At 48.9% G+C, this 57,671-nt stretch carries 51 protein-coding genes (1 of these 51 only partly in view); 12 read left to right on the top strand and 39 right to left on the bottom strand.

From position 1 onward, the window contains the following. Positions 1–59: 59 nt before the first annotated feature. A complete protein-coding gene (locus ABEQ74_RS28450; RefSeq protein WP_430125553.1) occupies positions 60–635 on the bottom strand; it encodes a hypothetical protein in 576 nt (191 codons plus the stop codon). A 135-nt stretch (positions 636–770) separates the two neighbouring features. On the opposite strand from ABEQ74_RS28450, the gene ABEQ74_RS28445 reads away from it, so the two are divergent. Beyond that, positions 771–1,460 (top strand): hypothetical protein, encoded by a 690-nt coding sequence (locus ABEQ74_RS28445; protein ID WP_430125552.1) that lies wholly within the window; start codon positions 771–773, stop codon positions 1,458–1,460. Between the two features lie 189 nt (positions 1,461–1,649). On the opposite strand, the gene guaA is transcribed toward ABEQ74_RS28445, so the two are convergent. The 8 genes from guaA to bcp all read right to left on the bottom strand — a co-directional run bounded on the left by guaA (position 1,650) and on the right by bcp (position 12,076). Continuing rightward, positions 1,650–3,188 (bottom strand): glutamine-hydrolyzing GMP synthase, encoded by a 1,539-nt coding sequence (gene guaA / locus ABEQ74_RS28440; RefSeq protein WP_430125551.1) that lies wholly within the window; start codon positions 3,186–3,188, stop codon positions 1,650–1,652. A 78-nt stretch (positions 3,189–3,266) separates the two neighbouring features. Then, the gene (locus ABEQ74_RS28435) at positions 3,267–5,591 is read right to left on the bottom strand and encodes a transglutaminase domain-containing protein (RefSeq protein ID WP_430125550.1); all 2,325 of its coding nucleotides are present in this window, start codon (positions 5,589–5,591) and stop codon (positions 3,267–3,269) included. After that, complete coding sequence (locus ABEQ74_RS28430; protein WP_430125549.1) at positions 5,563–6,858, bottom strand: DUF58 domain-containing protein; 1,296 nt, start codon at positions 6,856–6,858, stop codon at positions 5,563–5,565. Before ABEQ74_RS28430 ends, ABEQ74_RS28435 begins: the two co-directional genes overlap by 29 nt. Further along, positions 6,855–7,862, bottom strand: coding sequence for an AAA family ATPase (locus ABEQ74_RS28425; RefSeq protein WP_430125548.1), 1,008 nt, complete (start codon positions 7,860–7,862; stop codon positions 6,855–6,857). The genes ABEQ74_RS28430 and ABEQ74_RS28425 overlap by 4 nt, the downstream gene beginning before the upstream one ends. 190 nt (positions 7,863–8,052) lie before the next feature. After that, positions 8,053–9,228 carry an NAD(P)/FAD-dependent oxidoreductase gene (locus tag ABEQ74_RS28420; protein WP_430125547.1) on the bottom strand — a complete coding sequence of 392 codons (1,176 nt, stop codon included), beginning with the start codon at positions 9,226–9,228 and terminating at the stop codon, positions 8,053–8,055. A 33-nt stretch (positions 9,229–9,261) separates the two neighbouring features. Then, positions 9,262–9,732, bottom strand: coding sequence for a DUF1641 domain-containing protein (locus ABEQ74_RS28415; RefSeq protein WP_054404867.1), 471 nt, complete (start codon positions 9,730–9,732; stop codon positions 9,262–9,264). Positions 9,733–10,000: 268 nt separating this feature from the next. Then, a complete protein-coding gene (locus ABEQ74_RS28410; RefSeq protein WP_430125546.1) occupies positions 10,001–11,308 on the bottom strand; it encodes a polysaccharide deacetylase family protein in 1,308 nt (435 codons plus the stop codon). Between the two features lie 294 nt (positions 11,309–11,602). Continuing rightward, positions 11,603–12,076, bottom strand: a complete 474-nt coding sequence (gene bcp, locus ABEQ74_RS28405; protein ID WP_430125545.1) for a thioredoxin-dependent thiol peroxidase — start codon at positions 12,074–12,076, stop codon at positions 11,603–11,605. Positions 12,077–12,216: 140 nt separating this feature from the next. Between bcp and ABEQ74_RS28400 the strand changes: the two genes are divergently transcribed. The 3 genes from ABEQ74_RS28400 (at position 12,217) to ABEQ74_RS28390 (ending at position 15,720) form a co-directional block, all read left to right on the top strand. Further along, on the top strand, positions 12,217–13,278 hold the full coding sequence (locus tag ABEQ74_RS28400; protein WP_430125544.1) for an LCP family protein: 1,062 nt from the start codon (positions 12,217–12,219) through the stop codon (positions 13,276–13,278). Positions 13,279–13,357: 79 nt separating this feature from the next. Continuing rightward, positions 13,358–14,674 (top strand): glutamate-1-semialdehyde 2,1-aminomutase, encoded by a 1,317-nt coding sequence (locus ABEQ74_RS28395; RefSeq protein ID WP_430125543.1) that lies wholly within the window; start codon positions 13,358–13,360, stop codon positions 14,672–14,674. Between the two features lie 173 nt (positions 14,675–14,847). Further along, positions 14,848–15,720: an aminoglycoside 6-adenylyltransferase gene (locus tag ABEQ74_RS28390; RefSeq protein ID WP_430125542.1), complete on the top strand. Its 873-nt coding sequence runs from the start codon at positions 14,848–14,850 to the stop codon at positions 15,718–15,720. A 187-nt stretch (positions 15,721–15,907) separates the two neighbouring features. On the opposite strand, the gene ABEQ74_RS28385 is transcribed toward ABEQ74_RS28390, so the two are convergent. The 14 genes from ABEQ74_RS28385 to ABEQ74_RS28320 all read right to left on the bottom strand — a co-directional run bounded on the left by ABEQ74_RS28385 (position 15,908) and on the right by ABEQ74_RS28320 (position 31,708). Continuing rightward, a complete protein-coding gene (locus ABEQ74_RS28385) occupies positions 15,908–17,356 on the bottom strand; it encodes an ABC transporter substrate-binding protein (RefSeq protein ID WP_430125541.1) in 1,449 nt (482 codons plus the stop codon). A gap of 127 nt (positions 17,357–17,483) precedes the next feature. After that, entirely contained in the window at positions 17,484–18,350 is an 867-nt protein-coding gene (locus ABEQ74_RS28380) for a carbohydrate ABC transporter permease (RefSeq protein WP_430125540.1), read from the bottom strand. A 1-nt stretch (position 18,351) separates the two neighbouring features. Next, entirely contained in the window at positions 18,352–19,287 is a 936-nt protein-coding gene (locus ABEQ74_RS28375) for a carbohydrate ABC transporter permease (protein WP_430125539.1), read from the bottom strand. A 98-nt stretch (positions 19,288–19,385) separates the two neighbouring features. Further along, on the bottom strand, positions 19,386–20,705 hold the full coding sequence (locus ABEQ74_RS28370; protein WP_430125538.1) for a response regulator transcription factor: 1,320 nt from the start codon (positions 20,703–20,705) through the stop codon (positions 19,386–19,388). Then, the gene (locus ABEQ74_RS28365) at positions 20,705–22,537 is read right to left on the bottom strand and encodes a cache domain-containing sensor histidine kinase (protein WP_430125537.1); all 1,833 of its coding nucleotides are present in this window, start codon (positions 22,535–22,537) and stop codon (positions 20,705–20,707) included. Before ABEQ74_RS28365 ends, ABEQ74_RS28370 begins: the two co-directional genes overlap by 1 nt. A gap of 283 nt (positions 22,538–22,820) precedes the next feature. Beyond that, entirely contained in the window at positions 22,821–24,686 is a 1,866-nt protein-coding gene (locus ABEQ74_RS28360; protein WP_430125536.1) for an SLC13 family permease, read from the bottom strand. Positions 24,687–24,846: 160 nt separating this feature from the next. Continuing rightward, entirely contained in the window at positions 24,847–26,106 is a 1,260-nt protein-coding gene (locus tag ABEQ74_RS28355) for a stalk domain-containing protein (protein ID WP_430125535.1), read from the bottom strand. A 73-nt stretch (positions 26,107–26,179) separates the two neighbouring features. Continuing rightward, positions 26,180–26,515 (bottom strand): hypothetical protein, encoded by a 336-nt coding sequence (locus ABEQ74_RS28350; RefSeq protein ID WP_430125534.1) that lies wholly within the window; start codon positions 26,513–26,515, stop codon positions 26,180–26,182. A gap of 159 nt (positions 26,516–26,674) precedes the next feature. Then, complete coding sequence (locus ABEQ74_RS28345) at positions 26,675–26,941, bottom strand: hypothetical protein (RefSeq protein WP_430125533.1); 267 nt, start codon at positions 26,939–26,941, stop codon at positions 26,675–26,677. Between the two features lie 68 nt (positions 26,942–27,009). Continuing rightward, positions 27,010–27,873: an inositol monophosphatase family protein gene (locus tag ABEQ74_RS28340; protein WP_430125532.1), complete on the bottom strand. Its 864-nt coding sequence runs from the start codon at positions 27,871–27,873 to the stop codon at positions 27,010–27,012. A 260-nt stretch (positions 27,874–28,133) separates the two neighbouring features. Next, positions 28,134–29,135: a UV DNA damage repair endonuclease UvsE gene (uvsE, locus tag ABEQ74_RS28335; protein ID WP_430125531.1), complete on the bottom strand. Its 1,002-nt coding sequence runs from the start codon at positions 29,133–29,135 to the stop codon at positions 28,134–28,136. Next, positions 29,132–29,449, bottom strand: coding sequence for a hypothetical protein (locus tag ABEQ74_RS28330; protein ID WP_430125530.1), 318 nt, complete (start codon positions 29,447–29,449; stop codon positions 29,132–29,134). Before ABEQ74_RS28330 ends, uvsE begins: the two co-directional genes overlap by 4 nt. A 96-nt stretch (positions 29,450–29,545) precedes the next feature. Further along, entirely contained in the window at positions 29,546–30,640 is a 1,095-nt protein-coding gene (locus ABEQ74_RS28325) for a D-alanine--D-alanine ligase (protein WP_430125529.1), read from the bottom strand. 45 nt (positions 30,641–30,685) lie between these two features. Beyond that, complete coding sequence (locus tag ABEQ74_RS28320) at positions 30,686–31,708, bottom strand: amidase domain-containing protein (protein WP_430125528.1); 1,023 nt, start codon at positions 31,706–31,708, stop codon at positions 30,686–30,688. 316 nt (positions 31,709–32,024) lie between these two features. Here ABEQ74_RS28320 and acnA point away from each other — a divergent pair, with 316 nt between their 5' ends. Further along, on the top strand, positions 32,025–34,739 hold the full coding sequence (acnA, locus tag ABEQ74_RS28315; protein ID WP_430125527.1) for an aconitate hydratase AcnA: 2,715 nt from the start codon (positions 32,025–32,027) through the stop codon (positions 34,737–34,739). A gap of 185 nt (positions 34,740–34,924) precedes the next feature. Continuing rightward, on the top strand, positions 34,925–35,080 hold the full coding sequence (locus ABEQ74_RS28310) for a hypothetical protein (RefSeq protein ID WP_165593466.1): 156 nt from the start codon (positions 34,925–34,927) through the stop codon (positions 35,078–35,080). Positions 35,081–35,254: 174 nt separating this feature from the next. On the opposite strand, the gene ABEQ74_RS28305 is transcribed toward ABEQ74_RS28310, so the two are convergent. Next, on the bottom strand, positions 35,255–35,995 hold the full coding sequence (locus ABEQ74_RS28305; protein ID WP_430125526.1) for an IclR family transcriptional regulator: 741 nt from the start codon (positions 35,993–35,995) through the stop codon (positions 35,255–35,257). Between the two features lie 221 nt (positions 35,996–36,216). On the opposite strand from ABEQ74_RS28305, the gene ABEQ74_RS28300 reads away from it, so the two are divergent. The 5 genes from ABEQ74_RS28300 to ABEQ74_RS28280 all read left to right on the top strand — a co-directional run bounded on the left by ABEQ74_RS28300 (position 36,217) and on the right by ABEQ74_RS28280 (position 40,822). After that, entirely contained in the window at positions 36,217–37,203 is a 987-nt protein-coding gene (locus tag ABEQ74_RS28300; protein ID WP_430125525.1) for an alpha/beta hydrolase, read from the top strand. A 177-nt stretch (positions 37,204–37,380) separates the two neighbouring features. Further along, entirely contained in the window at positions 37,381–38,562 is a 1,182-nt protein-coding gene (locus tag ABEQ74_RS28295; protein WP_430125524.1) for a Fe-Mn family superoxide dismutase, read from the top strand. Between the two features lie 358 nt (positions 38,563–38,920). Beyond that, on the top strand, positions 38,921–39,229 hold the full coding sequence (locus ABEQ74_RS28290) for a hypothetical protein (RefSeq protein ID WP_430125523.1): 309 nt from the start codon (positions 38,921–38,923) through the stop codon (positions 39,227–39,229). A gap of 27 nt (positions 39,230–39,256) precedes the next feature. After that, positions 39,257–40,516 carry a lipase family protein gene (locus ABEQ74_RS28285; RefSeq protein WP_430125522.1) on the top strand — a complete coding sequence of 420 codons (1,260 nt, stop codon included), beginning with the start codon at positions 39,257–39,259 and terminating at the stop codon, positions 40,514–40,516. 60 nt (positions 40,517–40,576) lie between these two features. Next, positions 40,577–40,822 carry a hypothetical protein gene (locus tag ABEQ74_RS28280; RefSeq protein ID WP_430125521.1) on the top strand — a complete coding sequence of 82 codons (246 nt, stop codon included), beginning with the start codon at positions 40,577–40,579 and terminating at the stop codon, positions 40,820–40,822. Between the two features lie 102 nt (positions 40,823–40,924). On the opposite strand, the gene folE is transcribed toward ABEQ74_RS28280, so the two are convergent. The 9 genes from folE to ABEQ74_RS28235 form a co-directional block, all read right to left on the bottom strand. Then, complete coding sequence (folE, locus tag ABEQ74_RS28275; RefSeq protein ID WP_430125520.1) at positions 40,925–41,518, bottom strand: GTP cyclohydrolase I FolE; 594 nt, start codon at positions 41,516–41,518, stop codon at positions 40,925–40,927. Between the two features lie 113 nt (positions 41,519–41,631). Further along, positions 41,632–41,868: a YneF family protein gene (locus tag ABEQ74_RS28270; protein ID WP_009594912.1), complete on the bottom strand. Its 237-nt coding sequence runs from the start codon at positions 41,866–41,868 to the stop codon at positions 41,632–41,634. A gap of 139 nt (positions 41,869–42,007) precedes the next feature. Next, complete coding sequence (gene queG / locus ABEQ74_RS28265; protein ID WP_430125519.1) at positions 42,008–43,855, bottom strand: tRNA epoxyqueuosine(34) reductase QueG; 1,848 nt, start codon at positions 43,853–43,855, stop codon at positions 42,008–42,010. A gap of 42 nt (positions 43,856–43,897) precedes the next feature. Continuing rightward, a complete protein-coding gene (lepB, locus tag ABEQ74_RS28260; RefSeq protein WP_430125518.1) occupies positions 43,898–44,500 on the bottom strand; it encodes a signal peptidase I in 603 nt (200 codons plus the stop codon). 204 nt (positions 44,501–44,704) lie between these two features. Then, entirely contained in the window at positions 44,705–45,127 is a 423-nt protein-coding gene (locus ABEQ74_RS28255; protein WP_054404814.1) for a GNAT family N-acetyltransferase, read from the bottom strand. A 355-nt stretch (positions 45,128–45,482) separates the two neighbouring features. Further along, positions 45,483–46,571: an efflux RND transporter periplasmic adaptor subunit gene (locus ABEQ74_RS28250; RefSeq protein ID WP_430125517.1), complete on the bottom strand. Its 1,089-nt coding sequence runs from the start codon at positions 46,569–46,571 to the stop codon at positions 45,483–45,485. Positions 46,572–46,604: 33 nt separating this feature from the next. Next, positions 46,605–47,942, bottom strand: a complete 1,338-nt coding sequence (locus ABEQ74_RS28245) for an ABC transporter permease (protein ID WP_430125516.1) — start codon at positions 47,940–47,942, stop codon at positions 46,605–46,607. 5 nt (positions 47,943–47,947) lie between these two features. Beyond that, the gene (locus ABEQ74_RS28240; RefSeq protein ID WP_430125515.1) at positions 47,948–48,721 is read right to left on the bottom strand and encodes an ABC transporter ATP-binding protein; all 774 of its coding nucleotides are present in this window, start codon (positions 48,719–48,721) and stop codon (positions 47,948–47,950) included. Between the two features lie 26 nt (positions 48,722–48,747). Continuing rightward, positions 48,748–51,312 (bottom strand): hypothetical protein, encoded by a 2,565-nt coding sequence (locus ABEQ74_RS28235; RefSeq protein ID WP_430125514.1) that lies wholly within the window; start codon positions 51,310–51,312, stop codon positions 48,748–48,750. Positions 51,313–51,635: 323 nt separating this feature from the next. Between ABEQ74_RS28235 and ABEQ74_RS28230 the strand changes: the two genes are divergently transcribed. Continuing rightward, positions 51,636–52,244, top strand: a complete 609-nt coding sequence (locus tag ABEQ74_RS28230; protein ID WP_054404805.1) for a superoxide dismutase — start codon at positions 51,636–51,638, stop codon at positions 52,242–52,244. A gap of 100 nt (positions 52,245–52,344) precedes the next feature. Here ABEQ74_RS28230 and ABEQ74_RS28225 read toward each other — a convergent pair whose 3' ends face one another. The 6 genes from ABEQ74_RS28225 to ABEQ74_RS28200 all read right to left on the bottom strand — a co-directional run. Continuing rightward, positions 52,345–53,580, bottom strand: coding sequence for an MFS transporter (locus ABEQ74_RS28225; protein WP_430125513.1), 1,236 nt, complete (start codon positions 53,578–53,580; stop codon positions 52,345–52,347). Positions 53,581–53,641: 61 nt separating this feature from the next. Then, entirely contained in the window at positions 53,642–54,787 is a 1,146-nt protein-coding gene (gene mutY, locus ABEQ74_RS28220; protein WP_430125512.1) for an A/G-specific adenine glycosylase, read from the bottom strand. 15 nt (positions 54,788–54,802) lie between these two features. Beyond that, entirely contained in the window at positions 54,803–55,198 is a 396-nt protein-coding gene (acpS, locus tag ABEQ74_RS28215; RefSeq protein ID WP_430125511.1) for a holo-ACP synthase, read from the bottom strand. A gap of 241 nt (positions 55,199–55,439) precedes the next feature. Then, the gene (nadE, locus tag ABEQ74_RS28210; RefSeq protein ID WP_430125510.1) at positions 55,440–56,249 is read right to left on the bottom strand and encodes an ammonia-dependent NAD(+) synthetase; all 810 of its coding nucleotides are present in this window, start codon (positions 56,247–56,249) and stop codon (positions 55,440–55,442) included. A 114-nt stretch (positions 56,250–56,363) separates the two neighbouring features. Further along, the gene (locus ABEQ74_RS28205; protein WP_430125509.1) at positions 56,364–56,798 is read right to left on the bottom strand and encodes a BrxA/BrxB family bacilliredoxin; all 435 of its coding nucleotides are present in this window, start codon (positions 56,796–56,798) and stop codon (positions 56,364–56,366) included. A 350-nt stretch (positions 56,799–57,148) separates the two neighbouring features. After that, positions 57,149–57,671, bottom strand: the end of a protein-coding gene (locus ABEQ74_RS28200; RefSeq protein ID WP_430125508.1) for a two-component system sensor histidine kinase NtrB. It continues 1,202 nt past the right edge of the window; only the last 523 of its 1,725 coding nucleotides appear in the window; its start codon lies beyond the right edge, outside the window; it ends in the stop codon at positions 57,149–57,151.

Raw genomic sequence — 57,671 nt, 5'->3', positions numbered from 1 at the left:
GTAATCACTTCTGTAGTTAGGAAAATAGATTCTGAAATGAAGTTCAAGTTATTTGAGCATTATTGCAAGTACTCTGATGATTTTAGTTCAGCAAAAATCCGTTGCTTGATGTGGCTGTCTTCAGCCATATCCTCATGATCCGTCCCATCCAGATTGAATTTGCCAGACTGCATATTAATAACACTGTATTGACCATACAATTTTGACAGAAATATTAAATATTTACTTCCCTTTTTCATTGCTGTGTAACCCTCAAACGAAATTCTTTCTTTACCTTTAAATGTTTGATATACGCCAATAGGCTCGTAAACTTTAAGATTTATGGCATCCTCTTCTGGTCCCTTAATGACATGCTCTACATCAATTTCTGTGAACGTGGCAATATCCTCTAAAGCACCATTTGGAAACCTTGACAAATGCAGCTCTCGATCCTCAATGTCTTTAAGCGGACTTCCAACGACAACTAACTCGGCATTTGAGAATAACGCTTTACCTGTGGGATATCCAATATAATCCGAAGATACATATAAATCACGAACAGAATTATAAATGGCAAAATAATAGTAGCAGGTTGCTGCAAAAACAACAGCCAAAATAAGAGAAATGATTGTACTTCTCTTTTTTAACAACATCAACTTATGGATAACCTCCTAAATCCATCTTGGAGAACCATCTAAATGCTCAAAATCGTGAAACAAATACACAGTTGGGACCGTTTAAATCTACAAGGAACATTTTACCAAAATTTATCGAGGGAAGGATAAAATGATATGAGAGTTAATACATGGCTTCTGGTAGCAACAGCAGTGATTGTCCTAAGTGGAGCATTTTATATGAACTCTATTTCTGCAGATAATGCTACTCGACAACTCCAAGCTCAGCTTATTGAGGCAGGGCTAACCATTTCCGAAATTAGCATCCATGAGGAGACTTTAAAAATAGAAACAAAATCAACTTCTAACTCTTCAGAAGCTAATATAGAGGATATTAAAACGATTCGAAAAATACGGAATGAAGTTAGAAGTGGGGCTAATGGAGCAATAAAAAATGTTGATCTCAAAATCACAGGGGCTAATGCTCAAATTATCTACAACGGAGTTTCTAATGACATTACGCGGATACCCGATTTCTCAAATGAGATTGTAGGAAAGCTCGATTCTGAATTAGCGCAAGAGGCTATGTATAGTGAGCTGAAGACAAATGGTGTATCTGTGAATTCAGTGAATGTTACAAATAATGTACTGGGTGGGAAACTGGCTACTATTGTACTAACAGCGGAAATCCCAGAAGTGGACAGTCTCGTACCAAAAATGGAAGAATGGATCACATCGCTTAATGATTCCTATGACGTCGGAGTTTCCCAATATGAGCTGACTATTAATAATAAGGATGACGAAACGTTACTATATTTAACAGCGGACTTAGTATATCGTGATTTTTATTCGTGGCAGTCAACTTGAAATCAGCAATCGTTCCCTAACTATAGTCATAAAAAATACTCTCTTCTATTTGCTGAATAACGCAGATAAAAGAGAGTAATTTTTTGCACTCTATTGTTGCAGGTGTAGACTGATTATTAATGCTATTGACGCCCTAACCCCTTATATACCAAGGACTTATAGTTAATTAACAGCATCAATACTTCAATCCTACTCCCACTCGATTGTTGCTGGTGGTTTCGAAGTTACGTCGTACACGATGCGGTTGACGTTCTCGACTTCGTTCACAATACGAACGGAGATTTTCTCCAGCACATCCCAAGGAATGCGCGCCCAGTCCGCGGTCATGCCGTCGATGGAGGTTACGGCACGGATACCTACAGTGTAGGAATACGTACGTGCATCACCCATTACGCCAACACTCTTCATGTTTGGAAGGGCCGTGAAATACTGCCAGATCTCGCGATCGAGGCCAGCCTTCGCAATTTCTTCGCGCAGGATGTAGTCGGAATCACGAACGATTTGCAGCTTGTCCTCCGTAACTTCACCCAATACACGGATCGCAAGACCCGGGCCAGGGAAAGGTTGACGGTGTACAATCTCATCCGGCAAACCAAGCTCTTCACCAACTTTACGAACCTCATCCTTAAAGAGAGCTTTCAGTGGTTCGATCAATGTGAATTTCATGTCTTCAGGCAGCCCGCCGACATTGTGGTGGGATTTGATCGTGTGCGCCGTTTCCGTACCGCTTTCCACGATATCGGTATACAGCGTACCTTGAGCCAAGAATGCAAAGTCATCAAACTTGCTGGACTCTTCATCAAATACGTAGATGAACTCGTTACCGATGATTTTACGTTTTTTCTCTGGATCGTCTACGCCTTTCAGCTTGGACAAGAAACGTTCCTGAGCATCAATCTTTACAACCTTCATATCAAACTTGCCAACGAAGGTGTCCATTACGCTCTCAGCTTCACCTTTACGCAGCAGACCATGATCAATAAACATACATGTCAGCTGGTCGCCGATCGCTTCATGGATCAGCATGGCTACAACGGAGGAATCAACACCGCCGCTCAAAGCGCACAGCACTTTTTGGTCGCCAACGACTTCGCGAATTTCGCGAACCTGGTCCTCAATGAAGGTTTCCATGCTCCAGTTGCCCTCGCAACCGCACACTTCGTACAAGAAATTCTTGATCATTTCGTTGCCTTGAACAGAGTGACGAACTTCTGGATGGAACTGTACTGCGTACAGCTTCTTCTCCTCGTTGCTCATCGCAGCGATTGGGGCAGATTCCGTTCCAGCGTCCAGCTTAAAGCCGGAAGGCAGGGATACCACGTGATCGCCATGACTCATCCAAACCGTTTGTTTATGCTCAATCCCTTTTACGAGCATCGAGCTCGGAGCAAATTCCAGCTCCGCTTTACCGTACTCGCGCTTCGAAGCGCGTTCTACCTTACCGTCCAGCTGCTGAGCCATCAGCTGCATGCCGTAGCAAATACCGAAGATAGGCAGTCCCAGATCATAAATAGCAGGATCCACATGCGGTGCATTTTCAGAATACACGCTCGAAGGACCTCCTGAGAAAACAATGCCGCGCGGAGAAAGCTCTTTAATCTTCTCAACAGGCGTATTGTATGGCAGAAGCTCACTATAAACGCCGAGATCGCGAATGCGTCGTGCTATAAGTTGGTTATACTGTCCACCGAAGTCCATTACAACGATGATTTCATTAGGCTTGTTCATTACCGGGCCTCCCTTGATTAATGAAATTAATTATACGCAACCCTAATTCATAACGTCAAGAAAGAGGGGCTCTTGTTTTCATGCCATTTTTTTGACAATTCGAATACATTGGCGTAAAAAGTGTACTTTTTCGGTTCGAGACCATGTTTGATCATCATAAGCCGCCCGCTCCCAGCGCTGTGCGAACTGCTCCACATCCGCCTTGAATTCAGCATCTTCAATGGACAAGGAACTGACGTATTGCCGCATGGTTTGCCCTTTTTCCAAAGCACCAAACTTTCGCTGCAGCTTGTCCCACACCCCTGCCGAGGCCAAGATTAGCCCTTCTCTTCTGCTCACCGCTATCGTTCTACTCATTCTTAGATAGATTATGCCTTCGAGCAGAACCGGTATTCGATAGATCACGACCACAATAACAGGGGGAACAAGCAGAATAAAGCTCCCTAACATGACAGGACCAATAGTGGATAGCAGGATCATCATTTTAACGACCGTATAGATTATGGAATCTCTTACGTTCTGCCAGTTAGTATGCCACCCAGAACCGGAACCTTCGGCAGCTGGCGGTGAAGACATAGCCCCAATGCCAAAACCTGGAGTAGGGTCAAACATCACCCAGCCCCTTCCTGGGAAAAACACTTCGACCCATGCATGCGCATTTTTTTCCGCTACTTCGTACTGATCAACCGTACCGGCCACCAGCTCACCTGGTGCAAATCCGGTCACATAGCGTGCTGGTATGCCTTCGGAACGAAGCAGCACAACCATCGCGGTGGCAAAATGAACACAGTACCCTTTTTTTGCATCAAACAAAAAGTGGTCCGTGAATTCTCTGCGCTTCGGTGGAACGGCTGTATGCAGTGAATAGGCATAGTTCTGCTCCAGATAGGATTCGATCGCTTTCGCCATTTCATACCTGTCCGTGGTTCCTGATGTAATCTCACGCGCTAAATTACGCACTCGATCAGGTAGTTGTTCAGGAAGCTGCAAGTACATCTCCTTGATATATTTCGGGTCCTGGCCCGTCATATTCCGTAGTGACTGTGGCTCTGGCAGATCATAAAGCGTCTCAATGGTATAACCGGATATGACTGCTTCGCCTTCCAAGGATACCGTTTCGGATAGCCGATCGACGGTTATCTGGGGAACGCCGCTATCTTTGGAGGATCGTATCTCCTTCACTCGGGTAATAACACCTCCTGACAGGAGCGAACGAACGGGAGTTGGCTGTTCAAAAATCAGCGACTGAACGAGCTTGTCACCAGCTGGGCGCTTCCAATAAGGCAGTATACCACTCAAGTCTTCCGATAGCCGGGCCGGCATGGAAGTGGTGAGTTCCCTGCCCCATTTCCGGCCATCATACCGTTCGTAGGTCTCTCCCCGCCAATATACAGGCTTAGGCGACTGGGCCGAAAAAAACAGGGCATCGCTAAGCTTTAGTGGAGCTCCCATATCCTCTCCCTGAGACATATATCCAACCGCTTTGGAGGCCGGCACCGATGGCTCGGCGTTTCTGTGGAACCGATCGCCCCATCCAGACAAACGTTCAGCCATTTCAGCAACCGTTAACCCCATCCCGGATGAAGGTTCGATGAAGTAGCCTCCCAACCGAATGATCCCTGCTACCATGAGGGATGCGAGCAGAACGACCAGACTCCAGCGAAGCAGAGGAAGTCCCGACAAGCGGCGAGCTTGCACAGTTTCCGGGTCATCCATTCCCTTACCGTTACTCTCGACGATTTCCTGCTTGAGTCTCAGGATCAGCATTATGCCTTGTGCCAGCAAAATATATAAAACGGTCCGCATCATATCCATATATATACTTTTCTCCATGACGGATTCGAGGACCGTCAAATAAACCAGCGTCGCACCGCCGAACAACCATACCGTTCGGCGATACAGAGCGAGCATGTGAATGGCCGATACCAAGATGCCCCAACCTGTGAGCAGGATCATCGTTCTCGTCTCCTGACTTAGCGCCATGAATTCCCAAACGTTACTAAGTTCAGAAGCATCTTCAGGGAGTATTTCGGTCACAAAATGAACAAACCAAGTATATGGATTGCTATACTCAACAAACATTTGCGAACACAGCCAGACAACAAGAATCGCATTGAGGGGAAGCCACACCCAGCCCCGTAGTGTAAACAATCCCTGCAAGAGCAGGAAAACAGCGAAGATGGACAAAGCTTGCAGCACATTCTGGCTGTTTGCCCCATCTGCCACGTGAAGCGGCAGGAGCCATTCGAATAGCAGCCCAGCCATCGGCAAGGTGATAAAGATGCGATGAAGAAGCGTACCGTAAGGCAAGGATGAGAAGAGCATAGAGGGTAGACTCCGAGCTGAGGATCCTACCGTGCTTCGATCCACTAGATTAACGGGCGAACCGCTGAACCCTGTCATGGCCAGCACCCCCGTTCCTCATTGGCTTCTTACCAGCCGGTCCTTCATACAGATATACCAGCTTACCGCCTTTACCGAAAAACTCCTGAGCCCAAACGGGCAGTGCCAGCTTCTCCGATGAACTGGTCGATAGCTGGTCCGAAGCTTTCGACCAGTTTAAATTCTCGGTACAGAAAATAGTGACTTTGCGGCTTCCTGCATTCAACAGTTGAATGCCCAGATTGGCCGCTCCCTGATGGAAACCGCCTGTGATGATCGCCCAATCCGTATTTTTACGCGATGTCCCGAGAGATTCCTTGAACCCTGGCTGGCTCCACAGCTTTGAATCATTTTCAGTGAGCTGAACGGAAGCAAGCGGTAGCCAAGTATCCTCCATCTCCTTCCAATTGCTTTTGGACTCGGCCTGTTCTTGCAAAGCTTCCCCATTCATCCACAGCTTGTGGGGGATATTCGAACGGATGAGCCGGGATACGAGGCCCGCGGCAGCCGATACCGTATCTTCAAATGCATTCTCAGGCGTTATTGCTTGAAAGCCCTCATATGCATCAAGTGAGGTGTCCAGTACAATCCCTTGCCTTGACCCGCAGCTCTCATGCGGCATAAAGGACTGCAAGCGGCCAACCTTTGCGGAATTTTTCCAATGAATCCGGTTCATCGGATCACCAGGAATATAGTCGCGTACCGTTGATCCTCTCATTTCATTCCATACGTTCCTGTCTGAACGTTCTGTCTCCATGTCCATCTCGCTTCCACAGACGGGCATCAAAGCCTCCGGCCACTCCAGCGGCCTTGGTAGCACGATCAGACCACCCTCAGCGCCTCGTAGACCCCTGCTCCTCCTGAACCATCCGAACAGATCGCCCCACTCCACCTTGCTGCAGACCGGAGACCATATCCCCCGGGGAACGTGGTACAATCTATAGGTATACTCAAGTCTTCGCCGTAAGCCGGGAAATAACAGTTTCCTGTACTCTCTGCCGCCAAACTGGTCAGTGATGACAAGCCACGGCAGTGGCAGTATGGAACGATAAGCTACCCGTACCGCCATTTCTACCGGATCTCCCTCCTGAATACAGGAAGGGCTGCCCGTGTGCGAGATCGTTATCTTCATAGGCCCGAACAAGCTTGTCAAAATCCCGCCAACCAATAGAATCGTTGATGCCCACCATACAAGCCGCAGTGATTCTCCGCCGAACCAGAGATACAAGCCAAGCGATGCCAACCAGATAACCACTCCTCTCGCCCATTCAAGCAGATGGCGGTTCATGACTTACTTCCCTTCCGGCTGCGCTGCCTCGGAAGCTCAAACCTTGTAATCATAGACTCTACCATTTCATATGGGGTCACACCTGCAGCACGTGCCTCATGACCGAGACGAATGCGGTGAGTTAACACAGGTACGGCAACGCGGAGACAATCATCAGGGATAACATACATTCGACCTGCCAAGAATGCGGCAGCCTGTGAGGCACGCAGCCAAGCCAATGTTCCTCTAGGGCTGATCCCAAGAGCAACGCCTTGTTGTCTGCGGGAAACATCAGCCACACTGACCATGTATCTTTTGATCGTGTCATCCACAAATACACGGGAAACCATCTGCTGCATCCTGCTCAGCTCGAACCCCATCATGAGCGGCTTCAGCTCTTCCAATCTGGAACTGCCCATCCCCCGCTCCAGCAGCTCCATCTCCCCTTCGATGTTGGGATATCCAAGTGATAGCCTCATCAAAAAGCGATCCAGCTGCGCTTCCGGCAAGCGGCTTGTTCCCTCGTATTCATAAGGGTTTTGCGTTGCCAGCAGAAAGAACGGGGCCGGCAGCGGATATGTACAGCCATCCACGGTTACGCGTCCCTCTTCCATAGCTTCCAGCAGAGCAGACTGTGCCCTGGGTGATGCCCGGTTAATCTCATCAGCCAAAACGATGTTAGACATCACGGGACCCGGCCTAAATACAAATTCACCTGTGTGCGGGTAATAGACTGATGCGCCTGTAATATCTCCTGGCATTAAATCGTAAGTAAATTGAATGCGGTTGAAATCACAGCCAATCAATGCGGCCACCGACTTCACCAGCATCGTCTTCCCAACCCCGGGGACATCTTCCAGCAGTACATGTCCTCCAGCCAGCAATGCAATCATCGTTAACGAGATTTGCTCCTCGTGTCCTACAATGACACTGCCGATCCGCTTGGTGACTCTTCCAAGAAGATCAGGAGCCCACTCCGGGTGAACCGGCTCTTCAGCATGAATCGATGAATGATACAAGAACATCAACCTCCAGCCTATATTCATAGATTATTAGATATGGGTAACATAGGAATCTTTCAATCTATGAATAGGTTTGCCAAGAAGGCCCGAGGATAGACGTCTGCTACTAGAAAATTAAGGGCTTTTAAAAAAAGAGATGGACCCAAACAAACGAGGGTCCATCTCTCATTATCTATATGATGCCGCCTTTGGCTTAGTAAGCCAGTGTGAACAAACCATTGATGTGGGACAGGTAACGCATGTTACTTGCCTCTTTCATCAAGGTTGCAGGCAGACCTTTCAATTGAGTCTTGTTAGCGCCAATGGTGCCGATGGCATCTTTACGTCCCAAACTGCCAAGCGTACCGGAGAATACCGGGTTGAAGGAAGCTGGTGCGCCGCCATTCAATTGAGCGAAGATATTGTAGCCGATCAGCTCGCCCATCTGCCATGCCAGCTGTGCTGTTGGAGGATATGGACGACCTTCAGGTCCCATAACCACAGCGCTGTCGCCAGCAACGTATACATCAGGGTGGGATGCGGATTGCAGGAATTCGTTAACCACTGCACGTCCACGATTTACTTCGATGCCGCAGTTAGCCACAACGGAGTTGCCCTGAACGCCGCCAGTCCATACCAAGGTGCTGGTTTCGATCGTGCTGCCGTCCTTCAGCTCAACGGTAGTACCGTCCATTTTGGTAATCGGCAGACCTGTCAGGAAGTTTACACCGCGTTTTTGCAGGCTTGTTGTCGCACGGTCAACCAGTTCAGCAGGGAAGCCCGGCAGAATGGAAGGAGCTGCTTCAACGCAATAGAGCGTGATTTCTTGTGGATCGATACCGTATTTGCGAGCAAGCTCGCTTCTCATATCGGCATATTCACCAACCAGCTCAACGCCTGTCAAGCCGCCGCCGCCAACCACGATAGTAGCGTCCGCTTTGTTCTTGGTTTTGCTGTATTCCGCAATACGGGATTCCACATGAGCATGCAGACGGTTAGCATCGTTCACGGACTTCAGAATGAAGCTGTTCTCCTGCAGCCCTGGGATGCCGAAGAATGCTGTTTCACTGCCCAGTGCGATAACCAAGGCATCATAAGTGAAGTTTCCGCCGTCGTCGAGGGAAACCGAACGCTCATCCGGCTTGATTTCCTTCACGTTTCCGATGCGCAGGTCCACGTTCGCGCCGCGAAGAAGCTTATCGAGTGGCAAAGCTACTGCTTTCTCTGCAATGTTGCCTGCTGCCAGACGGTGCAATTCCGTAATGATCTGATGGGTTGGGAAACGGTTGATCAGCGTGATTTTTGCAGCCGCACCAAAATGCTCGCGTGCAGAAAGAGCGCTCAATAAACCGCCATAGCCTCCGCCCAAAATTAAAATATGTTTAGACATGACCATCCTCCGTTCTTCGTATGATTTTATGGATTAACGCTTGTTTTGTTGGTCGCGTTCGTTAAGAACGTCCAAAAAAGCCTGAGCATAGCGAAGACCCTTTTGCACTTGAGGATCTTTCAGCATTTTCATCAGACCAAACACGCCAATCTGAGCTTGATCGCCTTGAGCGTGTACACGGTCTCCGGCTTCGATGGCTGCAGATGCAACGCTTTTTGCTGTTGTCGTGATCGGCTTCGCGAATCCGCTAAGGGAAGCCATGGTGTCTTCCGCAAGAACGGGGTCCGTAGCTACGGATTTACCGAAGTCATAAGCTTTTGTCATAACTGCCAGCATTTCCGTAAGTTTCGGAAGATTGTCCACGAGAGTTGTGAGTGATTCCTGAACCTCAGGCTTGAGCAGTTGTTCGAGCAGCACATCAGGACGGCTGGACGCCGCAGCTTCTTGGTTTCCTACAACGTTTTCCGAATTTTCGGACGGCTGTGGAGATGATGTTTCTGTCATAAAGTATTGCCTCCTTTTCTTTAAGTGAATTCCCAAGATGAACTTGGCGACGATCGAACCGGCTACCTTTAATTTGAAGATACCCGGTTTCTATTATGCATCACTTACAAAAGTCGAACTTATGGGTGACCCATTATCGCCAAAATAAAGCAGGGGGATGAAATCCCCCTCCTCTAATCTGAAACAATCGTTGGGATTGTGATAAATATCTCAAGTACTAGTCTATAACTTGTGCAGCATAATTACAAATAGAAATTGCAAATTCAGATTACAACGCAAGAACGCGATACTCGCTTTCTTTATATGTCACTTTTGTAACAGGTTTTCCGGAAAAGTCAAGCGCCTCCCTCAGCGGAATCCAAGCGGTTCCACCGATTAAGTGAATCTCCGAAGACACCGGTCTCTCCCCTGTTTGCAAGGGAAACAGCAAGCCCCCCACCGGGTCTGCTTCCCAGCGTTTCCCTGCCAGGGATACCTGCACGGTCTTGGTATGAGGCTTCCAGGACACGCTTCCGCCGAGCCGTTCTACCAAAGAGCGCAGCGGAACCATCAATCGGCCGTCAACCAATCTATATTCACCTGCCGCGAACGCCGTTTCCATGCCTCCGAACTCCACGGCAAGCATCCGTCCACTCTCAAATAATGCAGCATTGACTGCAACATGCTCGTTAATCCACTGTTTCGATGGCTGCGAAGCCTTTTGGGCAGACGACTTAGGACGAAATTGAACCGGTTGGGTTTCCGTAGTAAGAACCTCAAAGGCATAGCCTAGTTTTTTATAGTACGAGATGATACCAGGCAGAGCTTTTATGCTTTCGGCATGTCCTTTGCCATCATGAAGGAGCACAATTGCCTCATTACCATTCACTTTCGTGGTTGCCCCTTTCAAGATATCCTTGGCTGGAACGCCCCTGTACTTGGAATCGCCGCTGTCCACGTTCCAATCGAATACATGATATCCCCCCTGCTTCATGTATTGAAAATAGGCTTCATCAAAATGTCCGGCCGTTCCCCCGGGCGCCCGCACCAGCTGCGGCCGTTCGCCCGTGATCAAACGGATGATTTCCTCCGTCTTCTTTATCTGTCCCCAAAAATCCTGAAAACGTCCATAGAGCTCGTCATAACGATGATCATAGGAATGATTGCCAATCGCGTGCCCTTCCTCATAGATCCGGTTAATAATCTCGGGGCGAGTCTCCGCTTCTTTTCCCACTACAAAAAACGTGCCCTTAATGCCTTCCCGCTTTAAAATATCCAACACCTCAAGCGTTAAATCCGATGGCCCGTCATCAAATGTCAGATACACCGTCTTCTCCGTTTGTTTCTTATATGAAACAGGTGCGGCGTTCACAGCCGATGCGCCCTTGCTTGCAGGGATGATTTTCGGCTTGTTTGTTTCATACGCCTTCACTTGTATATTTTGCTGAGATACTGCCACGGGTGCCGAAGCCATAGAAGGTTGTTCTACATACATATCCACCGGTTGCTCGTTTGAAAGCCCCGTACCTATCATGATCAACACTGCCAAAATGCCGAATATTACCGCAATCGCTGTTACCCGCACCATACTTTTCATTATCAACTCTACCTCCATCGTTTCTATGAGTTCGGCTTCTTGATAGATTATATGGAGGGTCTTATAAAAAAAGACTAGATTTTGATAACTCGTTTCAAATAGCTGGAACCTCATTATTCTGCAATAAAAACACCGGGTGGTGCATACTATGGCGACAGATAACCGTTAACTAAAATGGTTCATGCGATATTATCCTAAGGACCTTGATTTCGAAGCGCCCTAGTTATGTTTTTATAAAAAAACGGTCCCTTATGATGCCTGTCCAGGCATGCATAGGGACCGTTCTTCATATAGCTATGACAGCACGGCTGCGAGCACAGCCTCAACATGGCCCTTCACTTTCACTTTCCGCCATTGTGCTGCCAGCTTTCCGTTCTCGTCAATCAAAAAGGTTGACCGAACAATGCCCATGTACTCACGGCCGAACATTTTCTTCATCTGCCACACACCAAACATATCGCTGACCTTATGCTCCTCATCAGACAAGAGCAAGTAGGGCAGACTATGTTTATCGATGAATCTGGTGTGGGATTTCGGCGGATCCGGACTAATGCCGATAACAACTGCACCAGCTTGCTCCAAAGCACTAAAATTATCCCTGAAGCTGCAAGCTTCTTCGGTACAGGTTGGAGTCATGTTCTTGGGGTAGAAAAAAAGCACAACCTTACGCCCGCGAAAATCACTTAATGCTATCTCTTCCCCATTCGAAGCCGGGAGTGAAAAATCTGGCACCTGGCTTCCGATGGTCCACTCTACTTTATCTACCATATTTTGTTCGCCTCCTGATGAATGGGACTTAAATCCGCAAAATTGATTGTCTTTTCTAAAAAAATTATAATAGAATGTATGTCGAATGTTCAAATGTTCTATCGAATGTATCATCAGCGTAATCCGAAAGGAAGAACTTAATGACCAAAAAAACAAAGAAAATGATTATATGGATTGTGAGTATCATACTGGCCGCCGTCATTGGCTACGGAATTTATTATGGAGTATCTTTCTACGATAGCTTGCAAGGTCTTCAGAAATCGGGAGAAGCCTCCCCTTTTAAGGAAATTGAAAAGGTGGATGCCAAAGTCCCTGCGCCACCGGAGTGGGAAGGAACCGAGATGGTTAACATTCTCATCATGGGCGTTGATGCACGCGGGTTCGAAGAAGGCGAGATTCCCCGCTCTGACAGCATGCTTGTAGCCTCCATTGATCCGGTAAAGAAAAAAATGTACTTATTCTCTATTTTGCGCGATACCTATGTGGAAATACCCGGACAAAAGAGCCGAAATCGAATCAATACAGCCATTACTCACGGTCCGAATACGGCCATGAAGGCGGTTGGAGATCTGCTCGGCATGCCGATTCAATACTATGTCTACACCGATTTCCAAGGCTTCATGAAGTTGGTCGATTCAGTCGGTGGGGTTGATTTCTATGTTGAGAAGGACATGAGCTATTCCAGTAAGGCAGACAAGAATGAATATGACATTGATCTGAAGCAGGGCATGCAGCATCTCGACGGTAATTCAGCGCTTCAGTACGTCCGGTTCCGCTATGATGCGATGGGCGATTTTACCCGCACAGAACGTCAACGCGAGCTGCTAAAAGCAGTAGCCAAGAAAATGCAAACCACCACTTCGATCATGAAACTGCCTGACATCCTGAAATCCGTCAGCCCGTATATTGATACCAATCTTGAGGTCGAAGATATGTGGAAGCTCGCCAATGTCGCATACAAGAGCAGCATGAGCGGCAGTGAGCAGGTGCCTCCTATGAAGCTGCTGAAAGAAGAACATATCGGCGGGGCTGCCGTCTTAACGGTTGGCAATTCAGATAGGCTGAAACAGTATATCCAAGATATCATAAACCCGCCAACACCAGATCCTGTGAATGAAGACAGCCAGGACGCAGAAGGTAATTCTGAGAGCAATCCTTCTGAAAGTTCAACAACTCCGTCATCAGTGACGGACCGCAACTAATACACTATTGGATCAGGACAGGGCGCTATGTCATTTTAGCTTCCTGTCCTGCTTCATGAAGAAAGGGAGTTTAATTAATATGTCAGCATCCAGAAACCGTTCAGAATCACTGTATCAAGAAGCGCTTCAGCATATCGTGGGAGGCGTAAATAGCCCTTCCCGTTCATTTAAAGCCGTCGGAGGCGGTGCTCCTGTGTTTATGAAACGTGCAAGCGGCGCCCACTTTTGGGACGAGGACGGCAACCGGTACATCGATTATTTAGCAGCCTATGGCCCGATCATAACCGGACATGCCCATCCGCATATTACGGAGGCGATCACGGCAGCAGCCCAAAACGGCACCCTGTACGGAACGCCGACGGAGCTTGAGATCACCCTGGCCAAAATGCTGAAGGAAGCTATTCCATCCATGGATAAGGTGCGTTTCGTCAATTCCGGCACCGAGGCTGTCATGACAACCATTCGGGTTGCCCGCGCGTACACCAAACGCAACAAAATTATTAAATTTGCCGGCTGTTACCATGGCCATTCCGATCTCGTCCTTGTGGCTGCAGGCTCTGGCCCTTCCACGCTTGGCATTCCGGATAGTGCAGGTATCCCTACAAGCATCGCAACGGAAGTTATTACCGTTCCCTTCAACGATTTGGAAGGCCTGCAAGCTGCCCTTGACAGATGGGGCGATGATGTCGCCGCCGTTATGGTGGAGCCGATCGTCGGCAACTTCGGGATGGTGATGCCGCAGCCTGGATTCCTGGAAGGCTTATGCAAGATGGCGCACGACAACGGCTCGCTTGTCATTTATGACGAAGTCATCAGTGCTTTCCGCTTCCATTACGGCTCAGCCCAATCTTATGCAGGCTTAGCCAATCATGAAGCGATTCAGCCGGATCTTACGGCTCTTGGCAAAATCATTGGCGGCGGACTCCCGATTGGCGCTTATGGCGGCCGCAAACACGTCATGGAACAAGTTGCACCGCTTGGCCCGGCTTATCAGGCTGGAACCATGGCCGGCAATCCTGCATCCATCGCGGCCGGAATCGCCTGCCTGGAGGTACTGCAGGGTGAAGGCGTATATGAAGAAATGGAGCGTTTAACGATCAAGCTGACAGAAGGCTTACAGGCATCCGCAGACCGCCACGGTGTCCCGCTTACGATTAATCGCATCCGCGGCTCCTTCTCCACTCACTTCTGCGATCATCCGGTAACGAACTATGATGAAGCACAGGATACCGACGGCGAAGCATTCGCGGCATTCTTCCGCCATATGCTGGATCGCGGTGTGAACCTCGCTCCTTCCAAATACGAGGCGTGGTTCATGACCACGGCTCACACGGATGTCGACATTGAAGCGACGCTAGAGGCAGCGGAGGAATCCTTCAAGGCTATGAAGAAATAACTTAACTAAATTCAATGGCGTAAAGGAGATTTCCTTATGAAAAAACGCTTGAACAAGTTATAACATGCTCGATATCCATACCATGCTTCTACGGTCCGGATTCGCGGACCTCCTGACCTGTCCGATTGATTCATCCGTAATCTAATCTAATTAGGAATAAGGAGGCTGGATACATGAGAAGCGAACAAGAAATGATAGATTTGGTATTGGGCTACGCAGTCCGCGACGAACGTGTTCGGGCCGTGACCCTGGAAGGCTCCAGAACGAATCCCAACGTGCCAAAGGATATTTTTCAAGATTACGATATCAGCTTTCATGTGACGGACATGGACAGCTTCATTCAGGATCCAAGCTGGATTGACGTTTTCGGAGAACGGTTGATTCTGCAGACGCCGGAAGATATGGCCTTGTTTCCCCCGGATCTCGGAGGCTGGTTCTCGTACCTGATGTTGTTTACCGACGGCAACCGAATCGACATGACCCTAATTCCTATCGAGGACAAGGAGAAATACTGTAAGGGGGACAAACTGATCCAGATTTTATTGGATAAAGATCAGTCCTTCCCTAAGGTTCCTGCTCCGTCAGATGAGGATTTCTGGGTACAGCGCCCGTCTGCGGCATTCTTCGCTGATTGCTGCAACGAGTTCTGGTGGGTATCTACGTATGTGGCCAAAGGCTTGTGGCGGAAAGAAATACTGTACGCCCAAGACCATCTTCACAACATCATACGGCCGATGCTGATGAAAATGCTGGAGTGGCAGGTTGGCACACAGACCGATTTCTCGCTCAGCGTGGGCAAGAACGGGAAGTACTTGAAAAACTACCTGTCTCCCGGCAGCTGGAATGAGCTGATGTCCACATACCCTCGCGGAACTTACGAAGAGGTGTGGGATGCGCTGTTTGCGATGGGCAGACTGTTCCGTGGAACTGCGCTAGATGTTGCTGACCAGCTTGGCTTTAAGTATGATAGCGAGCAGGACCAGCGCGTATCGGGCTTCCTGCAGCATGTCCGGCAGCTGCCAGTGGATGCCAAGGAAATCTATTGATTTTACGGAAACAGCGGCTCCCTTGATCCCATCGTCGAACCGGGAGCCGTGCCCGAAGAAGACTGATCATAGTTCCGATTCATATTCCCGATACCTACATGAATAAGCAAAAAGAGAGACGCCACTCCGGCGTCTCTCTTTTTTGTAATGCAATACTCGCTATAATCCGATTCAGGGTTGCCACCCCTTAGTTCTGTTCAATTTTATCAAAGAAGTTCTCCTGAACCAACTTGGCTGTATCGTCCAGCTGTTTCTTGGAATCCATGCCTTCCTTTGAGAACGATTCCTGCACGACGTTGGACATCTCGGCATAATAATCCTGCGTGCCAAATTGCGCTTCCGTTTTGCCTTCTAACAGGCTAAAGAGCTGCGGATCATATTTGTAGACATTGTCGTACTTATCGTAGATGGCTTTCACCTTCGCAGCATACTCGGAATCATCGCTAAAATACTCGAGTGGCGTTGGTACAAAGTATTTGCCTTCGGCTTTGCGGGCATTAATCGTATCCTCCACCGATTTCAGCGCATCGTCCGTAAAATAATCAAATGTAATGTAACGGAATGCCATTTCCTGCTCTTCCTTAGTGGCATTCGGGTTAATGACCAGATAATTGCCGCCCAATATGCCGTGGTGCGCTCCACCCTTCTCCATTGCAGGCATCGGATACGCAATCACATCCTCAGGCTTCATACCACCCTCATTTAGTGCTGGCTGAATCACGTCAAATGCGCCTGCAATGACCATGGCTGTGCGTCCTTGCTGGAACGAACTAATCGCATCGCCCCAACCGAGGGCCCAGTCCTGCGGAATGGCATTTGCTTCCCATCTTAGCTTCTTGTAGAAATCCAACGCCTTCACACCGGCTTCCGAGTTAAACACTGCTTTCACTTTGCCGTCTTCGTTCACTTCGATGTCCCCGCCAGCTTCAAACAAGAAATTGGTCCAGTTCCAACCAGCTTCATTGCCCTTACCCATCGGGGCGATTCCAGATATGCCGGCTTTCGGGTCCGCAGCGTCTTTCGCAGTGTTATACATATCGTCCCATGTCCAATCCAGCGGCGGAACGGGTACGCCCTTTGCATCCAGCAGCTTCTTATTCACGACCGTAGACGTAATATAACCATTCTGCGTTACGCCGTACACCTTGCCATCCACGATGAATTGATTCTGCAGCACGGGATTCATGTCGTCCTTGTACTCCCAATTGTTCCAAAACTCCGTGATGTCGGCCACCCAGCCCCGCTCCACGAGCAGCTGTGCCTCCGTAGCCCAGGTGTTATAGAAGGTCGGCGCTTCATTTGAAGCCATCTTCACTCCAATTTCGTTGACACTGTACTGCCAATCGTCCTTCACGATAGTCACGTTCGGATATTTCGCCTGGAAACGGGCGATTTTGTCATCCTCCTGCTGACGCAGCGTCGTGTCATCCGGCAGCGGATAATGAACCTTGATCGTGATCTTTTTGTCCGCGATGTCCTCCTTCGGTTCCTCCGTCTGCGTCGTGGTCGTTTCTCCCGAGTTGGTTGTCCCTCCCTCTTTATTCGTGACCTCCGGCGCCGCTTTGCCGCCGCCGCACGCGGCGAGCAAGGAGCTGAACAGCATAAGGCAGATCAGTAGTGCTGAGAACTTGCGCATGGATACTCCCCTTTTCCTTATTGAGTTGATAATGTTTCCTATTTCCATCATAAAATCGAAATCCCGAAAGGACGATGTGCATTCATATGACGATCATGTGCATGGCTACGATCGTGTATGTGGTCCCCTACCCTTTGACGGCTGAGAGACTGACGCTGCGCATAATAAATTTCTGGAATACCAGAAATACGAAGATCGGCGGCACCATTACCATGAACAGAATTGAGAATTTGATGCTGCTGTCCAAGCTCCTCGCATTGATAACATACTTGTAAATCGCCGTAGCCAGCGTGTATTTATCCTGTGTCTGCATAACGAGCGACGGCCAGAACCAGTCATTCCATGCCGTGGAGAAAGTAAAGATTGCGAGCGTTGCGAAGATCGGAACGGACAGCGGAATGGCGATCCGCAGGAAACTGCTTATCTCCGAAGCACCGTCGATGCGCGCTGCCTCGAATATCTCCGGATGAATGCCGTCAAAGAAGTTTTTGATGAGCAGGAAGAAGTACGCGTTCGCTCCAGCCGGCAGCCAGAAGGCCCAGTAGGTATTCAGCAAACCGAGCTCCTTCAAATTAACGAAATTCGGAATCATATAGCTCGACGCTGGAATGAATAAGGTCATCAGAATGAAGAAATAGATGGCCCGGTGATAGGGAACCCGAATGCGGGAAATGCTGAATGCTGCCATGCCTAACACCAGAATCGTGACCAGCAGATTGCCGCCGAAAATAAGCAGCGTATTCTTCAGGAACATTGGCAGATCGATGTATGCCCACCCCTTCGGAAAGTTATCCCAATGCCATTCTGATGGGAAAAAGCGCGGCGGAAACGTGTTGATTTCCTGATTGCTCTTCAATCCGTTGAACATCGTCATGCCGATCGGGTACAACATCGTGAAGGTCATCACGGCAATACACAGCACCATAAACCCGTAAACCGCTTTATTCCACGGTTTTCTCAAATCTGAAGCGGACAGTATGCCTCTCTCTTTCATCCTAGTACTCCTCCCTGTTCATCTTGAATTGCAGGACGCCCAGCAAGCTCAGCACAAGGAACATTAAGATGCCCATCGCGGTCCCCGCTCCGTAATCCAGCTGGTTAAACGCATACTTAACGGTAAGCAGCGCATAGGTGAGCGTGGCTTTGTTCGGTCCGCCGTCCAGCATGGCCAGCTGCGATTGATAGGCCTGCGAAGTACCGATCAGTTGCAGAATCAGCATGAGCATAATCAAATTGCGCATCGAGGGGAGCGTAATGTACTTGATCCGTGCCCATACGCCCGCGCCATCGATCTCAGCGGCCTCATACCAATCTTTCGGGATGCTAAGCACGCCAGCCAGATAGATTAACATCGCTGAGCCGAATTGCTGCCATGTCTCCATCACGACAAGCGACACCATGGAGAAGCGGCTATCCGATATGAATGACACCGGTTCTGCCCCGAAGAAGCCGAACAGGGCGTTGATCGGACCAACAGGATCATACATCCATCTCCACATGCCGTAGAGAACGACGCCGGGCACGACAAACGGAAGATACGCCGCAATCCGGGCGAAGCCCTGGAACAGCTTCAGCTCCGAGATGGCAATGGACGCGGCAATGGGCACCCAGAAGCCGATCACAAGCGTTAACAGCATGAAATACAAGGTATTTCTAACGGAATGTAGCAGGTCTGGGTTGCTCAGAACCTTGGCATAATTATCGAATCCTACAAAGGTGTTTCCTTTGACAAAATCGATATGAAAAAAGCTGTAAAAGATCCCTTTGAAAATCGGCACCCACAAAAAGACAACAAAGATCGCAATCGCCGGCACGAGGAACAAATACCCCCATAAATACTTTCTCCACAGCGGCTTTCGCTTGTGCTCCATTTGGGTGTGATAACCGGGCTCTATCCGAGCCTGGCCTTGTGGCATGGCCGTTTCTTCCATCTGACTCCCTCATTCCTTTTATTCAATGTCTAGCTTTTATTGTAAAAAAGCAGGGGAGTCTTCGAACATGTCTAAAACTATGTGAAGTATAACCGTTCTTACTTCTTTAGCTCGCTCGGGCTGACGCCGTAGTATTTTTTAAAGATTTTGCTAAAATGTTCGGGGGATTCATAGCCGACCCGTTCTGCAATCTCGTACCGGCGGAGATCCGTGCTCAGGATCAGAGACCTGCTCTCCTCCATCCGCAGCTTCACCACATATTCCCATAAACTACTGCCGGTATATTTTTTGAACAGATAACTCAAATAGTTAGGGCTCACGTGATTATTCTTGGCTACCTCGTGAATCGTCAATCCCTTCTGGCGGTAATGATCCTCAATATATTGCCTCGTATTCTCCACGATCCGGTTGCTTTGGCTCGAGAGCACCTCCTGCGATGTTTCCTGGGCATAGTTATGCCAATTGAAATCCCCATAATAAAACACATGGAAATCGTGCAGCTGCTCGCTCCACAACATCGCCTTGTCCGCCTGGCGGCTGAGCACACTCAAAAATTCCGGTCCCCTCAATATCTGGCTGATACCTACGGTACAGCTCTGTTTCAGATGCAGCTCCACATGATGGTGCAGGCTCCGGCCGATCATCTCCAAATGATGGATTTTCCCGCTTGCGTTCTCCTCCATTTCCTGCTCGCTCCATTGAAGGACGATGTTGACGTCCCGTTCCGGCGAATAGAATACCAAGGTCTGCGCCTCCTGCTCCAGAAGCTCCTTGGCGATATTCAGCGCTGCATATTGGATCAGGCTTATATCATGCCTAGTAAAAGGTGCGCTTCTCTCTCCCGTCAGGTCCAGCTTCATCTTAATGACCGCAAAATAGGGTCCAATCAAGCCTAACTCCGACTCGTCAGATTCAGCTTGATCGGACTGACTCGACTCCATCGAGAGCCGCTGATTCAGCTGCTCTACTCGTTCGGACGGAGGCTCCTCCATCCGAAAATGCTCGTTATCGGCCAAGAGAAACTGCTCAACCTGAGGCGCAGAGCGATCCATCTTGAGCAGCACGCTGCGGACCGAATCCAAAAACTGCTCGCTATCCAGCGGCTTGATCAAATAATCCTTGGCTCCGAGCTGAAGCGCCCGCTGCGCATATTGAAATGTTTCATGGGCTGAAATGATGATCGTCTGAACCCATGGCTTTATGATCTTCGCCTGCTGCATCAGCTCAATACCGTTCATCTCGCCCATCTGAATATCGGTGACCAGCAGATCGATATCTCCCATTCGTATGTAATCCAGCGCTTCTTGCCCACTGTATGCCGTTGCAATCCCTTCAATCGCAAGCCCCGAGGACGTTAACAGTCCGGCCAAGCCTTTACAAATTAAAGGTTCGTCATCTACCACTAAAATGTTATACATCAGGAAACCTCCTGTTCGATTGTGGTAATGGTTGTTGTTTCTGTTCGGGGAATCGTAATCGTCACACGTGTTCCCCCTTCTTCCCTTGGTTCATATTGCAGCCCATAGCGGCTGCCGAAGTGCAGCCGGATCCGCTCCTGAATATTGCGGATGCCATAGCCAAGCGAAGGGTCCGGCGCTTCATCATGGAGCAGTCTGCGGATAGATTCGTAATTCACGGGGCGGAAGCCGTTGTCTTCAATGACGATCCGACAGCAATCATGCTCCTGGTGGCCTGAAATCCGGATGATACCGTCCTCGCCCATATTTTTAATGCCATGAATAATCGCGTTCTCCAGGAGTGGCTGCAGCATAATCTTCGGCACCTGATTTACCAGCAATCCCTCCGGAACATCCCAGCTTACGGTAAACTGATAGTCATAACGGTTCAGTTGAAGGTTGACATAAGCTCCCGCATGCTCAAGCTCTTCGCCAAGCGTAATAAGGTCACGGCCCCGGCTGAGACTGATCTTCATCAATTTGGATAAATCCTTAATCATCTCTGCTGACTCGGTATTCCCTTCCATCGTGCTCTTCCAGTAAATGCTCTCCAAAGTGTTGTACAGCAAATGGGGATTGATCTGCTGATAGAGCAGCTGCAGCTGCGCTTCCTTCTGCTTCAAATCCATATCGTATTTGTAATGGATCAAATCATTCAAACGGCGGGCCATATCGTAGATCGTGGAGATGAGCACACTCACTTCATCTTTTCTGCGTCGATACGGGGTTTCCGGCACGACATTGCCCGGTTCGTACCTTCGTACGAAATGTGCCAGCTTCTGGAGCGGCGTCATCAGCGACTGCCAGAAGTAGAAGATGATAATGAGTCCAACAACAAAATAAGCGATGGAAATGACCTGAATAACACGCTTCATTTCGCTTTGCTGGGCAAGCAGCGTTTTGACAGGTACCTTGTAGACAAGCTTCTGCTGGAGCACATAGTTATAATCGATGACATAGATGAAATCCGACGTAATCACATCCATGACGCCAATCATCGAATGACCCATATCCGCTTCGGTTGGCAGCTCCAGCTTCCCCGCTATGCCTTTTACAGAGGAAGTCAGAATATTGTCGTTCCAGTCTGTAAAATAAAGCTCTCCATCCGGTATTGACACGGTCGATAATGACTCGCCAATGCGTGCATCCAAATTTGTGACCACCAGAACGCCAATGGTCCCTCCCTTATAAATGTTGTTCACGGCCCGCACATAGCTTAATGTCTCTTCATCCTGGCGCCCTTGCACCGGGGGTGACAAATTCGCCATGCGTTTAAGATACCCGTTCCCTTTCATTGCCACCGCTTCATCAAACCAGGCGGGCTTCTCCTTCTCGTCGGAGAAAAAATACACGCCCGCCTTTCTGCGGTCAGGGTAGTACGGAGCAAAAAAATAGTTGTTATCCGGGTCATACACATAGAGCGAGTAATAGACCGGTTCACGCTCATCGGTCTCCTGGGAGAAGGACAGCAGCATCTTTTCAAGCCGCTCATAATTTTTTACGCGCTCCAGTACGGTACTGTCGGCAAATATATCGAGCTGCTGGATTTGCGAGTTTTGGATGACGGTGGATGTCACCTTGTTAACGGTTTCTATATCCCGGTTAATCAGCTTGAAATTTTGCTTGTTCAGTTCGATATAGGCATTAGTCACATGACTCTTTAGGATTTGACCAGCCATGGAATTCCCGTAAGCGTTCAGCGCAAACAACGGGATGACCAGCACCAGGAATAGCAGGATCATCTGCTGTTTGATATTCATGCGGCGAAGCGGATTTTTGAAACGATTCCTCATCGGTCCTAGCACCTCCGGCTTTCTCAAGCATAGCAACAATCCAGCGGCACCAGCGTATGCATTTCTACGGAAATGATGCGCATATATACGATGGAGCAGGAAGTTACAAGTTGAGTTATTAGCCTTGGGACTGGTGATTTCCTGCTAAACTGGCAGGGCAGTGTGGAATTGTCTTAATTGGCGTTTTTGGGACGGCTAAGCATCCACCATATAAAAATCCCCATGCAGGTCCTGTTGGACACAGCATGGGGGTGCGGATATCTATGAATTCATATTTTCTCTTTTAAAACGGAAAAAACAGCGGCAGCGCAGCCATCATCACGAGTCCGATCACAATCTGGAGCGGCAGCCCGACTTTGACATAGTGACTGAATTTATACCGTCCTGCCGACATGACAAGTGCGTTCGGCGGTGTAGAGAACGGCGAAGCAAAACACATGCTTGCTCCGATAGAAACCGCGAACAGAAATGGATATGGACTGGCCCCCATCTGAATTGCAGCCGTTAAGGCAATCGGGGCAAACAATACGGCGCACGCTGTGTTGCTGATAAACATGGTCAATAGCGAAGTCGTAAAATATACGCCAGCCAGCAGTGCAAGCGGCCCGTAACTGCCCAGGGATTGAACCAGCATATCTGAAATCATCGTGGCTGCCCCTGTCTTCTCGATCGCAATAGACATCGGAATCATACCGCCAATCAGCACGATGCTTTCCCAGTTGACCGTCTTGTAAGCTTCCTCCATATTACGTACGCAACCAAACACAACCATTAATACTGCCGCAATCATAACGGAAGCTACGGCAGGAATCCATTCGGTCACGAGCAGAATCACCATCAGCAGCATAATCCCTGCTGCAATCGGCGCTTTATGATCCATCGTCACTTTGCGTGATTCCTCTGCTGGCTGTCCAACCACAACCACATCCGTTTGCTCGGCAGCCAGCAGTGCAATGTCCTTCCAGGTGCCCTGGACGAGGAGCGCATCGCCAAAGCGCATTTTCTCCTCCTTGAGATGGTTCAGCAAGTACTGTTCTTTTCGCTGAATGCCCAAAATATTAACCCGGTACTTCTCACGGAATCCCGAATGCTTAACAAGCCGACCAATCAGACGGGACGAGGGGGTCAGCATGACTTCGGCAATACCGACATCACTCGTGGCGTATTGTGATTCTTCTACATGCTTTCGATGCTCAGGCACACCCTGATCCAGCATAACAAGCCCATACGTCTCAGCAAACTCGGCCGCCTTCTCGAACGGACCGTTCACATAGAGAATATCGTCTTCTTCAATTACCGTCTCAGGACCCGCGATTTCCTGATTAATTGTTTTGAAGAATTGATTCTTGGCCGACATTTTGCGGCGGATCTCAATAACATTGATTTCGAATTTCGCTGGAATATCCAGCTCCCTCAGGGTCTTGGACCGTATGGAGGAGTCTGCCAGAACCTGTATCCGATACAGATTCTGGGTCAGCTGATACTGCTTGGCGAGTTCCCGAAGTGACCGCCCATGCTTGCTGGTGTTTCGCCCTTCTTCATTGCTGGGAAGAAAACGGCGCAGAAACAATATCGCTAAAATCCCCGTTACCAGACAGACCAGACCAATCGGCAAGAAGGAGAAGAATGATAATCTTTCATAGCCTCCGTTAATAAGCGCTTCCTGAATAACCAGGTTCGGCGGTGTTCCGATCAGCGTCAACATGCCGCCAAGACTGCTCGCGAAAGCCAGAGGCATCAGCAGCCGCCCCGGATTAATCTCGGCGCTGTATGCCAGACTGACAACGATGGGCAGCATCACGGCTACGGTTCCGGTATTGCTGACGAATCCGCCAATAAGCGACGTCACCAGCATGACCATAATCAACAGCTTTGTCTCGCTCCCACCGCCTAGTTTAAGCAGCTTGCCGCTTGCCATTTTCGCGAGCCCTGTCTGAAAGATCCCTCCGCCCACGACAAACAAGCCGATCATCATAATGACAACCGAATTGGAAAAGCCCGACAGTGCTTCCGCTGGGCTCAGGATATCCGTAAGCATAAGTACCATCAACACGCCAATTGCGACCAAATCCGACCGTACTTTTCCCGACATGAACAATACGGACGCCACGGCTAACACAGATAACGTCACGATCATCGGTGTATTCATTGCTTTGTTCCCCCTATAATGCCATATCTATGTTTCTCCAAGATTCGACATCCAGATAGCCTTCTCCTGCCCATCCTGCGTTTATTCAATCATAGGCATCCGCAAAAGAAAAAACTGCAACGGCCTTCACGCATCCGTTGCAGTTTATATTGGATAGGAATTACAAATTAATGAATGCTGTACGTAATTTGGCACTGTATTGAACATCAAAACCGAGACCCGATGCAATCACCGCGAGCGGAACATAGGTTTTATCTTCTTTTCCTACTTTGTGCAGGAATGCCGGTGTATCAATCGGCACAGCAGCGCCGTTGACCAGTACGGTTTTTGCACCGATCGTTACAACGACCGTCCGCTCTCCGTATGTAATGGTCGCGCTGGATGTTTTATTATCCCATTTGGTAGTCGCTCCAACCGCATTCACGATATCCTGTATCGCTACGTAGTTCAAATTATCGCGAAGAATCGGCTTATAGGGGGTGTTCAGCTCTTGCCCCTTCACCATGATGCGCATCTGTGCCTGCTCTTGTGCGGGAGGATTCTTGTAGCTGCCCCAGATGGTCTCTGCAAACACACTTGCCATCGTTTCGTAGCCATATTGGTTCGGATGAATGTCCTCTTTCAGGATGTGGGTCATCGTCAGCTCTGAACCCACGAACTTCTTCGCTACATGGGCTACCTTGATGTCCACTCCCTGACTCGCAAAGCTATCTGCAACGCCATCCACCAATTTGGTGAATTCCCCAGCTGCGGCTAACAATTTGGGGTATGAGGCTTCGTTTGCGATTTTAGGCACGGGATTATACTGGTCTGCCACCACAATCGCGGCCTCGGGGTTTATACTGTGCAGATTGGTTATGACGGAAGAAACATTGTCCGTGTAGCTTTTAAACAATTCTTCCATCTTCGCTTTCAACTGCTCGTCATTTAATGTGTTCACCGTGCTGACCAGACTCATCATGTCATTACCACCGATGGTAATGGTTATCAAATCAGCAGCAGCAATAACGCTCTTCGCTTTTGCTGCCTCAGCGCCAATCTGTTTAGTGCGTGGATCGATCCCACTGAGTCCCGGCTGCATTTCCTCTGCTGTGATCGCCCGTTCATCCGCGACGGCCTGGATGTATTGTTTAAGACCGTCGGTCTTCAAACCTCCGATCCCCAGATTTGTTACTTCCGTCCGTCCATGAAACAAGCCCTGCTCATACAGCCGATCAACAAAACCGTAGGGCTTGCTGTTGATATCCATGCCCGGCTCATACCCCACCGTTAGCGAATCCCCAAGCGTAACAATCCGATAGGTATTCTTGTCTGTCATCTCATCAGCATAAGCCGGTACAACGCCCGGCCCAATCAGTACTGCTGTGAGTGTCAGTGTGCCGGATATTGCCATCAGCCGCTTCTTCCATTGTTTAAACATGCTCTCACTCCCCTAATATCAATACCTCAATCCTACTTATTTTATCATCACCCACCTGTGAATGGTAAAAAAATCAACCTGTGCGATGAGTCTTCGCAAGAATATAAGCGAATAAATACCCCAGACTCGTCGCCCCAAACCAAGCAAAGATTCCGGGTGTGCCTGCCAAATACAGGCTTGGAAGTACCGACCACACAAAAGCTATCAGCAGCAATACTCTGTATGAAAATATAATCGCCATCAACGCTAAGCAGCCCGGCAGAAATAGCATAATAAACGTATTAAGGGCCGCGCTCCCGTTGATCTCATCGTTATATGGATTGAAGAAGTTAAGGATGCACCATAGCAGCATGGAAGCGACCCCTGAAGCCCCTCCAAGAACCCTATACATTTGAAACCGAGCCCGCATCCGCTCTCCCTCCTGGAGCAAGTATTAACCTAAGGACCCAACTAACAGCTGATATAGCTAACCTGAATTCTTTTCAACAAAAAATGGACAGCTGCCCTCATGCTGTCCATTCCAAGTTCCAACCTAATGAAGTCCGCCTGATTCACAAATGAAGAGCTGTCATGCTTCTTTGCCTGAATCTTTAGACTGATCCTTCTTAACCGCCTTATCCATGTACTTGTCATAACGGTCATCTACTTCCTTGGCCATGCTGCGGTATTTCTGAGTCTCCTCCACGATGGGATCATGCTGTGTCTGGATCCGGATCTCATATTTGGGAGAGAGGAGCCTCCGCTCCTCCTTCTCCCGGTCTTTTTCCTGCATATCACCATCTGTTAACATCTCGCTGAGCTGGCGCTCCAAATCCTGATCGGACTTCTCATTCATCGTACGCACACTCCTTTTTATCAAATGTTTGGTGTTGGTGTCTTCATTTCTCGTTAAAATGCCTGCAGTCAGTCCTTCGTTTCACTGCCCGCTTCCCTTAGTGTATCCAATAAAGGCTTATGGATCAGCCCATTGGTTGCTGTAATATGGCGTACGGACAAGTCATAAGGCTGCCCATCAATGCCGGTTACCTTACCACCCGATTCCTGAACCAAAAGCGCACCTGCGGCAACGTCCCATACACTCAGACCATGCTCCCAGTATCCGCTGAGCCGACCGGCAGCTACATAAGCCAGATGAAGCGCAGCCGAACCCCCGGCTCTCACGTTGCGAACCTTCGGCAACAATGTCTGAAGCTCCGCCATATTGCGCGGAAGGTTAACCTTGCTATCCAGCGGGAAGCCTGTCGCAAGCAGACTTTCCGACAAGTGCTCCTCCTTGGATACCAGGGTAGGATTGCCGTGAACATAGGCACCTTTTCCTTTTTCCGCAACAAATAATTCATCCCGAGAAGGGTCATATATCACACCGATAATAATCTCTCCATGGTGAGCGAGCGCAATGGACACAGAATAAAAAGGAAACCCGTGAACATAATTCGTCGTTCCATCTACCGGGTCTATAATCCATAAATATTCTTCGCCCTTAGCTTCCTCAAGCGCTTTCGAGTATGCTTCGTTCCCAGAGGCTACCCCTTCTTCTCCAAGGATGGCATGATCCGGGAAGTGGGTCAAAATCAGCTTACGGATCATCTGCTCCGCACCTTTATCCACCTCCGTTACGATATCCTGTGCCGAAGTCTTGGTGCTGAGCTGCTTGACGGTCCCCAGCTTGCTCTTAATCCATTCTCCCGCTTTAGCCGCACAGTTAATTGCAACTGCAGTGTAGCTTTTACTGCTAACTACATATGGAATTTTTTCGTTCTTATTCAAAGCATTCACTCTACTTTCTATACCAATCTAGTGATTTTGCAATCCTTACATCCTATTCAACCCTCGTGAAGACCGATAGGGCAGGGACGCCAAGAATTCGCCTTATTTCAATAAAAGTCCGTCCTATGCTGTGCACCTGAATGCGTGGCGAGAACGAACTTTTTATCCCAAACATCTTGCTTATGGGGAATCTCTGTTTGGATACTTCCAACGTAACCCAAAATTCTCCAACTTGCAAGTGATAACAGGCTTGTTTATGGTCAGGGCTTCACTTCGATTGAGGCACCGTCAAGTACAGTTATGCCTTCCTTCTCGTAATCACCCAAATCCTTCATCAGATCAAACAAGGCTCCATCCTTCATCTTGGCCTCGATCATGACGTCCACCTGCTGCGTAGAGCCGGCAATATTTCGTAAGAACGCGAGTAATGGCACGACGTCTACTCCATCAGCATGGCTCCGGATATCCGTGGGGCTCTTCGGGCTGGATACATGAATCTTAGGCGGCAGCGGCTGTAACGGGTCAGAGCCTGCCTGGGCAAGCGGGGTCTCCCAGGTACGAAGGATATCCGGCCACAGCTCCCAAGGGGCCTCTCCGTCATTATTTACCCACTGGTGATGAATATCCAGCACCATTGGCAGCCCTGTTTGCAGGCAGACTGCCAGCGTTTCCTGCGCGGTAAAGGTTTTATCGTCATTTTCAAGGGTGAGCCGTTCCTTAATATCAGGGTCAAGCTCATGGAAGTGCTGAACGAATCTGGCCGCAGCCGATGGCTTGTCCCCATAAGCTCCGCCGATATGGATGTTATTCTTCATGGAAGCAGGCAGTTCCATCGCCTGCAGCATATGAACATGTGACTCTAAGTCACGGATGGAATTGACCAGCACTTCAGGACGCGGTGTGCTCAGCACCGTAAAATGGTCCGGATGAAAAGACACCCGCATCCCATGCTTTTTCACAAAATCCCCAATGGCCTGAAAGCCTTCACGCAGGGCCGGAAACGGATCCCAATCCTGCAAATCCTGATGTGTGGCCAAAGGGATCAGCTTGGAAGAGAAGCGATACACCTTGATATCATGAGCCAGATTATGTCTCAAGAGTCGAAGGGTATTATGTAAGTTCTCATTGCCGATCCGCTCCAGTTTATGTATGCCGGCTTCGCGGTCGTTCAGCTTCATAAAGCTCTTCATGGTCATCGTCTTGGAGGGAGAAGCATTCTGCACGACCGTGGACATGGCCACATAACCGAAACGGACAATCATGCATGATCTCCGAAGAACATTTCATGAGCAAGTGCGGTCTGTACTTTGGCTTCCTCATCCGTCAATTTTCGGATCAGCTGCAGCTCGACAGATGTGACTTCGCGACCCTGGAAGTTGATCTCTGATACGCATGCGGTGATCAGAACGATGGCTACCGCCTGATTATCGGGTGTATAAGCAATGACCTTCTGGCCTGTCGGAAATACGCGCAAGCCGTCCTTGAGCATTTTGCCGCGGCCGTACTCCAGAAGCTCATATAGCTCCTGCTCACTCTTAAACTTGCAAACGGAATTGAACTCGGTTTGGAATCCCATATCACGTAACTTCCTTTCATTGATAATATTAGACTCAAGGGGAGCCGTTTCGAATTGCGCGGACTCCCCTTGGTGCTTGGTATTCTATTTGTTGCTTTATGCCTGATTCTCATACACCAGGGATTGTTTGCGATTATAACGCTCCAGACCCAGCTCAATCATTCGATCCAACAGCTCGCGGTAAGATACACCTGTCTCTCTCCACAAGAGCGGATACATGCTGAACGGGGTAAAGCCCGGCATCGTGTTCACTTCATTGATCAGAATCGCGCCGTCCGAACGGCGGACGAAGAAGTCAGCACGGGTGATACCGCCGCCTTCAATCGCCTTGAACGCGGTAATAGCGAGATCCCGAAGACGATCAGCCATTTCCGGATCGATCTCAGCCGGAATCTGCATCTGCGATTGTCCATCCGTATACTTGGCTGCATAGTCATAGTATTCACTGGAGGAGACAATTTCACCCGGAACGGATGCCATCGGCTCATCATTACCGAGGACGCTTACCTCTACTTCCCGAGCATCTACAAACTCTTCCACGATGATCTTGTCATCAAAGCGCAGCGCAGATTCAATGGCCGCCTTCAGCTGCTCCCGGTTCTTGGCCTTGGATATTCCCACGCTCGACCCCAGGTTAGCCGGTTTGACGAAGCTTGGGAAACCAAGCTTATCTTCGATGTCCTGCACCACCTCATGCTGGTTTCGCTCCCACTGGATACGGTTGAAATAACAAAACTCGCATTGCGGCAATCCCGCTTGGGCAAAAAGTTTCTTCATGACCACTTTATCCATACCGGCGGCAGAAGCCAGCACACCGGTGCCCACGTATGGAATGTCCGCCATTTCGAACAGTCCCTGAATCGTGCCGTCCTCACCGAATGTTCCGTGCAGGAGTGGGAACATGATATCCACCACCTGGTTCTCCTGGCCATACAGCCTGCTGAATACGGCGTTCAGAGCGGACTGGGTTCCTTCCCCTTCAGCCAGCTTCAAATCCTCCAGCTGGGCAAAAGGAGCCGAAAGCTGGCCGCCGATTCTCCATTGCCCCTGTTTTGATATATAAAAGGGAACCAATTCGTATTTATCATAATCGAAAGCGTTCATGACTGCGAATGCCGTGGAAAGCGACACCTCATGCTCACCGGATTTACCCCCGTATACTAAACCAACTGTTAATTTATTCTGTCCCATGTTAACCTCTCTCTTATCCGTATTGCAGCATGACATGCTGTCATCTTAAAAATAATCAGGTATATGGTAAAACCGGTATTCGGTGTTATCATTCCATGCGTAAGAGTCCTGGTAATCCCAGTATCGGCGGCGGCTTGATACCGTATGCGCATTGACCAGCGGCATCCCGCCCGCGTCAAATGCTGTCACGATGGTGCTGTGTTGAAATGCGCCATCACCGTCCCAATCATACACGATGACATCGCCCAGCATCAGCTGCTCAGGCCGCTGCACCCGCTCAGCACGCAGTCCCGAAGTGCTGTTGTTCAAATACAGTGCAAAACTGTTCGATACGGCCCAGCTGTAGCTCCACCATTCTCGCTTGTTTATGTACCCCTTGTACCACCATCCCGATTCTCTTTTACCAGTATAGTGGATTGGGGCTTTGCCTGCAAAGAGGCATTGGGAGATATAGTTCGTGCAATCCACCTCAAATTCTTCAAACTCCGGGTTCCCCGAATCCCACCAGCGTTCGGCGTAAGCAGCTGCGGCTTCACGATCATAACGAGCAGATCTGGGACTGCTGCCCGCAGAGTATACACGCCCGTTCATAAAGGGGGTAGACGGCTCTCTGCCATCCGAATATCCGCCTGCTGACGAAATTTCAGTTCTTTGCAGTGGATGGCGTTCATCCTGCAGACGTTCAATGCCGACGATTAGCCAAGCCTCACCATCACGGATCAGTGTCAGCCGCTCCTTTGTGATCGTGTCCTCCCTGTGTGTCATCCCTCTCTTTTCGTAATAAAACACACTATGAAGCCGAACATCGGCGACAACATCCTCCTCGGTTTCTCTGAGCACACGCTGGAGCCTTGCACGAGTCTCACTCTTAAGCGGCGTTGCCTCCCGCTCGGCATACCACGATTGCAGCCGGAATTGCCGCTCTCCCCTCTCTATCAGAAAATTCAAATCCGCTACAATTTGCTCTTTCAGGCCTGAAGAATAGTCTACGCGATTTTGGTTATATTGATTGACGTAAATAGACAGAGCTTGTTTCCAAGGCTTCTCCGTTTGCTTCAGACTGTTCATTATCTCTCCTCCTCTAACCTTACCTTTCACGCTGTTTCCTATCACATCTATATGAAGAAATTCATCAGGCTATGAACTTCCGTAAAGAGAATACAGAAATATAGGCCATTAGCGGCTGAATCCAGGTTGAATTCGGGTTTATTTTCACCGATTTGAAATCCTTTTCTTCTATAAAAAATGCTTTACGTAGCGAGTTGGAAACGGTATACTTAAAGTAGCGTTTATGAAATTAGGTTTCATCTAGTGAAACCACAGACAACGGTTTACCCCTAATTTTCTTAATTAGATTTATGAAATGACTCAAGGAGGTTCATCTATGCCAGCAAAGGATCAATTCTCCATCTCTCGCAATCTAGAGGTGGACGGTAAGAATTACCGTTATTTCAGCCTGCAGGCGCTCGAAGAGCAAGGTTATGGCAGCGTATCCAAGCTCCCTTTCTCTATTCGGGTACTGCTTGAAGCTGCCGTACGTCAGTTCGACGGACGCGCAATTACCGAGGATCACGTCAAACTCTTGTCCAAGTGGAATGAAGGACGCGACGACAACAAGGAAATTCCGTTCATCCCTGCCCGTATCGTATTGCAGGATTTCACCGGCGTTCCGGTTGTCGTAGACCTTGCAGCCATGCGTGACACCGTTAAAAAATCCGGCGGCGACCCGAAACAGATCAACCCGCTCGTGCCTGTCGATCTCGTAATCGACCACTCCGTCATGGTTGACGCTTTCGGTACCGACCAAGCTCTTGAATATAATATGAAGGTTGAATTTGAGCGTAACGAAGAGCGTTACCGCTTCCTCCGCTGGGCTCAAACGGCATTCAACAACTTCCGTGCAGTTCCTCCGGGAACAGGAATCGTTCACCAGGTGAACCTGGAGTATCTGGCTTCCGTAGCAGCTACGAAGACGGTTGACGGCGAGACGCTGGTCTTCCCTGATTCCCTCGTAGGTACCGACTCCCATACCACCATGATCAACGGTCTTGGCGTTGTGGGCTGGGGTGTTGGCGGTATCGAGGCAGAAGCCGGGATGCTCGGACAACCACTGTATTTTGTAACACCTGAAGTTATCGGCTTCAAGCTGACGGGCAGCCTGGCGGAAGGCGCTACTGCGACTGACCTTGCCCTCACAGTAACCGAGCTTCTTCGCAAGAAAGGCGTCGTAGGCAAATTCGTAGAATTCTACGGTCCTGGCCTTGCCAACATCAGTCTGGCTGACCGCGCAACGGTTGCTAACATGGCTCCGGAATACGGCGCTACCATCGGCTTCTTCCCGGTTGACGATGAAACACTGGCTTATCTCCGCAACACAGGCCGCTCCGATGAGCAGGTTGCACTCGTGGAGAGCTACTACAAAGCACAGAATATGTTCCGTACGGCGGATACACCTGACCCTGAGTTCTCCGATGTAATCGAACTCGACCTTGCTTCGGTTGTACCGAGCTTGGCTGGTCCGAAACGTCCACAAGACCGTATTGAGCTTACCAATATGAAAGATAACTTTAACGACATCATCCGTACGCCGATCGATAAAGGCGGATACGGCCTTAGCGATGAGAAAATCGCCGAAACTGTTAAAGTCCATCATAAAGACGGCTCTACCAGCGAAATGGGCACAGGCGCGGTAGTTATCGCGGCTATTACAAGCTGTACGAATACGTCGAACCCAAGCGTTATGCTCGGCGCAGGTCTCCTGGCCAAAAAAGCTGTTGAACGCGGCCTGACCAAACCTGGTTACGTGAAGAGCAGCTTGACTCCAGGTTCCCTTGTCGTAACCGACTACCTTGAGAAATCCGGCCTATTGCAGTATCTGGAGGCTCTTGGCTTCTACGTAGCTGGCTATGGCTGTGCAACATGTATCGGTAACTCCGGTCCGTTGCCGGATGAAGTGAGCGAAGCGATTGCCGACAACGACATGACGGTAGCTGCCGTTCTGTCTGGTAACCGTAACTTCGAAGGCCGCGTACACGCTCAAGTCAAAGCCAACTACCTGGCTTCACCTCCGCTGGTTGTCGCTTATGCTTTGGCAGGCACCATGAACATCGACCTTCAGAACGATCCAATCGGCTACGATCCAAACAACGAGCCTGTATATCTGAAGGACATTTGGCCATCCAGCGCGGAAATCCGCGAAGCGATTGGTCTAGCTGTTAGCCCGGATGCATTCCGTGAGAAATACGAGAATGTGTTCACCGCGAACGAGCGTTGGAACAAGATTCCGGTTCCGGAAGGTGAGCTGTATGAGTGGGATGACAAGTCCACTTACATTCAGAATCCGCCATTCTTTGAGAGCTTGGGTGATGGCCTTAACGATATCCAGGACATCAAGGAAGCGCGCGTACTTGCTCTCTTGGGCGACTCCGTTACAACGGACCATATCTCCCCAGCGGGCAACATAGCAGTGAACAGTCCTGCAGGCAAATATCTGAGCGAGCGTAACGTAGAGCGCAAGGACTTCAACTCCTATGGCTCCCGCCGTGGTAACCACGAAGTTATGATGCGCGGTACCTTCGCTAACATCCGGATTCGTAACCAGGTGGCTCCAGGTACGGAAGGCGGCGTTACCACTTACCTGCCAACGGATGAAGTAATGTCCATCTATGATGCTTCAATGAACTATCAGGCAGGCGGACAGAACCTGGTCGTTATCGCTGGTAAAGAGTATGGTACCGGAAGCTCCCGTGACTGGGCGGCAAAAGGTACGTATCTCCTCGGCGTCAAAGCGGTATTGGCTGAGAGCTTCGAGCGTATCCACCGCTCCAACCTTGTGGGCATGGGCGTACTTCCGCTCCAGTTCCAAGAAGGTCATGGCTGGAAGAGCCTCGGTCTGAACGGCCGTGAAACCTTCGATATCCTCGGTCTTAGTAACGATGTGAAGCCAGGACAAGAATTGACGGTTGTCGCTACACGCGAAGATGGAACCAAATTTGAATTCCCGGCGATCGCTCGTCTTGACAGTATGGTAGATGTGGACTACTACCATAATGGCGGTATCCTCCAAACGGTACTGCGTCAAATGATCGCGTCGAACTAATATAATTTCCCCTTTAAGGCGCTAAAGCCTTAGGAAGAAATCCCCATCATACCCTAGTGGATGATGGGGATTTCTTATTCTCCGGTACTTCTTTCCTGATTATTGAGTATTCCGTTTCGCTTGCACCCGCTGAGGTTAATGGGTAAAAAAACAACCGGAATTTATAATCAGGAGGATGGTACCTTATGATCAAAATACATACGATGGCTTCGTTCCATTACCAATATCAACGGCCGCAGCCGGTAGCCGCTCCCAAGAAAGAAGAGCCGGCTGACAAACCCGTTACTTTTCAGGAAATTCTCAACCAGAAGATCAAGGAAAAAACTTTGAAGTTGAGATAAGCCCCAGCTTGTCGTTGAAGAATTACAATACATAGCAGTCTGGTACAGGATAGAGCTATAATTGACAACCTTACACGACAAATAGGCCGTGCCCCCAATCACCCGGATTGGAGGCACGGCCTTCTCTGTATAGAAAAACCATCATACTGTATGCTGCTGAATATCCTGTTTAAATCAGATCATCATTCCCATTTCCCGTGCAGCTTCCATCAGAATGGGCGCATGATCACGAAGTATGTCAGCCGACAGGCGGGTTACAGGGCCCGACATTGATAATGCCGCCGCTATTTGGCCGTTACGATCAAAGATCGGTACCGAGACCGCAGCTGCGCCAGGTTCGCGTTCTTCGATGCTGATCGCGTACCCTATCTCGAGAATTTCCGCCAACTGCTGCCGGTAGATGCTGCGGTCCACGCTCTCCGGCCAATCCGGTGCGCTCAGCAGCTCCTCCTGGTCTGCCGGAGGCGCATAGGCCACCAGCACTTTGCTAGAAGCGCCGACAGACAGCGGCAGCCTTACCCCCACCTGGGCAACCCGCCGGATGCCCTGGTTGCTCTGCACAGCCTGAATGCGAAGACGCTCAGCACCATCTCTTAGATACAGACTCACCGTTTCCCCTAGTTGATCCCGCAATGCCTCCATGGCCGGAAGGAGCCGGGTGGCAGGGTCGTCGCTTTGCGACAAATGCATCGATAGTTCCCATATTTTCAAACCGAGCCGATATTTTTCGGTCTCCTTGTTCCGCACGACGAACCCTTTCTCTTCCAGTGTTGATAGCAGCCGGTGAACGGTGCTTTTATGTAATCCGATATAAGAGGAAATCTCCGTCAGAGCAAGCTCGCTATCCTTTGTAAAACACATCAATATATCAAGTGCCCGCTCGACGGCACGCACTGTTAATTTGCGCTCTTCCATCCTCTTCCTGCCCCTCTCCCGTTTCATTCTATGAAACTTGGTTATAAAAATTATATGAAAATTTTGATCAAAAGTAAACCATTAGGATAGCTACTTTACAGTTGTCTTACAATCTATGGATTTGCATTGACTTTACAGGAATCCGGGCATACGATGATTATAATTTCAGATTTTCGTTTTGACGAAAAATATCCAAACTCTATGGTAAGGAGGGGCCACTTATGAGCACAGCAACTGGTAGTAATGCCCCACTCTCCCCATCGAATGATACGCCCGCTGAGCTGTCGACCCGCTTGGTTCGTTTTAAACATATAGTATTAGCCTTATTATTATCCGTCGTTTTTTTTCTCATCTTTTGTTTTATCGCGCTTCATGCCTATATTGCATGGGTATTGTCAAATCCGACAGTCGCTCCTCTCTATTCCAATCCCAAGCTTGCGAAGGATATGGATTACGAGTCCGTCACCTTCCACTCGATTGATGGGAAACGAAATATCAATGGTTGGTATATACCGGCCGAGAACTCTTCCAAAACGATCGTGCTTAGCCATGGTTACGGTGCGAATCGGGAAGAAACCTGGATACCGATGTACGATATCGCCCATTACGCGCACAATATGAATTTTAATGTACTGATGTTTGATTATGGCTTTGCTTCCCAGACCAGCAAGGAGGTCGCCACCGGAGGCAAGGAAGAGAAGCGTCAGCTTCTCGGAGCCATACAGCATGTTAAGCAGCGTGGTGCCAAGCAAATCGTCGTGTGGGGCTTCTCCATGGGAGCCGGTACGGCACTGCAGGCTGGTCTTGAGACAAAGGATGTGGATGCGATGATCCTGGACAGTGCTTTTTTGCTGGAGCCGGACACACTTTATCACAATATTCGCAACCAGATCGATTTACCGCGTCATCCGTCCCTAGAAATTCTGGAGCTGCTATTCCCGGTGCTGAATGGTACCAGCCTGGATCAGATCCCTTATAATGAGGTGAAGAGCGAGGACTATCCATTCCCGACCTTGTTCATTCACGGAACGAAGGATGATAAGGCGCCTTATCCGATCGCCGAAAAGATCGCCTCTAACCAGACAAATCCTGATTCGGATTCCTGGATTGTGGAGAATGCGCACCACGAGCTTATCTTCCGTGAACATCCAAAAGAGTATTTACGCAGAGTCTCCGCCTTTCTCGATAAACTTGAGACACCTGATTGAATTCTGACATCATCGATGATAAGTTACAAGAATGCCTATCTCTTTATAAATCTATATCTTGATTTCCCCTACTGCTTGTGCAGAGGGGATTTTTTTGTTTTTACATATATGCTTCATAATACAGGCCACAAAATGAATATAGTGGGTTTAGCGAACCTGATACTGGAGGGAACGGACATGTTATTTAATTATGGGGCGAAGCTCCCCGTACGATTATTGGAAGAAATCCGCTATTGGAAGCATCAAGAAAGGAAGCACACCGTACTCATCAAAGCGATAGTCCCTGACCTGGAGCCAGTCTATGTCAAGATGCTGGATCAATGGGCTGTGGTATTCTCCGACACGGAAAAAGCAGCAGACGAACTTCTGCGCCATATCCTTGGTCATAATGCTCCCCCTTCACCTCAGATGCTGGCCCAGATCGAGCAGTTGTTGCGCGCTTCCTGTGAGCAATCCAGAGAGTTCATTCGCCAACTGCACGGAATGAAGGAACACAGTAAATCTATTCAAAAAGTACCGCTTGCTAGTACGATTCTGCTGCATGTGATCCGGGAATCGGAGTATTTTCTGAACTCGCTGGAGACTCTCAATGCCGCCGGAGCGCTGGAAAGATTCATGGACCTGGATATGCCGCCACAAGTACAGCCCATGACTCTTCAGGAGGCTTCTTCCGCACTACCTCCTCCGCTTAATACTGAACGGTCCATTCAAGGTATGGGTGACCATGGCACAGCCGTACCGATTGGCGGACATCGTCTTCCTCCCCTGCCTTACGCCTATAACGCGCTGGAGCCGCATATTGATGAGAAAACGATGCGGATTCACCATGACATCCACCACCAAAGCTACGTTGATGGTTTGAACAAAGCGGAAAAGAAACTGGAGGAGGCCAGAAAAAGCGGCGATTTCGAGCTGGTCAAACATTGGGAACGGGAGCTGGCTTTTAACGGTGCCGGTCATTATCTGCATACGATCTTCTGGTTTATTATGAACCCTCGGGGCGGCGGCGAGCCCGAAGGGGAGCTTGCTCAGCAGATCAAACAGGACTTCGGCGGCTTTGACCGATTCAAAAAGCAATTTACCGAGGCGGCAGACAAGGTAGAAGGCGGCGGCTGGGCAATCCTCGTTTGGAGTCCGCGCAGCCATCGTCTTGAAATCTTGCAGGCTGAGAAGCATCAGAACCTCTCACAATGGGATGTCGTCCCACTGCTTGCTTTAGATGTGTGGGAGCATGCCTACTACCTCAAACATCAGAATAAACGCAAGGACTACATCAATGATTGGTGGAAGGTAGTCTACTGGCCGGAGGTCGCTGAGCGCTTCAAGCATGCCAGCAAACTGAAATGGAAGCCTTTCTAAGGGTTTAAAGTCCGGCCAGGCTGCTTCATATTGGTTAATACTGGGTATACAATCTTGAGCCCTCCTTTCTTCATTTATGAAGTTTAGGGAGGGCTTATCATCATATCCAGAGTGTTAAACTAGGAGCAGTCCCATCTAATCATTAGGCCCTTTTTACCAGATATATGGTTATTTGTTCGGTTGAATAAACCCATATACTGGATTATGATGTGACGGTACATATGAAATTTAAAGACTTAATTAATAAACGAATGAGATGCACGAGGGGACTGAATTTGTTATGGGTAATCGTTTAGGATGGAAAAAACTATTCATATGCTTCTTGTTAATCCCATTTATTCTAGGAGGATGTCAAAACATGAATTCGAACAAAACCAATAACTCCGACATGACGGATGATATAACAAATAATGACGATGAACTAATGAGCCAAGCCAGAGAGACTGCCATTCAGTTCTTTAAGGAAAAGTATGACTTGGAGGTCGAGGTAACCAACCAAAAGAAACTGCCTACCTATGTCGCTGACGAGATTGATGTTGAAGGATATGTCATCGGGCATAAAGATCAAACCTTTAATATTTCAGTAAACTATAAAACCCTTCAAACCAAAAACTTTGTCATGAGCCCAGAATTGAAGGAAGTCATTCAAGCCAAGGAGCAGAACTAATTAATTATTCTTTATGGAGGACCCATCATGGTTGATGATGAAACATATAACACTTTATCCAGATTAGCCTACAAAGATTTGAAAGCAGATACACAGATTGAGGACCTTCCACAGTGGGAGGTTCTGGAGGATACCAGAAGCTATAAAGTATCCGGATTTGATGCTGTTATCTTTGTCAATCGGGATACAGGGGAAGCGGTTATTGCATACAGAGGGACGGAGGGAGATGCAGAATTATCAGCAGCCCTGCCTGATTATGTAAGTGATGTTGGAATTGGTTTTGAGGAACTCAAAAGGAAAACTGAGATTAAAAGACCTTTTGATGAACATCTAACCAAATTTGAAGATGCAGTTGGAATTACAACAGTCAATGATTGGCTCGGAGAAACCTCAAGAAAGCTTGATAAAAACTTGGATTTTGTAGGGACAAATCAAATGTACCAGGCTGAAGACTACGCCAAAGAAATGCAGGAAAAATATAAAGATTTAAATTTCTCACTTACTGGTCACTCACTAGGTGGAGCAAATGCACAGTATGCTGCTGCTTATACAGGTATGACAGCCGTTACCTTCAGCGCCCCTTCCGTGATCGGAAGCCTGTCTCCGGAGGTTAGACGAAAGGCCGAGAATGGTGAGTTTGACTCCCAAATCATTAACTTTGCTCATCCGGGTGATATTATTGCCAGTGGTACATTGGGTGGTTACGACGGTCACGTTGGCTCTACTTATTACATAGACTCCAGTTATAAAGACGCCAATGATGGGCTTAGCCTAAAAGAAAAAATCGCAAATACGCTGGGCGGTCCCAATTATCATCAGCTTGACCGTTATTCATTTGAGGATGGCTACATTTCCAATCCACTATATGACGGTGCCACGGACAAAGCTGTGAATTCTCCCAGAATACCTGCCCATAGCGATCTTCTTTTTGGCCTTGGAGGAGCCTTGAGCCAAATGGGTTTAGCTTTAGGCGCCTCGCTTGGGGCTGCACTCAGTCTCTCCGGGGGTGCTTCAGGAACGATCCAGGTGACCCCGGCCGAACTGCGCAGCGTAGCTGAGAAATGGAGGGCGAATGCCCATCGCAACGCTGCTGAAATACAGGGAATTCGGCAGCGACTCTCCAAGTATATGTACTCCAGCCATAGCAGACGTCTGCAGCCGCTAGTCCAGCAGCTGGATACTTCCATTGCGTCCATGAGTCAATGGCATTTGGAACATACAACAGGCATCGTTCAGTACATTCAATCCAAGGCTGATCTGTTCGAACGAACAGATCAAAGCGGGTAACCAACTGTGATCAACCACCGGGAGGGATAGAGATGAGTCAAGAGATACTGCTGGAGCTCGATGATTTGCTTCAAGCAGAACGTGAGCTGTCAGGGTCTGCTTGAAGCTATTCAAGCCGATGAACGGGAGGCCAGGGTCCTGTATGCTTGTCTGCAAGACTGGAAGGGACAATCCGCGAGTGTATTGCGAGAACAGGTTGAAGCCTTTTTCATGGAGACAGCTCATCGTATCCGTGAGATTGAAGAACAAAAAAACGCTCTTATTCAGTATGTTCACTACATGAAACAGGTAGATGGCGCATCTTGATGATCATGGCACCAAGGTTTCCTCCACCTATAATGTCCTATTCATGAGGGAACGCAAAAAAAGGCTTCGCCTGCTAAGAGGCGAAGCCTTTTCATAATAATCTTAGTCTTTAATCAGTGATAAAAACTCGGCACGCTGTGCAGAATCGGTCTGGAAAGTACCGCGTACAGCAGATGTAACCGTCTTGCTGCCCGGTTTTTTGACACCGCGGGAACACATGCACAGATGCTCACCTTCCACAACAACCATTACGCCGTTAGGTTCAAGCGCATCCACAATAATATTAGCAATTTGCGAGGTGATACGCTCCTGTACCTGAAGACGGCGGCTAACTGCCTCTACGAGACGCGCCAGCTTGCTGAGTCCGGCGATTTTACCGCTTGGGACATAACCGATATGGACCTTGCCGAAGAACGGAGCCATATGATGCTCGCACAAGCTGTAATACACGATATCCTTCACGATAACCAGTTCCTCGTGATTCTCGTCAAAGGTTACCCCAAGAACATCCTTGGGATCGACCGCATATCCTGCAAAAATCTCCTCATACATACGGGTTACACGAGCCGGTGTCTCAATTAGACCCTCCCGATCGGGATCTTCACCGATCAACTTCAAAATTTGCCCTACATGGTATTCGATCTGTTCCCGGTTCTCGCCTACTAGAAGATTCACATAATCTTTAACGCCTGACATCATACATCCCCCTTTTAATCCCAATAACGAGCACTTATAGCCGCTGTTAGCGGTCTTTTAAATAGAAATGCCCCTCCGTCATTCAAAGTTGGACGAGAGTGGGCCTTCTTCCACTATGATTTACGTTTGCGGCCTTGCCCTTTACCTGGCATCGGCTGATTTTTCATCATTTGCTGTGCGCGCTGCATCTGCTTGCTATTCATGTTATAGCCCATCTGCTTTGCCATCTTTTGCAGCATTTGCGGATCATTCTGCATCTTCTCCAACTGCTTGCGGAGATAGAATACGCCGATGAAGAATCCGCCAACCAGACCCACGATCAATGTAATAATCGGAATGACTATGTCCATCACTTGACCACCTTCTACTAATATCTACCAATTAATGGCGCATATACGAACCTATCATAGCATGTCCTTTTCAACACAGCAAATGAAAATAACGACGGACATAGCAGTCATTAGGCCAAGATCGTTATAGCTCGATGGGTCATGATCCTTTTCGGTCGTTCATGGCCCCTTCCAGCGCTAATAACGCACGTTTAATCTCTGGGCCGCCACCATATCCAATCAAAGCTCCGTCAGCCCCTATCACGCGGTGGCAAGGTACAACGACCGGAACAGGATTCTTGTTGTTTGCCCCGCCTACGGCGCGCACCGCTTTAGGACGGCCGATGGATTCAGCTACATCTTTATAAGAACACATCGTCCCGTAAGGGATGGATTTCAACGCCTCCCATACCTGCAATTGGAACGAAGTTCCGCGCAGATCCAGCGGTAAGTCGAATTCCTTTAGCTCCCCTGAAAAGTACTGTTTCAGCTGCGTTATCGCGGGAGCTAATCTTGCTTCATCCCGTGTGTAACCGCCGTTACCTGCCCAGGTCCGTGACCACTGCTGGATGACGGCCTCCTTAACATAGAAGCTGCCAAACTCAATAAGACATAACCCCTTCTCGGTTGCGCATACCGTCAGCGATCCAATAGGTGTTTGAAGTTCATCATAATACAACATTTCTGGTCCGCCCTCAGGGACGGCCATGGGCTCGACTCCATGAATAACGGGACTCTGTTGCTCGGGTTGATTTCCGTTAGCGGAGCCCGAATGATCGTTAGCTGGAGATGTGTCGGCAGCATTATGCTCTTCCACACCAGCTTCATTCTCCTTGGGTTCGGGCTTCAATTTATTCAAGGCTTGCTGCAGCATATCTCGTACTCGGGAATCCCCTTCCGATTTCATGCTTTTCTCTAAGTTGTTCATTGCTTCTTCGCCTCCAATACGGCCCAGAGCCCATGCAGCGGTTCCCCGCAGCTCTGGGCGCGGGTCTTTCAGCAATACCTCGCTAAGCTTCGGTACGGCTGAAATATCTTTAAAGTTGCCAAGAGCGATTACAGCGTTGCGCTGAATCGGCTTTCGGCCGCGCCAAGCAGCCGATGTATCTCCAAACGCTTCCTTAAATTCCCGGTTGCTCATATCCAGAATCGGCAGGAGCAGCGGCTTGGCTTTTTCAGGATCAGGTTTGAAATCCTCCTGATGAGTCCAGTTCTTGCCCCGATTCTTAGGGCATACAATCTGACAGGTGTCACAGCCGTACAGCCGGTTGCCAATCTTGCGCATGGCTTCTTCGTCCAGAAATCCCTTGGTCTGGGTCAAAAAAGAGACACAGCGCTGGGCGTTCAGCTGTCCGGGGCCAACAAGAGCGCCGGTTGGACATGCATCAATGCACTTCGTGCACTCGCCACAGTCCTCCGTTACCGGCTTGTCCGGAGGAAAGGGAATATTGGTTACCATTTCACCAAGGAAGATCCATGAGCCGAACTTGGGAGAGATAATGGCGCAGTTCTTGGCACTAAAGCCAATGCCAGCTCGCTCGGAAACAGCGCGGTCAACAAGTGCGCCCGTATCAACCATGCTCTCCAGCTTCACATCCGGCACACGCTCTTTAATATAATTCTCCAGGCGGTCCATGGCCTCCCGTAGAACCTGATGATAATCCCTTCCCCAAGCAGAGCGCGCCATAATCCCCCTGTATTTTCCTGGTTCAGATTTTGGCGGGTTGTTCATCTTGGAGTGGTACGTGATCGCTATGGCTATCAGGGACTTGGGCTCAGTGCCGGGGAGTGCGGGAGTAACCCGCTTATCCAGGTCCTTCTCTTCAAATCCCGATTCATAACCCAGCTTACGATGATTCTGCAGAATTCCTTTCAGTGACTGGAACGGCTCAGCCGAAGCAAAGCCGATATCGTCAATACCGAGCTCCGGTGCCACGGCTTTGAGTTCCTGTTTGAGCTCCTCCCATACCGAAGGCGGAGGAGCATACGAGCCGAGTGTGTAGGTCATTCTCCTGCGCCTCCTTTTCTAGGGTGTGGTTCGATCCGGCAGCTACAGCTTTTTGATCTCGGATAAAGGCCAGAAAATAAATTCTGCTCTGCCCACAATGTCGCTTTCCTTCACGCTCCCGAACATACGGCTGTCCTTGCTCTTCCCGAGGTGACGGTTATCTCCCATCACGAAATATCGGCCCTCTTCCAACGTAATAGGGTCAAAGCCCGGATCCTCAATCGGAACATCGGTATATTGCTCCTGTTGAACAACGCCGTTTACGTACAACTTCTGGTTCTTTACTTCGATGGTATCTCCAGGTACGCCAACGACTCGTTTTACAAGAAACTCTTTCTTGTCAGGACCATCGCTAGGGTCCTTCAGCACAATAACATCGCCATGACTCGGTTCAGCAAACCGATATACGATTTTATTAATAAACAGCCGCTCCGATGCTACCAGTGTCGGTTGCATAGATTCACCTTTAACCATGGACAAGTTGAACACAAACATATTTAAGAGCACCATAATAACAAATGCAATCGCAATCGTCTTCACCCAATCCCACAGCTCGGCAGCCCAACCGTTCTTCTTCTCAGGTTGTTTCTCAGGCCCTTTGTTCTGGCTATGTTCATTTGAATCTTGAGGAATCACTTGTGCCATGCTACACCTACTTTACTTCGATTTCACCTTCGAGATCCGATGGCGGCACCTTACAAAATAAAGGTACATTAATAGAAAAGCATATCTCCCACCCATTTGCAACGGCTGAAAGATATGCTTCATATAGAAAAAATGTCAATTCTTATCTCTGTTTGAAGCTTACGGCTGCCGTTAGCGCGGCTCTATGTACACTGAGTCGTGCAACTACTGACCTAGGATACTAAGCTTCTGGAACGACTTCAGGATTTGGCTCGCACCATACCCCATAGCTTCATAAAATGGCATGGCTGCAGTATTGTGTTCATCACCTGCGACCATAATCCGACTGACTTTCCGTGATTGAAAACGCTGTTCCATCGCTGATATCAAAGACTTTCCAATTCCTTTTCTGCGATAATCAGGATGAATGGCAAGACGGTAATAACAACCATGATTGCGTTCGATCGTACCGATTAAGGCACCAACGATTTCACCATTTTCTTCAGCGACCATAATCAGGTCGGAGTCCCAAGCGAGCTGCCTGGAGAAGGGCTCTATCGTGTTTTCGTAGCAGTCTTCCGATAAAGCAATCTGTAATAGCTCAGTTACGGGGTTACAGTCACTCAACTGAAAGGAACGAACATGCATTTCAAAATCTCCCTTTTCGTTAGCATGATGCGGTTTACCCGGTTTACAAAAATATAGTATTCCGTTTACGCAAACCTGACATTAATGTTTACTACAAAAAACCCGAAAATCCTGTTTCCTTGTCCATTAAACCACATATTTCTCGTAAATTCACGAGTTTTCTTCTGAAAGCGCTTTATAGTAAGCGTTTACATTAATTTCATTGGATAATGCTCCATATTTTTATCAAATAAAGGTTTATTTCCCGCAGTTAAAATCATTATCCTGATGTAAACATGCAGCCATTCATTTCCATATAAAACAGCGTCCTCCAGACTACTACGCCTGAAGGACGCTATACATCAGCTGCCAAAATTTACTGAAGAACGACGGTATCTCCCGCCTTCAGCCCTGTCAGAACCTCAATTTTATCCAGCGTTTGCATGCCAGTCTCGATATCCTGTCGTTCTATCTGGCCGCCTCCCTTGTCCACCATGACATAGGAGCTGCCCCCGTCTGTCATCACGGCAAGTTTAGGAACGACAACGGCCTTATCCTTCCGCTTGGTTACGATGTCTCCGTTTAGCGTCAGCCCGCCGATCAAACGGTCTTCTTTCGGCAGTGAGATGATCACCTTGAACTGGGGCGGCTGAGACGTCTGCTTCTCCTGGGCTGTTGCCTCGGCGAATTTGGCTACTTCCAGCACCTCCCCTTTCAGCTTCAAATCCTTGAGAGAGGGCAGCTTTACTTCTACCGCCATGCCTTGCTTTATGCTAAACACTTCATTCTCCCCGACCAATGCCACCAACCGGAGGGAATCCAGATCGACGATTTTGCCGATATACTGGTTAGCCGTCATTTGCTGCGGAAGCTGCTGCGTTGGATCGAATAGAAACAGGCCGGATGCCGGTGAGACGTATGTAGATTTATTCAACCTGTCATTCAAATCGGCCAACGACTGGCGTTCAATATCATTGGTTACCTCCTCCAGCTGACTGCTCAGCCGTGCATTCTCCTGGTCTGCCAGCAGTTTAAGGCGCTCAGCCTCCGTTGCTCCGATCGAGGCATTGTCGAGATCCTGGTTTAACGTGAATTTCTTCAACTCCTGCTCCAGCTTGCGTTTCTGCACCTCGGCTTCTTTCTGTTGAATCTGCTGGCGAATCGTCTTCTGTTCCAGCTTAAATAAGACATCACCTTTATTGATCAGCTGGCCGTTCTCAACGTTCCACGCTTCCACCTTCGCCTCAAACGGTGCGTATACATTGGTTTCCCGCCCGTATTCGGACGTTCCCTTGACCTGAACGGTCGAGACGATTGTTTCCTCGGTTACAGGAAATGAGATGACCTGCGGCGTTTCCATCATGGGTATGTCCGCCGTTTTTGGTTTCACCTGTCCGTATCCCCAATAACCTACCAAGCCCAGCACGGCGACAATAACCGTCCATTTTATGATTTTCTTTATCATACCGGTTTAGCTTCCTTTCCGATGCTCATTATCCTAATCCCGCTTGATAGCCAGCAGGGCATTCGTTCTTGCCGCGCTGATCGCCGGATAGATTCCCGAGAATATCCCGGTCATTACTGCAAATGCAATGCCAATCGGCAGCGTCTCCGGTGTCACGGCGATTTGCAGACCTGACATGCCGGCTGAAGCTATTATGAAAGAATTTAGGCCGTTGATGATCAAATACGCGAATACGATGCCGAGCAAGCCACCAAGCAAACCAAGCAGACTGGCTTCCACGATGAACATATTGCGGATTTGCGGCATATTGGCTCCCAGCACCTTCATGATACCGATTTGCCGGCGGCGCTGATGTGTTGACATCGTCATGGCAACGATAATCGAAATGGAGGCCAGCAATAGAATGAATATCCCTACGCCGAGCGCAATCGCTTTAAACGTATCTAGTTGTGATTTGATCTGATCACGCATAGCCAAATTATCACTCGCATTAAGCGCAAGCTTGGAAATCAAGTCCTCAAGCGGTCTAATATACTGCAGATCATCTACTTTGACCGTCAAACTGTCATAAATCCGCTGTTTTGAAGCAGTTCCCTGTTTCAAATTCAAGCTGTCTGTAAGCCATTCTGCCGTCTCGAAAGAGATATAGGCCTGACGGTCATAGAAGGCAAACTGGGCCTCCCGCCCCATAGGTACGTCTAGCACTCCACCTACGTAAAGCTGCGGGCTGAGAAGGGTGCTGTCGAGGTCCATCTTCTCTAACTGTATATTGGTGCCCATCATGTCTGAAACAGTGCTCTCGTACATCTGGAATTCTTCCCATATCTTCGGATTGTTGGGATCGCTATTGATCATCTGCCTCAATCTTTCGCTTGTCTCCGCATCCTTCCAACCGGTGGTCGCTCCGTAATTCAACACAACGGCACCTAGCTGTCCCAGCACACCGCCTTCCTTGAACCTCATCCCCTGCTCTTTGAGGTTTGACAGGTCCACCGCCACGACATTAAAGCCATCATGTATCAGATTGTCGGCCGATATCGCCCTGAGATAACCCAGCTGCTTGGTCGCTATAACAGATTTGACATGCTGAAAACTTTCAATCACCTGAAGCTTATCATCCGTAATTAGTCCACGTTCTGCACCACCTACAGTACTATCTTCACCAGAACCGTTTGCTCCCTGGGGGCTCACCATGATCTCGTCAAGCTTCATGCCGCCTATAATTTCGGTCTCCAGGTAACTCTGGGCGCCATTGCCAATGCTGATGGCCACGATAATGGCCGCACACCCGATCGAAATCCCTGTCATGCATAGTGCTGTCACTACTTTACGGCGTCTGATCTGTCCCCATGCCAGCCGCATGCTGTCCATTAGTCTCAGCTCACTTCACCTGCCCCCTCCGAACGAAGCGTTTCCCCGGTCAATTGTAAAGGGGTAGCTTCCCTCCGGCCATCTGCTGCCGATACGGTAGCCTTCTCTGACTCCGGCTGGACCAGATAACCGTCACGGAGCATAATCGTTTTCTTCATACGAGCAGCAACTTCCAGCTCATGGGTAACGATCACGAAAGTCGTTTTCATCGACTCATTCAGCTCCATCAGAATCCGGATGATTTCCTCTTCGGTTTTGGTATCCAGATTACCAGTGGGCTCATCCGCAAAAATGACGGACGGCTCCGTAATCAGTGAACGCGCAATACTTACGCGCTGCTGCTGACCGCCAGACAGCTGGGACGGATAAAGCGACGCCTTATCACCAATTCCCGTCATTTCCAGAAGCTCCATCGCTTTGTGGCGCCGTTTGGACGCAGAAACAGACTGAAAAACAAGCGGAAGCTCCACATTCTCGAGGACCGTAAGTGTTGGAATCAGCTCATATGCCTGAAAAATAAAGCCGATATGCTTGCGTCTGAATACGGCCAGCTTATTCTCTCCGTATTTGACTATATCCTGATCGGCAATATAGATACGGCCTTCCGTCGGCTTCATCAGCCCTGCCATCAAGTTAAGCAGCGTGGACTTGCCTGATCCCGAGCTGCCAAGCAGTGCGATCATCTCTCCTTTTTGGACCTCGAACTCAATATGATGCAGCACCTTCAACACTTCGTTGCCGTTCTTAAAGCTGTGCGATACATTCTCCAAACGCAACATGTCGCTATTCCTTTCCGATCCTAAATTTATCTCTCCTCGAATGGATCCACAGCTTGCTGGAACATTAAATTGTAGGTCTGACTCCCCAATGTGATCCGCTCATTCTGAAATTCATCCACCAGTGTTAATTGAAACCAACCGCCCTGGAGTTTTTTATACTCCTCATCGTTCAGCTCTATCGACATGGACCGAGTACCCGGGACCTGAATATCGGTTCCTGGCGTAAGCGTTCGTTCCTGTGTCTGCCCCAGAGTATCTTTGATGATAAGAATCAGCTTATGTCCGGAGTCGGCCGCCGTGATGCTGTCGCTGCGTTTCACATCAATTGTGATATTCAGCGGAATGGAGGAGCTTCCTTCCTGTAACCGCCCTACTGCTTTGGTCACCGAAACGTTATAAGGATACCAGTCCAACTGCGTTAATCCAGAGATTACTGCAGGTCTAATCGGGTTCAGCATCATTTTTTTCACGTCCATAACACCTGTTGCGTCTTTATTCGTCTCCGCAAGCTTACTTCCGTTCATCGCTGTACCAAGAGCCAGCCCCAATTCGCTCGCTTCTCCCTTTGGCACTCTTGCCCAAAAGATGACCGACTGCTTGGAGCCCGGCTGAAGTGAGGCTTCCGGCTGAATTGTCTCTGCTTCATAGATCTTTCCATCCGTACTTTGAAAATAGCCCTTAAGCACAGCTGCTTGAACACGGCGCTGTTCATTACTGGTCAAGATGAAATCGGAATAGACAATGTCGGAATCCACTCCTTCATAGATGACTGTCCGCCGTTCCTGCGCCTCTGCCCGTTTACCGATCTTGGTAACCGTATATGGCTTCCCTTTTTCCAGAGTGCCAATAGACTGCGTCATCCCTGAGGTGGTCATGGTCAAAAACGGCGTTTTGGCCGTGTCCTGCTGTGTAAACAGCTCAAAGCGGAGCGAACGGATATCCTTCGTATAAGGAATGCGAGCCATCACATAAACCTCGGTTGACGATCCCGGCCCAATCAAGGAACCCTGCTCCTCAGCGATAATCTCTGATCCGGACAAACCCGTTCTTTCATCTGCCAAAACATTCACTTGAAGCTCCGGCAGCGGCAATGACTTTGATTCCTGTGTATTTCGCAGACGCAGCTTCGCAAGGATCAGATCCTGATCCTGCCACGGCAGACGCTGCATGGATTCCAGCGTATAGGCAAACCCTTTAGCCGATTGCGCACCATATTCCACACCGATAGAAGACTTGCGCTCCGTTTGATATGGTATCTCAAAGTAGGCAATTGGCAGGGTCCATGATTCCTGGCTTCCAGAAGCAGACTCCTTGCCCGTTTCCGTGGAATTTGACGGTTGCTTAGATGATCCGGCTGCCCCAGCTGTTCCAATCATTTGCAGTTTCAGCTTGTCCTGTTCGAGCTCAAGCGGCAGCGATATCTCCATCAACATCGTTTTCTCTTCTCCGGCACGCAGCGATATCCCCGCCTTGTTATCCGAAGTATAAGGGTGTAAGGAACCCTCCGATGCCTTAATGGCAAACTCGTAAGCCGGCACCACAACCGATTTTTTGCCTTGATTCTTAAAAGCCATCTCAATCGTCCAAACCCCCTGATCCCCGGAAGCCCGCAGTGAGGATTGACGGATTTGGGCATGAACCGGTATCCCTTGAATGGTCAGCTTCTTGATTGCACCTGCAGCCACATCCCACTGTGGTGCCGTTGCAGCAGGCAGCTTGAATGATGCGACAGGCAGCGACAGCTTTAAGATTTCATCATGTTCCGTCCATGAGAAACGCAAACCAGCCGTTTTAAGATAGGACGGTACTTCCGTTATGTAATAAACCAGTTTCTTCTCTTTCGGCTGAATAAGCACACCCTCCATCTCGGCTTCGCGGTGCAGGAGGAATGTGCTTCCGCTTGCTGTCACGAGATACGGTTCCAATCCCTGATCATTCCATGCTTTTCCGCCGTGATTCGTCATATACATTCCGACTTTAGCCATCACTTTGCCGTCATGCTTGATGATCTCAAGTGATTCAACCTGTACCGTAACCGGTGTGCTGCCCAAATTGAGCTTCGTGCTTATGCCAGGTGCAGCGGCAGCTGAATAGTTGGCTGGCAATCTGTAGGAACCGACCCGCTCCAGGTAACCTTTGACTTGTGGATTCCATACATCCATAACCAGCTTCATACCAGCCATTGAACCGCTGTCCACCTTGGCATAGTAAGTTACCCTGAGACTTTGGCCGGGTTCTATCCTCTTCTTGGCGAGATCCTTGGTGATGGGATTAGCCGCATTTACAGAACCGCCAGACACCAGTTTTGGAAAAAAAGAAACTAGCCGCGCCGGGCTCTTGCCCCCGTTTTTATAATTCAGGGTAAATACGGCCGCATGCGTGCCGTCTTGCTGCCAAACATCCGCATGCTCAAGCGTAGCTGTAACGTTGCTGCCAAGATTTACGCTCCAGACAGGAGCAGAATCTTTCTGCGCCGTCGACTTCGCAGTTGTCGATTTACCCGCATTAGAGGCAGCAGCATGCACTTGCGGAGCGGCAGCCAGAATGGCAGCCAATAAAATGGCAGTCACTCTGAACTTTGTACTTTTCATGTATATAACGACTCCTTTCTACCTCGACATATCTTTTGTCATTTCCATGGAATAGGCAGATTTGTTCGAGGTTATATATATAACGACAAGTTCTGCATGAAAGTTTCCATATTTTATTCAGGGAAAAAATGCTGTTCACCACAACAAGAAATCAACCTCCGCGGACTTTTCAAACATAAAAGTTGATTTAATCCCCCAAAACGGTTTAATATAGGTAGTGTAGCCGGATTACATATGATATTGCTCCGGGATGATCAAGACTTCCCGATCAGGGAAGAGCCTTCATCATAACCAAAAACTAAATTTACGGGAGGTTTTTCACAATGGCATTTCAATTACCAGCACTTCCTTACGCAAACGACGCGCTCGAGCCTCATATCGACGCACAAACGATGGAGATCCACCATGATCGCCACCATAATACCTACGTAACAAACTTGAACGCTGCTCTGGAGAGCGCTCCTGAACTCCAAGGCAAATCCCTTGAGGATCTGATCGCTAATCTTGACGCTGTTCCAGAAAGCATCCGTACAGCAGTTCGTAACAACGGTGGCGGCCATGCCAACCACTCCCTGTTCTGGGAAGTTATCGGACCAAACGGCGGCGGACAACCAACTGGTGCATTGGCTGATGCCATCAACAATGAGCTCGGCGGTTTTGATAAATTCAAAGAAGATTTCACTAAAGCGGCTACCACTCGCTTCGGCAGCGGCTGGGCTTGGCTCGTTGTTAAAGACGGCAAACTGGCAGTAACCAGCACACCTAACCAAGACAACCCGATCATGGAAGGTCAAACTCCTCTTCTCGGCTTGGACGTTTGGGAGCATGCTTACTACCTGAAATATCAAAACAAACGTCCGGATTACATCTCCGCATTCTGGAATGTAGTAAACTGGGACGAAGTCGGCAAGCGTTACGAAAACGCTAAATAATATCGCCGAATCAAAACCGTTATTATAACCAAAAAGGCTGCTTTCGCTGTAGACTCTGTCTGCGCGAAAAGCAGCCTTATTTTGTACCACAGCAAGCTTTCTAAGTGCTACTTGTCACGTTTGTGGTTGAACTAGACTCATAGTAGTGTAATTTCGATGGCATATAGATCACCGCCAGCAATATGACCGAGCCCAGAACAGCTATGCCTGCACCGATCAGGCAAACCATCTGCAGCGACCACGCATCGGCAGCAAAGCCTAGTAAAAGTGTAAGAAAAATTTGGAGGATTCCTTCAAGCAGCCGGGTAACGCTTGTAAAGCGCCCCATAAGATCAATGGGCACCTGGTTTTGAAAAAAAGTGGTGTACCCCGCATTGGCATAAGAAGAGAAAAATCCAAAAATGATAAAGCCGATTACGGCTGTCATAAAACCCGATGACGCATAGAAGATCATGTAGCCGACACTAGACAGAATCATGCCTGCCCCGATAAACATGCGAAGCGACAGCCGTTTCACCGATAACGACGCAGCCATTGAGCCTGCCAAATACCCTGCTCCAGCTACGCTGACCAGCAATCCGTAATCCTCATCGCCGAGAAAGAGCATCTGCTTAATAAACGTAGCCTCCTGGGAATCCAGTGCGAAGCCAAGCAGTGTGGCCGATTGAAACAATACATATACAAGCATAAAATACTTCGCCGCTCTACCGAAATCAATCACTGATGCCCAGTCCCGCAGCAGTGTTTTCATCGTGATGATATTCCGCCCGCCCGTTCTCTCCCCTTCATCCACATCCGGTAGAAAGTAAATGACAAACGCACAGATGAAGAAGGATACGGCATTGATGATGATACTGATGTGAATATCCGTATAAGCGATCAGCAGCCCTGAGAGGGCAGGTCCAAGCAGCACCGCACCTGATGTTGTGAAACTGGACCATGCATTGAATTGTTTTCGTTCCTCCGGGGGAATCAGCTTCGTTACGTATGTCATGGACGTAGGTCCGAAGAAAGAGCCCGCTACATTGATCATAAACATGATGACATAAATGCCCCAGACCGATGACATGAAGGGAATGAAGGCTATCAATATTCCCCGGATCACATCGGTGATTATCATGAGCTTACGCTTATTCGCTCTATCGATGATGCTGCCCGCCCAGGAATTCGTAAGCAGTGTGGCAAGCGGCCTGATGATAAACAGTCCAGCCACTGCGGCCGGTGATCCCGTCATATGCAGCACAAGCAAATTAATCGCAACCAGGTAGATCCAGTTCCCCAGATTGGAGACTCCGATTCCAAAGATATACAATATAGCATTCTTCCGACTATGCACCAATCTCACAACTCCCTACAAGCCTCTCTTGCAGTGGTTCTGATGATAGGCAAAAGAGGCGTCAAGATGAAAAATATGCATTCAAAATCCGAATAAATACGTTCGGAAAGGCATAACGCTCCATATCATGGACATCAATCCAGCGGAAATTCTCTTCCCCTGTCTCATATGCCGCTGCGCTCTCAGCTGCAACTAAGGCAGCCGGCGGCACATCCTGCCATTTACAGCGGTATACGCCCATATTCCACTGAATATGGCTGAAAGTATGCTCTGCATCCATCACATGACCGATTGGCAGGACCGGAATCGCTTCTGTTAGCAAAGCATCACGCAAATGGACCATCGCCGTCTCCTCAGGCATCGCAGCCGGTACGGCGCCCCCTTCGGTCGATACAATAACGTGCGGCAGCTCCCACATCCCAGCCAACAAACCGGTGGATGGGCGCTTGCGGATCAAAATCTTCCCTTCGTGTACGCCAGTCCCCTCGACAATCGCTGTAAGATGGTACTCCGGACGCGGAGGCTTCGCCTTCGTCTTAATAGGCAGGGACTCCTCTTTGCCCTCAAGCCGCGCAGAGCAATGCTCCATCACCGGGCATACCAGACATTTGGGTGATTTCGGCGTACAGATCAATGCGCCAAGTTCCATCAAGGCCTGGGTGAAATCCGAAGCCCGGCCCTCAGGCACCAGCGTCAGCACCAGATCCTCCATCTTGGTCCGCGTTTTCACTTTCATAATATCTTCCTCAATTAAGAAGTAACGGGACAGCACGCGCATCACATTTCCGTCCACAGCCGCGGCCGGAATGTTGAAAGCGATGCTGCGAATAGCCCCTGAAGTATAGGGTCCGATGCCTTTTAATCCTGATACTTCATCTTTACCGCTCGGCATAACGCCTCCGTACTGCTCTGTCACCTGCCTTGCAGCAGCCTGAAGGTTGCGTGCGCGGGAATAGTAACCAAGGCCCTCCCAGCATTTCAATACATCGTCCTCCGGCGCATCCGCAAGTGACTGGATCGTAGGAAAACGCTCAATAAACCGGTGGAAATACGGAATGACCGTATCTACCCTGGTTTGCTGCAGCATGATCTCAGAGACCCATATATAATAGGGATCGCGATGTCTGCGCCAAGGCAGATCCCTTTTGTTAATTTCATACCAATCCAGCAGTTCGTGGCTGAAGTATTGCTTGTGTTCCGTAGGCATTTATGAATAATCTCCTTACTTTATCTTCTCAACCACGGCAAAGGCGGAGGCCAGCGTGGTCTGATGTGAAATCGTCAAATGAATCGTATAATAATCCGGACCTTCCATTCCAAGGCGCTCCCAGGCATCCTTGGATAAATTGGCCACAGGCCTGCCAAGGGCATCCGGCAGCACTTCCATATCCCGGAACCCGATCAGTCGGCCAATACCGGAGCCAAAAGCCTTGGATATCGCCTCCTTGGCAGCAAAACGCCCAGCAACAAACTCCGTCCGTTTCCCGCCTCTGCTTGCAGCAAGAATCTGTTCCTCCTGCGTTAGCAGGCGTTCCATGAATCTCTCCGCATGCCGTCCTGTCATCAACTTGTCCATTCGTTTCATGTCGACCACATCATGTCCGATTCCGTAAATCACAAGCGTCCGCTCTCCTTCAGGTTCCTGTCTATCTATCTTAATGCAGTATACACCATCTTTATTGTATCAGCCGGCATACTCCAATGCGAGACACGTTGTTACAACCAGATGAAATAAATGAATTTGCAATATTTCAAATTTTACTGATCTGAATGCTCTCCCCAATTCGCATATGCCCTCAAGTCAAAAAAGCCTTCCGGAAGATGAGACTTCCAGAAGGCTTGGATTGGTTATGAATTTTTTAGATTCCCGGAATTGTATTTCGTTTGTGTGCCGATCTGACATAATGGCTCTCGAGCTTCTGCTGAGCCTCGGGTGAAATGGTCTTGCCTTCCAGGTAATCGCTGTTATCCTCATAGCTGACCCCGAGCTCCTTCTCATCCGTCTGCCCTTCCCATAAACCGGCAGTAGGCACTTTATCCAATATCGATTGCGGCACTCCCAAATAGGAAGCGAGCATGCGAACCTGACGCTTGTTCAAGGAGCTCATTGGTGTAATATCCACCGCTCCATCGCCCCACTTGGTATAAAAACCGGTGATAGCCTCGGAAGCATGATCGGTTCCTACAACCAGCAGGTTTTGTTCAAAAGCCAGGGCATATTGGACCACCATTCGTACTCGGGCCTTCACATTACCTTTACCCGGGATGCTTATATGCTTATGGACGCCGATATTTTTCAGTCCATGTTCTACTTCTAGGGCAATCTCATCCACAGTTTCCTCAATATTGGTCTCAACCGTATATTTCAAATCAAAAGCTTTGGCTGTTGCGTAACTGTCAGAAATATCCGCCTGCTCCCCATAGGGTTGGAACACACCCAGCGTCTTGTATTCCTTACCTGACTCCTCGGTAAGCTCGTCCGTGGCCTTCTTGCACAGTCCGGCAACGACAGCGGAATCAATCCCACCGCTGATGGCGATGAGCAGTCCGTTTGTCCCCGAATTTTTCACATACGTTTTCAGAAAATCAACGCGCTTACGAACCTCTTCTTCCACGTTAATGACAGGCTTGACACCAAGTTCAGCAATGATTTGTTCTTGTAGGCTCATAATATTATGACTCCTTTCAGTATGTTCACTCCATCTTGAGGAATTTAATCCTACAGCAAAAGCCCCGCGGCTTCGGAATATGCCGAATGCTCGGGGCTACGTAACCGCGCCAGATTACTGGCAGTAACGGTTGAATGCATCGGTTAGATCTGCGGCAATTTCTTCAGCAGAGCGGTTCTCTACCTGATGACGTTCAATAAAATGCACCAATTCTCCGTCTTTCAACAGAGCAATCGATGGTGATGAAGGCGGGTAAGGTGCAAAATACTCACGGGCTTTCGCCGTAGCTTCCTTATCCTGTCCTGCAAACACGGTATATAGATGATCAGGCTTAACCTGATTCTCAAGCGCAACCGCTACTCCTGGACGAGCTTGGCCTGCGGCACATCCACAAACAGAATTCACAACGACCAGCGTTGTGCCTGATGCATCCGCCAGAACTTCTTCCACCTCTTCTGGTGTTGTCAGCTCCTTAATTCCCAAGCTGGTCAGTTCATCCCGCATCGGTTGAACCATATCGCGCATATATCGGTCAAAAGACATACCCATAAACTGCTTCACTCCTTATATAAACAAGATTGTTCGAATTATAACAGCGACTCGATATCTATATTATACAACCCAAAAGAGTGAAAGCAAGAAATACAAAAAGAGTGAAAGCAAGAAATACAAAACGAGCAGCATCCCACTTATGCGGGATACCGCCCGTCTTACCTTGTTGTTATGGTTACTAAGTAGCCGGATAATTTACCCCATCCTTCTTCTTATCCACGATGGGTTCGCCTCGACGATCTTTGTTCTCGCGCTGCTGCTGCTCCTGCTGCTTCGAATCATTTTTACTCATCCGAATCCCTCCTTTGCCATGGGCTCTGCCTTATGATGCCTAATTAAACGCTTGATTATTCGGACGCAGCAGCACTCTGGGATTGCGGTAATCCATGTACATACGGATCCATCGGAAAAGAAATAATGAATACTGTTCCCTCGCCTTGCCGTGATTTCACATCAATCGAACCATGATGGCGCTGAACAATGCTCATGCACAGCGCGAGTCCAAGGCCTGTCCCCTTCGACTTGGTCGTAAAGAAGGGTTCAAACAAACGCTCAAGTTCATTCTCCGGTATCCCGACACCTGTATCTGCTATATAAAGCCGGATCTGCTTTCCTTCGACCCGGGTTTCAATAGTCAACGTCCCCTTATCATCCATGGCTTCCATTCCATTTCGGCACATATTCAGGATCAGCTGCTTCATTTCCTTAATGTTCAGATGCAGCCTTGGAATGTGGTTTCCCAGTTTCAGCTCAATGCTCTGTCCACGCAAATTCGCGTCGGCCCACAGGAGCGGACTCAGTTCATGAATAATGTCATGCAGATGGCATTCTTCTTTCTCAGCAACCCGATTCTGGGCAAGAGATAAAAAG

Origin of the sequence: Paenibacillus solani (assembly GCF_050475945.1) — a bacterium.
GTDB lineage: Bacteria > Bacillota > Bacilli > Paenibacillales > Paenibacillaceae > Paenibacillus_AQ > Paenibacillus_AQ solani_A.
The sequence above is the reverse complement of the archived record's forward strand: the minus strand, read 5'-3'. Positions and strand labels throughout refer to the sequence as shown.

Bases quoted from the DNA above. Each gene is read 5' to 3' on its own strand.
- lepB (WP_430125518.1), bottom strand. From the start codon at position 44,500: ATGGCACAAGTGATTCCTCAAGATTCAAATGAACATAGCCAGAACAAA.
- ABEQ74_RS28375 (WP_430125539.1), bottom strand. From the start codon at position 19,287: ATGGAAGAAACGGCCATGCCACAAGGCCAGGCTCGGATAGAGCCCGGT.
- ABEQ74_RS28400 (WP_430125544.1), top strand. From the start codon at position 12,217: ATGACCAAAAAAACAAAGAAAATGATTATATGGATTGTGAGTATCATA.
- ABEQ74_RS28300 (WP_430125525.1), top strand. From the start codon at position 36,217: ATGAGCACAGCAACTGGTAGTAATGCCCCACTCTCCCCATCGAATGAT.
- ABEQ74_RS28395 (WP_430125543.1), top strand. From the start codon at position 13,358: ATGTCAGCATCCAGAAACCGTTCAGAATCACTGTATCAAGAAGCGCTT.
- ABEQ74_RS28255 (WP_054404814.1), bottom strand. From the start codon at position 45,127: ATGCATGTTCGTTCCTTTCAGTTGAGTGACTGTAACCCCGTAACTGAG.
- folE (WP_430125520.1), bottom strand. From the start codon at position 41,518: ATGTCAGGCGTTAAAGATTATGTGAATCTTCTAGTAGGCGAGAACCGG.
- ABEQ74_RS28380 (WP_430125540.1), bottom strand. From the start codon at position 18,350: ATGAAAGAGAGAGGCATACTGTCCGCTTCAGATTTGAGAAAACCGTGG.
- ABEQ74_RS28305 (WP_430125526.1), bottom strand. From the start codon at position 35,995: ATGGAAGAGCGCAAATTAACAGTGCGTGCCGTCGAGCGGGCACTTGAT.
- ABEQ74_RS28365 (WP_430125537.1), bottom strand. From the start codon at position 22,537: ATGAGGAATCGTTTCAAAAATCCGCTTCGCCGCATGAATATCAAACAG.
- ABEQ74_RS28425 (WP_430125548.1), bottom strand. From the start codon at position 7,862: ATGTTCTTGTATCATTCATCGATTCATGCTGAAGAGCCGGTTCACCCG.
- ABEQ74_RS28205 (WP_430125509.1), bottom strand. From the start codon at position 56,798: ATGGGTATGTCTTTTGACCGATATATGCGCGATATGGTTCAACCGATG.
- queG (WP_430125519.1), bottom strand. From the start codon at position 43,855: ATGACCTACACACTCGGCTCGTATGCTCCTCCGCCTTCGGTATGGGAG.
- ABEQ74_RS28390 (WP_430125542.1), top strand. From the start codon at position 14,848: ATGAGAAGCGAACAAGAAATGATAGATTTGGTATTGGGCTACGCAGTC.
- ABEQ74_RS28250 (WP_430125517.1), bottom strand. From the start codon at position 46,571: ATGATAAAGAAAATCATAAAATGGACGGTTATTGTCGCCGTGCTGGGC.
- ABEQ74_RS28325 (WP_430125529.1), bottom strand. From the start codon at position 30,640: ATGGGACAGAATAAATTAACAGTTGGTTTAGTATACGGGGGTAAATCC.
- ABEQ74_RS28330 (WP_430125530.1), bottom strand. From the start codon at position 29,449: ATGGGATTCCAAACCGAGTTCAATTCCGTTTGCAAGTTTAAGAGTGAG.
- bcp (WP_430125545.1), bottom strand. From the start codon at position 12,076: ATGGTAGATAAAGTAGAGTGGACCATCGGAAGCCAGGTGCCAGATTTT.
- ABEQ74_RS28285 (WP_430125522.1), top strand. From the start codon at position 39,257: ATGGTTGATGATGAAACATATAACACTTTATCCAGATTAGCCTACAAA.
- nadE (WP_430125510.1), bottom strand. From the start codon at position 56,249: ATGAGCCTACAAGAACAAATCATTGCTGAACTTGGTGTCAAGCCTGTC.
- mutY (WP_430125512.1), bottom strand. From the start codon at position 54,787: ATGCCTACGGAACACAAGCAATACTTCAGCCACGAACTGCTGGATTGG.
- ABEQ74_RS28360 (WP_430125536.1), bottom strand. From the start codon at position 24,686: ATGAATACACCGATGATCGTGACGTTATCTGTGTTAGCCGTGGCGTCC.
- guaA (WP_430125551.1), bottom strand. From the start codon at position 3,188: ATGAACAAGCCTAATGAAATCATCGTTGTAATGGACTTCGGTGGACAG.
- ABEQ74_RS28345 (WP_430125533.1), bottom strand. From the start codon at position 26,941: ATGAATGAGAAGTCCGATCAGGATTTGGAGCGCCAGCTCAGCGAGATG.
- ABEQ74_RS28420 (WP_430125547.1), bottom strand. From the start codon at position 9,228: ATGTCTAAACATATTTTAATTTTGGGCGGAGGCTATGGCGGTTTATTG.
- acnA (WP_430125527.1), top strand. From the start codon at position 32,025: ATGCCAGCAAAGGATCAATTCTCCATCTCTCGCAATCTAGAGGTGGAC.
- ABEQ74_RS28310 (WP_165593466.1), top strand. From the start codon at position 34,925: ATGATCAAAATACATACGATGGCTTCGTTCCATTACCAATATCAACGG.
- ABEQ74_RS28435 (WP_430125550.1), bottom strand. From the start codon at position 5,591: ATGACAGGGTTCAGCGGTTCGCCCGTTAATCTAGTGGATCGAAGCACG.
- ABEQ74_RS28280 (WP_430125521.1), top strand. From the start codon at position 40,577: ATGATTTGCTTCAAGCAGAACGTGAGCTGTCAGGGTCTGCTTGAAGCT.
- ABEQ74_RS28290 (WP_430125523.1), top strand. From the start codon at position 38,921: ATGAATTCGAACAAAACCAATAACTCCGACATGACGGATGATATAACA.
- ABEQ74_RS28370 (WP_430125538.1), bottom strand. From the start codon at position 20,705: ATGTATAACATTTTAGTGGTAGATGACGAACCTTTAATTTGTAAAGGC.
- ABEQ74_RS28430 (WP_430125549.1), bottom strand. From the start codon at position 6,858: ATGAACCGCCATCTGCTTGAATGGGCGAGAGGAGTGGTTATCTGGTTG.
- ABEQ74_RS28270 (WP_009594912.1), bottom strand. From the start codon at position 41,868: ATGGACATAGTCATTCCGATTATTACATTGATCGTGGGTCTGGTTGGC.
- ABEQ74_RS28230 (WP_054404805.1), top strand. From the start codon at position 51,636: ATGGCATTTCAATTACCAGCACTTCCTTACGCAAACGACGCGCTCGAG.
- ABEQ74_RS28295 (WP_430125524.1), top strand. From the start codon at position 37,381: ATGTTATTTAATTATGGGGCGAAGCTCCCCGTACGATTATTGGAAGAA.
- ABEQ74_RS28445 (WP_430125552.1), top strand. From the start codon at position 771: ATGAGAGTTAATACATGGCTTCTGGTAGCAACAGCAGTGATTGTCCTA.
- ABEQ74_RS28235 (WP_430125514.1), bottom strand. From the start codon at position 51,312: ATGAAAAGTACAAAGTTCAGAGTGACTGCCATTTTATTGGCTGCCATT.
- ABEQ74_RS28415 (WP_054404867.1), bottom strand. From the start codon at position 9,732: ATGACAGAAACATCATCTCCACAGCCGTCCGAAAATTCGGAAAACGTT.
- uvsE (WP_430125531.1), bottom strand. From the start codon at position 29,135: ATGATTGTCCGTTTCGGTTATGTGGCCATGTCCACGGTCGTGCAGAAT.
- ABEQ74_RS28350 (WP_430125534.1), bottom strand. From the start codon at position 26,515: ATGCGGGCTCGGTTTCAAATGTATAGGGTTCTTGGAGGGGCTTCAGGG.
- ABEQ74_RS28320 (WP_430125528.1), bottom strand. From the start codon at position 31,708: ATGAACAGTCTGAAGCAAACGGAGAAGCCTTGGAAACAAGCTCTGTCT.
- ABEQ74_RS28385 (WP_430125541.1), bottom strand. From the start codon at position 17,356: ATGCGCAAGTTCTCAGCACTACTGATCTGCCTTATGCTGTTCAGCTCC.
- ABEQ74_RS28240 (WP_430125515.1), bottom strand. From the start codon at position 48,721: ATGTTGCGTTTGGAGAATGTATCGCACAGCTTTAAGAACGGCAACGAA.
- ABEQ74_RS28410 (WP_430125546.1), bottom strand. From the start codon at position 11,308: ATGAAAAGTATGGTGCGGGTAACAGCGATTGCGGTAATATTCGGCATT.
- ABEQ74_RS28355 (WP_430125535.1), bottom strand. From the start codon at position 26,106: ATGTTTAAACAATGGAAGAAGCGGCTGATGGCAATATCCGGCACACTG.
- ABEQ74_RS28245 (WP_430125516.1), bottom strand. From the start codon at position 47,942: ATGGACAGCATGCGGCTGGCATGGGGACAGATCAGACGCCGTAAAGTA.